Source organism: Sphaerisporangium sp. NPDC051017, from assembly GCF_040683095.1.
Lineage (GTDB): Bacteria > Actinomycetota > Actinomycetes > Streptosporangiales > Streptosporangiaceae > Sphaerisporangium.
The window spans coordinates 1-40,698 of record NZ_JBFBCI010000072.1; the positions used below are offsets into that span (position 1 = coordinate 1).

Annotated in this window: 38 protein-coding genes; 19 read left to right on the forward strand and 19 right to left on the reverse strand. The window is 70.9% G+C overall.

Annotation, left to right across the window (positions count from 1 at the left end; all coding sequences use genetic code 11):
• Nucleotides 1-122 precede the first annotated feature (122 nt).
• The 4 genes from AB0M95_RS35530 (at nucleotide 123) to AB0M95_RS35545 (ending at nucleotide 4,558) form a co-directional block, all read left to right on the forward strand.
• Complete coding sequence (locus AB0M95_RS35530) at nucleotides 123-365, forward strand: hypothetical protein (RefSeq protein WP_363774467.1); 243 nt, start codon at nucleotides 123-125, stop codon at nucleotides 363-365.
• A gap of 413 nt (nucleotides 366-778) precedes the next feature.
• The gene (locus tag AB0M95_RS35535; RefSeq protein ID WP_363774469.1) at nucleotides 779-2,284 is read left to right on the forward strand and encodes a hypothetical protein; all 1,506 of its coding nucleotides are present in this window, start codon (nucleotides 779-781) and stop codon (nucleotides 2,282-2,284) included.
• Nucleotides 2,285-2,567: 283 nt separating this feature from the next.
• Nucleotides 2,568-3,179: a Uma2 family endonuclease gene (locus tag AB0M95_RS35540; RefSeq protein ID WP_363774472.1), complete on the forward strand. Its 612-nt coding sequence runs from the start codon at nucleotides 2,568-2,570 to the stop codon at nucleotides 3,177-3,179.
• Between the two features lie 140 nt (nucleotides 3,180-3,319).
• Nucleotides 3,320-4,558, forward strand: a complete 1,239-nt coding sequence (locus tag AB0M95_RS35545; protein WP_363774475.1) for a VCBS repeat-containing protein — start codon at nucleotides 3,320-3,322, stop codon at nucleotides 4,556-4,558.
• Nucleotides 4,559-4,607: 49 nt separating this feature from the next.
• On the opposite strand, the gene AB0M95_RS35550 is transcribed toward AB0M95_RS35545, so the two are convergent.
• The 10 genes from AB0M95_RS35550 to AB0M95_RS35595 all read right to left on the reverse strand — a co-directional run bounded on the left by AB0M95_RS35550 (nucleotide 4,608) and on the right by AB0M95_RS35595 (nucleotide 13,711).
• Nucleotides 4,608-5,663 carry an alpha/beta fold hydrolase gene (locus AB0M95_RS35550; RefSeq protein WP_363774478.1) on the reverse strand — a complete coding sequence of 352 codons (1,056 nt, stop codon included), beginning with the start codon at nucleotides 5,661-5,663 and terminating at the stop codon, nucleotides 4,608-4,610.
• Nucleotides 5,664-5,724: 61 nt separating this feature from the next.
• Complete coding sequence (locus AB0M95_RS35555) at nucleotides 5,725-6,081, reverse strand: hypothetical protein (protein ID WP_363774480.1); 357 nt, start codon at nucleotides 6,079-6,081, stop codon at nucleotides 5,725-5,727.
• A gap of 10 nt (nucleotides 6,082-6,091) precedes the next feature.
• Entirely contained in the window at nucleotides 6,092-6,652 is a 561-nt protein-coding gene (locus AB0M95_RS35560; protein ID WP_363774483.1) for a TetR/AcrR family transcriptional regulator, read from the reverse strand.
• 100 nt (nucleotides 6,653-6,752) lie between these two features.
• Entirely contained in the window at nucleotides 6,753-6,941 is a 189-nt protein-coding gene (locus tag AB0M95_RS35565) for a hypothetical protein (protein WP_363774486.1), read from the reverse strand.
• Nucleotides 6,942-6,971: 30 nt separating this feature from the next.
• The gene (locus AB0M95_RS35570; protein ID WP_363774488.1) at nucleotides 6,972-7,958 is read right to left on the reverse strand and encodes a xanthine dehydrogenase family protein subunit M; all 987 of its coding nucleotides are present in this window, start codon (nucleotides 7,956-7,958) and stop codon (nucleotides 6,972-6,974) included.
• Nucleotides 7,959-8,169: 211 nt separating this feature from the next.
• On the reverse strand, nucleotides 8,170-10,575 hold the full coding sequence (locus tag AB0M95_RS35575; protein ID WP_363774491.1) for a xanthine dehydrogenase family protein molybdopterin-binding subunit: 2,406 nt from the start codon (nucleotides 10,573-10,575) through the stop codon (nucleotides 8,170-8,172).
• Nucleotides 10,572-11,054, reverse strand: coding sequence for a (2Fe-2S)-binding protein (locus AB0M95_RS35580; protein ID WP_358524281.1), 483 nt, complete (start codon nucleotides 11,052-11,054; stop codon nucleotides 10,572-10,574). The genes AB0M95_RS35575 and AB0M95_RS35580 overlap by 4 nt, the downstream gene beginning before the upstream one ends.
• 265 nt (nucleotides 11,055-11,319) lie before the next feature.
• A complete protein-coding gene (locus tag AB0M95_RS35585; RefSeq protein ID WP_363774494.1) occupies nucleotides 11,320-11,772 on the reverse strand; it encodes a nuclear transport factor 2 family protein in 453 nt (150 codons plus the stop codon).
• Between the two features lie 84 nt (nucleotides 11,773-11,856).
• The gene (locus tag AB0M95_RS35590; RefSeq protein ID WP_363774497.1) at nucleotides 11,857-12,033 is read right to left on the reverse strand and encodes a hypothetical protein; all 177 of its coding nucleotides are present in this window, start codon (nucleotides 12,031-12,033) and stop codon (nucleotides 11,857-11,859) included.
• Entirely contained in the window at nucleotides 12,023-13,711 is a 1,689-nt protein-coding gene (locus AB0M95_RS35595) for a PspC domain-containing protein (RefSeq protein ID WP_363774500.1), read from the reverse strand. Before AB0M95_RS35595 ends, AB0M95_RS35590 begins: the two co-directional genes overlap by 11 nt.
• A 133-nt stretch (nucleotides 13,712-13,844) precedes the next feature.
• Between AB0M95_RS35595 and AB0M95_RS35600 the strand changes: the two genes are divergently transcribed.
• The 5 genes from AB0M95_RS35600 to AB0M95_RS35620 all read left to right on the forward strand — a co-directional run bounded on the left by AB0M95_RS35600 (nucleotide 13,845) and on the right by AB0M95_RS35620 (nucleotide 17,885).
• On the forward strand, nucleotides 13,845-15,035 hold the full coding sequence (locus tag AB0M95_RS35600; protein WP_363774503.1) for a PspC domain-containing protein: 1,191 nt from the start codon (nucleotides 13,845-13,847) through the stop codon (nucleotides 15,033-15,035).
• A gap of 37 nt (nucleotides 15,036-15,072) precedes the next feature.
• On the forward strand, nucleotides 15,073-15,705 hold the full coding sequence (locus AB0M95_RS35605; RefSeq protein WP_363774506.1) for a response regulator transcription factor: 633 nt from the start codon (nucleotides 15,073-15,075) through the stop codon (nucleotides 15,703-15,705).
• Nucleotides 15,706-15,757: 52 nt separating this feature from the next.
• Nucleotides 15,758-16,459 (forward strand): neutral zinc metallopeptidase, encoded by a 702-nt coding sequence (locus AB0M95_RS35610; protein WP_363774509.1) that lies wholly within the window; start codon nucleotides 15,758-15,760, stop codon nucleotides 16,457-16,459.
• Nucleotides 16,460-16,677: 218 nt separating this feature from the next.
• Nucleotides 16,678-16,941, forward strand: coding sequence for a WhiB family transcriptional regulator (locus AB0M95_RS35615; RefSeq protein WP_358524264.1), 264 nt, complete (start codon nucleotides 16,678-16,680; stop codon nucleotides 16,939-16,941).
• Nucleotides 16,938-17,885 carry a CPBP family intramembrane glutamic endopeptidase gene (locus tag AB0M95_RS35620; RefSeq protein WP_363774512.1) on the forward strand — a complete coding sequence of 316 codons (948 nt, stop codon included), beginning with the start codon at nucleotides 16,938-16,940 and terminating at the stop codon, nucleotides 17,883-17,885. Before AB0M95_RS35615 ends, AB0M95_RS35620 begins: the two co-directional genes overlap by 4 nt.
• A 67-nt stretch (nucleotides 17,886-17,952) precedes the next feature.
• Here AB0M95_RS35620 and AB0M95_RS35625 read toward each other — a convergent pair whose 3' ends face one another.
• Nucleotides 17,953-18,684, reverse strand: coding sequence for a PIG-L deacetylase family protein (locus AB0M95_RS35625; protein ID WP_363774553.1), 732 nt, complete (start codon nucleotides 18,682-18,684; stop codon nucleotides 17,953-17,955).
• A gap of 202 nt (nucleotides 18,685-18,886) precedes the next feature.
• Here AB0M95_RS35625 and pcrA point away from each other — a divergent pair, with 202 nt between their 5' ends.
• Nucleotides 18,887-21,115, forward strand: a complete 2,229-nt coding sequence (gene pcrA, locus AB0M95_RS35630; RefSeq protein ID WP_363774556.1) for a DNA helicase PcrA — start codon at nucleotides 18,887-18,889, stop codon at nucleotides 21,113-21,115.
• A 138-nt stretch (nucleotides 21,116-21,253) separates the two neighbouring features.
• Here pcrA and AB0M95_RS35635 read toward each other — a convergent pair whose 3' ends face one another.
• Nucleotides 21,254-22,102 (reverse strand): hypothetical protein, encoded by an 849-nt coding sequence (locus AB0M95_RS35635; protein WP_363774515.1) that lies wholly within the window; start codon nucleotides 22,100-22,102, stop codon nucleotides 21,254-21,256.
• A gap of 79 nt (nucleotides 22,103-22,181) precedes the next feature.
• On the reverse strand, nucleotides 22,182-23,054 hold the full coding sequence (locus AB0M95_RS35640) for a hypothetical protein (protein ID WP_363774518.1): 873 nt from the start codon (nucleotides 23,052-23,054) through the stop codon (nucleotides 22,182-22,184).
• Between the two features lie 587 nt (nucleotides 23,055-23,641).
• Between AB0M95_RS35640 and sucC the strand changes: the two genes are divergently transcribed.
• The 3 genes from sucC (at nucleotide 23,642) to AB0M95_RS35655 (ending at nucleotide 27,588) form a co-directional block, all read left to right on the forward strand.
• Nucleotides 23,642-24,820: an ADP-forming succinate--CoA ligase subunit beta gene (gene sucC, locus AB0M95_RS35645; RefSeq protein ID WP_363774521.1), complete on the forward strand. Its 1,179-nt coding sequence runs from the start codon at nucleotides 23,642-23,644 to the stop codon at nucleotides 24,818-24,820.
• Complete coding sequence (sucD, locus tag AB0M95_RS35650; RefSeq protein WP_363774524.1) at nucleotides 24,820-25,707, forward strand: succinate--CoA ligase subunit alpha; 888 nt, start codon at nucleotides 24,820-24,822, stop codon at nucleotides 25,705-25,707. Before sucC ends, sucD begins: the two co-directional genes overlap by 1 nt.
• Nucleotides 25,708-25,968: 261 nt before the next feature.
• Entirely contained in the window at nucleotides 25,969-27,588 is a 1,620-nt protein-coding gene (locus AB0M95_RS35655; protein ID WP_363774527.1) for a DUF6350 family protein, read from the forward strand.
• Between the two features lie 127 nt (nucleotides 27,589-27,715).
• Here AB0M95_RS35655 and AB0M95_RS35660 read toward each other — a convergent pair whose 3' ends face one another.
• The gene (locus tag AB0M95_RS35660) at nucleotides 27,716-28,012 is read right to left on the reverse strand and encodes a UBP-type zinc finger domain-containing protein (protein WP_363774530.1); all 297 of its coding nucleotides are present in this window, start codon (nucleotides 28,010-28,012) and stop codon (nucleotides 27,716-27,718) included.
• A gap of 292 nt (nucleotides 28,013-28,304) precedes the next feature.
• Nucleotides 28,305-28,715, reverse strand: a complete 411-nt coding sequence (locus tag AB0M95_RS35665; protein WP_363774533.1) for a hypothetical protein — start codon at nucleotides 28,713-28,715, stop codon at nucleotides 28,305-28,307.
• Nucleotides 28,716-28,798: 83 nt separating this feature from the next.
• Between AB0M95_RS35665 and purN the strand changes: the two genes are divergently transcribed.
• A complete protein-coding gene (purN, locus tag AB0M95_RS35670; RefSeq protein WP_358524584.1) occupies nucleotides 28,799-29,458 on the forward strand; it encodes a phosphoribosylglycinamide formyltransferase in 660 nt (219 codons plus the stop codon).
• 73 nt (nucleotides 29,459-29,531) lie between these two features.
• A complete protein-coding gene (gene purH, locus AB0M95_RS35675) occupies nucleotides 29,532-31,076 on the forward strand; it encodes a bifunctional phosphoribosylaminoimidazolecarboxamide formyltransferase/IMP cyclohydrolase (protein WP_363774536.1) in 1,545 nt (514 codons plus the stop codon).
• 24 nt (nucleotides 31,077-31,100) lie between these two features.
• Here the strand turns inward: purH and AB0M95_RS35680 are convergent, their stop codons facing one another.
• Nucleotides 31,101-31,379: a hypothetical protein gene (locus AB0M95_RS35680; RefSeq protein WP_363774539.1), complete on the reverse strand. Its 279-nt coding sequence runs from the start codon at nucleotides 31,377-31,379 to the stop codon at nucleotides 31,101-31,103.
• 314 nt (nucleotides 31,380-31,693) lie between these two features.
• On the opposite strand from AB0M95_RS35680, the gene AB0M95_RS35685 reads away from it, so the two are divergent.
• A complete protein-coding gene (locus AB0M95_RS35685) occupies nucleotides 31,694-32,545 on the forward strand; it encodes a bifunctional methylenetetrahydrofolate dehydrogenase/methenyltetrahydrofolate cyclohydrolase (RefSeq protein WP_363774541.1) in 852 nt (283 codons plus the stop codon).
• A 114-nt stretch (nucleotides 32,546-32,659) separates the two neighbouring features.
• Here AB0M95_RS35685 and AB0M95_RS35690 read toward each other — a convergent pair whose 3' ends face one another.
• Both AB0M95_RS35690 and AB0M95_RS35695 read right to left on the reverse strand, forming a co-directional pair.
• Nucleotides 32,660-33,343, reverse strand: coding sequence for a response regulator (locus AB0M95_RS35690; RefSeq protein WP_358524967.1), 684 nt, complete (start codon nucleotides 33,341-33,343; stop codon nucleotides 32,660-32,662).
• Nucleotides 33,344-33,398: 55 nt separating this feature from the next.
• Nucleotides 33,399-35,009, reverse strand: coding sequence for a sensor histidine kinase (locus tag AB0M95_RS35695; RefSeq protein ID WP_363774544.1), 1,611 nt, complete (start codon nucleotides 35,007-35,009; stop codon nucleotides 33,399-33,401).
• Between the two features lie 217 nt (nucleotides 35,010-35,226).
• On the opposite strand from AB0M95_RS35695, the gene AB0M95_RS35700 reads away from it, so the two are divergent.
• From AB0M95_RS35700 to AB0M95_RS35710, 3 genes are read left to right on the forward strand one after another with little or no spacing between them, the layout of a single operon-like run.
• Nucleotides 35,227-36,069 carry an ABC transporter ATP-binding protein gene (locus tag AB0M95_RS35700; protein WP_358524961.1) on the forward strand — a complete coding sequence of 281 codons (843 nt, stop codon included), beginning with the start codon at nucleotides 35,227-35,229 and terminating at the stop codon, nucleotides 36,067-36,069.
• The gene (locus tag AB0M95_RS35705) at nucleotides 36,059-37,108 is read left to right on the forward strand and encodes an ABC transporter permease (protein ID WP_363774547.1); all 1,050 of its coding nucleotides are present in this window, start codon (nucleotides 36,059-36,061) and stop codon (nucleotides 37,106-37,108) included. The genes AB0M95_RS35700 and AB0M95_RS35705 overlap by 11 nt, the downstream gene beginning before the upstream one ends.
• 17 nt (nucleotides 37,109-37,125) lie before the next feature.
• The gene (locus AB0M95_RS35710) at nucleotides 37,126-38,172 is read left to right on the forward strand and encodes an ABC transporter substrate-binding protein (protein WP_363774550.1); all 1,047 of its coding nucleotides are present in this window, start codon (nucleotides 37,126-37,128) and stop codon (nucleotides 38,170-38,172) included.
• A 173-nt stretch (nucleotides 38,173-38,345) separates the two neighbouring features.
• Here the strand turns inward: AB0M95_RS35710 and AB0M95_RS35715 are convergent, their stop codons facing one another.
• Entirely contained in the window at nucleotides 38,346-39,929 is a 1,584-nt protein-coding gene (locus AB0M95_RS35715) for a multicopper oxidase domain-containing protein (protein WP_363774559.1), read from the reverse strand.
• Nucleotides 39,930-40,698: the final 769 nt, after the last annotated feature.

The window sequence follows — 40,698 nt, forward strand, 5'->3', positions numbered from 1 at the left end:
CCCCAAGTGGCTCAGTCCGTCGAGACTCTCAAAGTCAAAAGATCAGCGACGACGAGAAGAAGACTTCTCCCCGTAATTCCCCGATCTGTCGATCACCCCAATAGCCCGATTGCCTTCACCGCTTGGGATCAAGGGAACTCGTCGCCCGCGACAAGGTCAACCTCGACATCACCTGGTTGAAGGATCGCAGTCTTGAGGACGCCGACAGCCTGCTGCCGCCCGAGGTGATCGCCCGTGAGATCGTCGAGGACCTCCAGGCGGCTCTCGCCGAGTTCGCCGCGATAGCCGAAGCCTTGGAGGCGCGGAAGGCAGGGGGCGCGGGGGACGTGGGCGAGGCAGGGGAGGTGTCAGCAGAGCAGCGGTGACGCCCGCGAGGTCCGGGACGAAAGGACCTCGCGCACTCGGCTGCCTCGGCCTCCTGGACGCCGGACGCGATCATGCCAAGAGGCCGTTGTCCCGCGCGGACATGTCAGGCGGACGGCGGTGCCGAGCGAGTTAGCCGCTCCGGCGCGTGGCCTTCCCGCCTCCTTCACCTCCACTGTGCGGTCTGTCGAGTTCACCGCGCTGTCGTGGGGCATGGCTCGCGAGGCAGGCGATTCGGTAGTCATGTGAGTACTCTCCGTTAGTAAAGTGGTGCGGGTCGCACGGCGAAGCGGCGTCCGTGTGCGTGCCTGGCCGAGGGGGAGATGTGACTGAGGGGCATCGTGTCTTGCTCGCCTGCCGGAGGCGTAGTGAGGTCTTGCGGGGGAAGGGGTTCACGTTCGAGCAGGTCGCGGACGTGCACGCGCTGGATCTTGATGACAGTCCGTTGTTGTTGCATCGATATGCCCATGGGCTGACTGCTGCTCAGGTCGTGGCGGCGTTCAATGATCTGGATCCGGCGGGTTCGGCGTCGATGCGTACGGCGCGGCTGTACGACCTGGAGGGGTGGCCGCAGGGCAGGCGTCGTCCCTCTCCGCGTGTGCTCGATCTGCTGGCGCGCATCTACCAGACCACGGCACGGCGTCTGGTGACCGACGAAACTTACAGCACTTACGGCGCTCACGACCGTGAGCTGATCGACGCGGCCGATTACCGTCACCTCGATCCCTTCCAGCGCGTTCGCCTCACGGCTGCCACGCCGGAAATTTCCCATGTCAGCATGGAACCGACCGCTGGAGCATGGCCGGTGCGGACCTCGGTAGCGACTTCCGGGGTACGGCCCGAGGCCTGTGCCGCCTTGTTCCGCGCTCTCACCGCCGAGGAGGCCGACGTGAAGCGACGCGAACTACTCTTCGAACTGGCGGTGGCCCTGGGAGGCGTTCCCGCGCTGCGCCTGCTGCGCCACCTCACCTCTGACGAGGAGGCACGGCTCGCACAGGCCGTCCAGGGGACCAGCCGTGTGGATGCCCAGACGGTGACAGCAGTCGAGAAGCTGATCGCCCAATGCTGGCAGATCGAGCAGACGTACGGACCCGCGAAGCTGCTTCCAGTGGCGGACGCGCAGCGCGGTGTCATTGCCGGTCTCCTTAGCCGTGAATCGCTCACACCCGCGCTGCGCGACCGCCTTGTCGTGGCCTACTCGGGTTTGTCCCACCTGGGAGGCTGGCTCTGTTATGACCTGGTGGACTACGTCGGGGCCGTCCGCCGATACGAGGAAGGGGTCGAGGCGGCTTACGAGGTGCGTGAGCCAGGCATCATCGCGCACCTCCATGGCTGCCTGGCCCATGTGGCGAGTTCTCAGGGAAAGCCGGCCAAGGCGCTCGACCACGCGTACGCCGCGCAGGCATGGGCGAAACAGAGCTCGAGTCGTCTCCAGCAGGCGGCCATCGCACATCCTCTCGCCCGAGCGCTGGCCGGCTCCGGTAAGGGGGAGGAAGGGATTCGCGTTCTCGATCGCGCGTGTGAACTCGCCAGCGCTCCTCGCACCGAAGCCGATCCTTCTCACCTCGCCTGGTGCACTCCGGAGGTAACGCACTACAACATCGGCTACTGTCTGGCGGCACTCAAGCGCTCGGACGAAGCGCTTCGGGCGGGAGAGCAAGCGCTGACGGGAATGGGAAGGTCATTCCCGAAGACGCGCGGACGCGCGCTTGTGGTGCAGGCGACAGCTTTGATCCAGAAACGAGAAATACAGGCTGCCACTCAGCGGCTTGGCGAGGCCGCTCAGATCATCGCCGAGCACAGTTCACTGCGCCTCGGTCACAGTGTCCGTACGGCCAGGCAGCAACTCCAGCCCTGGGCCACCAACACCTACGTCCGCGCCCTGGACGAGAAGCTTCGCGCCCTCGGAGTCCCGGCGTAACACCTCCGTCGTTCGGGCGTGCTCGGGACAATCTGCGCCGATCGTCGAGGAAGCTGACCCATGCAGGAAGACTCTGCGTCGGTGGCTGCTTCGGCGTTCGACGTGCACACATCTTCTACGCGGGCGGCGTCAAGGCGCAGCGAGACCGAGTGCTTCCTGCCTGGCAGCGGGACCATGAGAGCAGTGCCCGCAACATCGGGCTGCGACGTGCTCTGGACGAGAGCTTCGCGCGCGGTGTTGCTATAGGTCAAAGAAGCCGAAGCGATCGTCAGGAGGCGAGGTCATGAGCGGACGTGGCTTGGCCCACGAGATCGAGTTCGGGCCGTATACCGTCCTTGATCTTCATGAGCTTCCCGAGGACGGCAAGGGGTTCGAGCTTGAGGACGGGTGGCTGATCGAGGTGGCGGCCGGCTCCCGGGACAACTGGGTGGCCCGGAACCTGTCCCGGATCATCGAGGCGGCTGCGGTGCGTTCCGGGGCAGCGGTGATCGTGTGCGACGGAGGGGAGTGGGAGATCAGTACTCCCGCTGGGATCCGTAAGCCCGACGTCTTCGTCATCCCGCGTGAGGTCGCGCGGGCTGCGATCATCGATGAGTCACCAAAGGTGATTCCCGGCAGGGAAGTGCTTTTGGCCGTCGAGGTCGTTTCTCCAGGAAGCAGTAGCGAGCGTAACGACCGTGTGCGCAAGGTCGGGGAGTACGCCACTGTCGGCATTCCTCAGTACTGGATTGTGGATCACAATCCTGAGCCGCGGGTGCAGGTGCTGGTGCTGGGGGAGCGCGACGGGTACGTGGTGGCATCGTCCGTCGCAGCGGGGAAGGTCCTGACGAGCGAGATCGAAGCGAACAAGCCCTTCGAGGTTTCCTTCGATCCTGCCGCACTTCTCGAATTCTGAGTGACCATCCGCCGCCGGGTCAGGTGGCGTAGGTTCGGGTTGCGATGATCGCTATCGCTACCGTGGTGTATCTCGGGACGTCGCCAACATCGGGGCCCGGACGGGCGTCTCATGGGACAGGGACTCCGAAGGAGACGGTCATGCGCGTAGGGAAGGGCGGCCTCGTCGTGGCCGTCGCGGTGGGGCTGGCCGGGGTCGCCGCGCCCGCCGAGGCCAAACCTGTCAGGCCGGCGGTGGCGGGCGACGTCAACGGGGACGGGCGTGTCGATGTCATCGCCGGGTTGCCTCTCCTGAAAGTGAAGGGGAAGAGCGACGCGGGAGGCGTGGTCGTCTACTTCGGCGGCGCGAGGCAGGTCTCCACTCAGGGGCGGGTCGCTACGCTCGCCGGTCCCGCCGCACGGGAGAACCTCGGGCGGGTGCTCGCCTCGGGCGACTTCGACGGGGACGGCTACGCCGACGTCCTGGCGTCCGCCCGCAAGAAGCTCGTGGTCTTCCGCGGGTCGGCGACCGGGCTGCGCGGCGCGGACGCCAAGGTGATCACCTGGCCGGTGACCGAGCCCGCGATGGCGGCCGCCGACTTCGACGGCGACGGCTACGGGGACGTGGCCGTCGCCGGGAACAAGGAGGTCGTCGTGCTGCGCGGGAGCAAGGCCGGACTGCGGGTGGCCGGCCGCCTGGCCGACGGCGCCCCGCAGTTCGGCGCGAGGCTCGCCGCCGGCGACGTGAACGGCGACGGGCGTCGCGACCTCGTGGCGACCGAGCACCGCGTGGCCGTGCCGGACGCGGTCGGCCCCCAGCGGATCACCGTCGTGCCCGGCTCCCCTTCGGGGCTCTCGCTGAAGAACGCCTGGTCGATCACTCCCACTGAGCGGGCCGCCCGTGACCTCGCCGTCGCGGACGTGAACGGCGACCACAGGGCCGATCTCGTCCGGATCACCTCAGCCGAGGGCGAGAACTTCCGGGTGCTCGTCCAGCTCAGCCGGGGGAACGGGTTCGCCCCGGCGCAGACGGTGGCGACGGGGGACGGCTACCCGGTCAACGTGGGCCTCGGCGACGTCACCGGGGACGGCCGCGCCGACCTTGCCGTCCACATCGCCACCGAGGGCGACCACGACTGGGCCGTGCTGTACGCCGGGACGGCCACGGGCGTGGGCGCGGAGCCGATCCAGCGGTACGCGCACGACACCTACGAGACCAGGTACGGCACCAGCCTGCGCCTGGCCGACGTCCGCGGTGACCGCCGCGCCGACGTCATCGCGGGCCTGCCGGGCGTGTACGGCGTCGGCGCGCTGGAGGTCCTTCCGAGCGGCGCGCACGTGGGCGCGCAGAAGCTCCGCCTCAGCCTCCCCGGCGGCCTCGGCTCCAGCCAGCCCTCCTGAAAGACGGCGTTGACTGAGCTTTGGAGAATGCGGCCCGCCTCGGGCTTCCTCACCCGGCGTGACGCCAGCGGGAGGTGAAGGCTCGCAGGGCGGAGAGAGCGTCCGCCGCGAGGAGATCGGGATGGGCGGCGTCGCGCAGGTTGTGGTCGATGCCTTGGAGCACGACGCGTCCGGGACCAGTGGTGTGCGCCTTGTGCAGGGCCTCGGTCAGCGCGTCGGTGGTGGCGCAGGGGACCTGCGGGTCATTGGTTCCGCAGGTCAGCAGGACCCGGGTGCCGGCGCGCAGACGGCGCGCGACGTCGGGGGGATAGACGGCGTCGTCGGACTCGATGAAGCGCCGGTTGGTCCCCTGGAACGCCTGGAAGAGTTGGACGATGGGCGCCGGCAGGTCGGTGGTGTCGACCGGGCGGCGGGCGCGCAGGTCGACGATCGCGCGGTCGATGGCCGTGTCGATGGCGCGTTGCTGCTCGGGAGTGAACTGCCCGGCTTGGGTGGCCTTGGCGATCTGATCGTGCAGTTGGAGGGCGACCACATCCAGCAGGCGGAGCGCCTGCGGTTGCAGAAGCGCGAGGCCCGCCGGGCGCGGCCGTACCTCGTTGGCGAGCATCAGGGCGGTGAGAGCCCCTTCACTGTGCCCGATCACGGACAGGGCTCGCCGGTCGGTTTCGGGCTGCCGGAGCAGCAGGGTGTAGGCGGCCGCCGCCTGGCGCACGAAAGCCGGATAGTCGATGTTCTCCGGGTGCTCCGTGTAGGCGCCCAGGCCGGTCTTGCCGCTGCCGTACTTGTCGAAGCGCAACGTGATGATCTTGTCTTCGTCCAGTGCGGTCGCGAGCTTTGCCAGAGTGTGCGGCGTCAGCACCGGTGGCTGGTCGCCGTTGCGGTCGGTCGGTCCGCTGCCGGGCAGCAGCAGCGCGGCCGGCAGCCGCTGCCCGATGCGGTGTGCGGGCACGTGCAGGGTGCCGTAGGTCCGGGTGTCCTCGACGGTGAACACCACCTCGCGGTCCTCGGCCCGGACGTGGCGTGGCGCGGCTTGGGCGGGGATGGCGGCGATGACCGTCGTGGCGGCGGTCAGGAGCAGGGTGAGCGCGATTCGGCGCCGGGTCATGGGGGTTCCCTAGGGGGTAGGTCCGAGTTGGTCGTGTGTGCCTGCGACCGGGCAGGCGCGGTCAGGCCCGGGCGATGGCGCCTTGGATGAGCGCGACGGCGGCGCGAGGGTCGTCGACCTGGACGATGAGGCGGGCGTAGCGATCATCCGCCAGTTCGATGACGATGGCCTTGGCGGGGTTCTGGACGTCCCAGAAGATCCGTTCGCCGTCCAGGTGGAAGGTGCCGGCGGTGATCACGCCGGGCACGTGCGTCCCCGGGGCGCGGATGCCCTTGGATTCGTTGATCACGCCCGGATCGTCGGTGGCGCCGCGGACGTTGGAGAGCGGAATGGTCAGACGGCTCTTCAATGCCCAGAGCTTGTCCAGCCCCTCGATGACGACGACCAGCGTGTCGCCGTCGATGTGCACTCGTGCCACTTCGTGCTCCTTATGGGGAAAGGTCAGGATTGTGGGGGGCAAGGTGTCGCGCCAGAGCGGCGCCCGCCTGCTCGGATCCGGCACTGGATGACGCCGTCCTGGCCCGCAGTCGGAGTCCGAGCAGCGCCGAGGTCAGGGCGCCCGCCAGCCCAGGCGTGGGGATTCCGCCGGCCGGGCCGACGGCGAGCGCCTCGTCGAGGGCGTCCAGGACCGCGGTGACCTCGGCGGCGACCTCCGGGTCCGCCGGCGCGCGTTCGACCGCCGCCATCAGGAGCAGGTCCAGGGCCGAAGCGTCCCCTTGGCCGGTCAGCGCTCGGCGCGCCGCTTCGGCGAAGTCGTGGGCCTCGCCGATCGCGAGGATCAGCGGGCGCACCTGGTTTTCCGCATGCCACCGCAAGGCGGCCATGTACAGGCCCCGCTTGCTGCCGAACGTCTTGTACAGGCTGTTGCGATGTATGCCGAGGTGGGCGACCAGGTCGTCGATGGAGATGCCGTCGTATGCCCGGTGAGCGAACAGCGCCGCCGCCGCTCGCACCACCTCGGTCTCGTCAAAACCTCTCGGCCGGCCCATGTGGTGACCGTAGCGAGTTTAGGAACGATCAGTCAAGAACGATCGTTCCTAAACTCGCTGACCTCGCACGCCAGACGGGCCTCGGGGAGACGTGGGAGCCTCACATCACCGACGCCAGGCGTCGCACTCCCTCGACCAGTCGGGACAGCGGAGTCTCTCCGTAGGTGAGCCGCAGGTACGGACTGTCGCGTTCGGCCGTGAACCAGGCCGGCCCGGGGGAGATCATGACTCCCGCGGCCGGCGCGCGGGCGGCGACCTCGGTGTCGTCGTAGCCGTCCGGGAGCCGCACCCACAGGTGCCGGAGAACGATGCCGCGCTTTTACACGGCTGCGGCGGCTGCGCGTAGGGCGCGGTGGGTGAGGACTTGGGCGAGGTGTCTGCGGTAGTCGGGGGTGGCGTGGAGGTCGGTGGTCGGGGAGGTGTCCTCGTCGGCGTGGGAGGCGGCCTCGCGCAGGGGGTCGGGGCGGGTCGAGCCGTTCGCGGAGGTCGAGCCGTTACGGGAGACGGGCCCGGAGATGGACGCGGGAAACGATGCCGAGGTGGAGGAGGGGACGGTGGTGGAGGCGCCGGGGGGTGCGAGTTCGGCGCCCTGAGCGGCGGATTCCACGACGGTCGCGCGGAGCGGGGTCGGGCCCATGTTGGTGAGGCCGACCCGGGCCTCCTCGACGCGGCGGGTGCCCGTGGCCGACATGGAGACCTTCACGGCGGCGGCGACGCCGACGATGGCCCAGGCCTGGGCGGTGCGGTGGAACTTCTCGTAGTGGAAGCCCCAGCCCTCGCCTAGCTTGGGCACGCGCACCCCGGTGACGAGTTCGCCCGGTTCGAGCGCGGTCTCCAGGTAGTCGGTGAAGAAGTCCGCCGCCGCGACCACCCGCTCACCCGTCGTGGAGCGCAGGACGAACTCCATGTCCAGGGCCACCGCGACGGCGGGCAGGTCCCCGGCGGGGTCGGCGTGGGCGAGGGAGCCGCCGAACGTCCCCCGGTGCCGGACGGCGGGGTCGGCGACGGTCGCCGTGGCCAGCGCCACCAGCGGGCATCCGGCGCGGACGACCGGCGAGCGGACGACCTCGTCGAGGGTGGTGGTGGCGCCGATGTGGACGTGGCCGCCCTCGTCGCGGACGCCGCGCAGCTCGGGCAGCCGTCCGACGTCGACCAGCACGCTGGGGTAGGCGAGCCGCAGCCGCAGCAGGGGCAGCAGGGACTGCCCGCCGGACAGCACCTTGGCCTCCTCGCCGGCGTCGGCCAGCACCTCGACGGCCTCGTCCATGGAGGACGCGCGCACGTAGTCGAAACTCGCCGGGATCATGACATACCTCCGCATACCGCTGGCCGCAGGTAACGCTCGGCGACCTCATGCGTCGCCTCCGCGTTTGCCTCGACAGGACGTGTCGTAGGTGGGCGGGATCCCAAGGCGCCCGGGCCGGCCGCCGCCCGGACCTGGACAGGGCGTCGCGTCGGCGGGTGGGCTCCATCCGCCGCTCGCCGCGCCCGGCGAAGGGGCTCGTGGGCAGGGGCGATCATGAGGCGGCTCCCTGGACCGCGCGCCACACCCGTTCGGGTGTGCACGGCATCGGGACGTCGCGCACGCCGTACGGGCGCAGCGCGTCCACGACGGCGTTGACCACGGCGGGCGTGGAGGCGATCGTGCCCGCCTCGCCGACGCCCTTGACCCCGAGGGGGTTGCCCGTCGCGGGGCTCTCGGTCCTGGCGGTGACGAACTCGGGCAGGTCGTCGGCGGACGGCAGCAGGTAGTCGGCCATGGTCGTGGTGAGCAGGTTGCCCTCGGAGTCGTAGACGGCCTCCTCGAACAGCGCCTGCGCGATGCCCTGGGCGAGCCCGCCGTGCACCTGGCCCTCCACGATCAGCGGGTTGATCACCTTGCCGACGTCGTCCACCGCGACGTACGACCGGATCCTCGTGGCCCCGGTCTCGGTGTCGACCTCCACGGCGCACAGGTGGGTGCCGTGGGGGAAGGAGAAGTCCTCGGGGTCGAAGGTCGCGTCGGAGTCCAGGCTCGCTTCGACGCCGTCGGGCAGGTCGTGCGCGCCGAACACGGCCAGCGCGATCTCCTGGATCGTCGTGCCCGCGTCGGTGCCGCGCACGCGGAACGTGCCGCCGGAGAACTCGATGTCCTCGGCGGACGCCTCCAGCATGTGCGCGGCGACGTGCCGCGCCTTCTCCTTGACCTTGTCGCACGCCCGCACCAGGGCGACGCCGCCGACCGCGAGCGAGCGGGAGCCGTAGGTGTCCATGCCCTTGTGGGCGACGGCCGTGTCCCCGTGCACCACCGCGACGTCCTCGAACGGCACGCCGAGCGCGTCGGCGGCGATCTGGCTCCACGCGGTCTCGTGGCCCTGGCCGTGCGGGCTGACGCCGGTCACCACCTCGACCTTGCCGGTGGGCAGCATCCGCACGGCCGCGTACTCCCAGCCGCCGGCGCCGTAGCTGAGCGAGCCGAGCACCCGGCTCGGGGCGAGTCCGCACATCTCGGTGTAGGTGGAGACGCCGATGCCGAGCTGGACGGGGTCGTGCCGGTCGCGGCGGCCGGCCTGCTCGGCCCTGAGCTCGTCGTAGCCGAACAGCGCGAGCGCCTTCTCGGTCGCGGCCTCGTAGTCGCCGGAGTCGTAGGTCATGTTCGCGACCGTGGTGTACGGGAACTCCTCGCGGGTGATCCAGTTGCGCCGCCGGACCTCGATCGGGTCCAGGCCCAGCTCGGCGGCCAGTTCGTCCATCAGCCGCTCGATGGCGAACGTCGCCTCGGGACGGCCCGCGCCGCGGTAGGCGTCGGTGGGCATCTTGGTGGTGAACACGCCCGTGCAGGTGAAGTCGTAGGCGTCCATCTTGTAGATGCCGTTGTACATGAAGGCGCCGAGGATCGGGATGCCGGGCGTGATCAGCATCAGGTAGGCGCCCATGTCGGCCAGCAGGTCGACGCGCAGGCCCCGCAGCCGCCCGTCGGCCTCGGCGGCGAGTGAGAGGCGCTGGATCTGGCCGCGGCCGTGGTGCACGGTCAGGTTGCCCTCCGAGCGGGACTCGGTCCACTTGACGGGCTTGCCGAGGCGTCTGGTGAGGAGGAGCAGGAGCACCTCCTCGGCCGTGACCTGGAGCTTGGAGCCGAACCCGCCGCCGACGTCGGGGGCGATCACGCGTAGTTTGTGCTCCGGGATCCCGGTCACCGTGGCGAGCATGATCCGCAGGATGTGCGGGACCTGGGTGGAGGAGTGCAGCGTGAACGCGTCGCCGTCGGTCTGCGCCGCGACCGCGCGCGGCTCCATCGCCGTGGGGATCAGCCGCTGCTGGACGAACGTCCGCTCGACCACCACGGGCGCGCCGCGGAACGCCGCGTCGATGTCGCCGGTGCCGAACTTCCAGACGTACGCGCGGTTGCCCTCCTCGTGGACGCGGGGCGCGCCGTCGTCGAGGGCCGCGTTCATGTCGAGCACGGCGGGGAGCGGCTCGTAGTCGATCTCGATGGACTCCAGCGCGTCGTACGCCCGGTACCGGTCGGTGGCGACGACGCAGGCCACGGCCTCGCCGGCGTACCGGACCTCGTCCACCGCTATGGGCGGGTGCGCGGGGACGACGATGTCCTCGGTGACGGGCCACGCGCACGGCAGGCTGCCCTGTTCGCCGGCGAGGTCGCGGCCGGTGAACGCGGCCACGACGCCGGGCCTGTGCAGGGCGGGGGAGGCGTCCACGCGGGTGATGCGGGCGTGCGCCATCGGGCTGCGCAGGAACGCGACGTACAGCATGCCGGGGAGCTGGATGTTGTCGGTCCACCGCGTGCGCCCGGTCACCAGCCGGGCGTCCTCCTTGCGCCTGCGCGCCGCGCCGACCTCGTGGGCGTCCCGCGCGGGTTCGCCGGGCTCTCCGCTCTCGGCGATCCGCCGGGCGACGATCCCGGCGTCGAGTTCCTCGGTCATGTCGTCACCTCCTGGTCGCCCATGGCCCGCGCGCCGCGCCGTACGGCCTTGACGATGTTGGAGTAGCCCGTGCAGCGGCACAGGTTGCCCTCCAGGCCGTGGCGGATCGCCTCGTCGGAGGGGTCGGGGTCGTCCTTGAGCAGGTCGATCGCGGCCATGATCATGCCGGGGGTGCAGTAGCCGCACTGGAGGGCGTGCTCCTCGTGGAAGGCGCGCTGCATGGGGTGCCAGGTGGCGCCGTCGGCCAGGCCCTCGATGGTGAGGAGGTCGCTGCCGTCGGCCTGCACGGCGAGGACGGAGCAGCTCTTCACGCTCCTGCCGTCCATCATGATCGTGCAGGCGCCGCAGTTGCTCGTGTCGCAGCCGATCGGGGTGCCGATCTTGCCGAGCCGGTCGCGCAGCAGGTGGACGAGGAGCAGACGTGGCTCCACCTCCTCCTCGTGCACGACGCCGTCGACGGTGACGGTGATGCGGGTCATCGCTCCTCCAAGCACGCGGGCCGGACGTCCATCGCCGTGCGCCGGACTGTGCGCCCCTCGCGGGAGGCGGCCCGCCGTGGGGTGCCCAGAGGTCACATGGTGGCGAGCGCACTGACGGTGAGAGATTCGACGTTGTGAGAGCCGACAAAGCGAACGTACGCCCCTGAGGTGCACGGTCAACCCCCAGGGCTCGGAGAGCGCGGCCGTCCGGCCACGCCGCTTCCGTATCGTCCCGTCGAGGGCGGTCGCTCCACGATGGGGACGGTCATTCGAGGGGGAACGGCCGGCCCAGTTCCGCCGGTGGCCGGGAGCCGAAGACGCGGCGGTCGGCCTCCGCGATCGGCAGATCGTTGATGCTGGCCTCGCGCCGCCGCATCAGGCCCGCCTCGTCGAACTCCCACAGCTCGTTGCCGTAGCTGCGCCACCACTGGCCGTCCGTGTCGTGGCACTCGTACTGGAACCGGACGGCGATGCGGTCGCCGGTGAAGGCCCACAGCTCCTTGCGCAGCGCGTAGTCCAGCTCCCTGGCCCACTTGCGGGAGAGGAACCGGGTGATCTCCTCGCGGCCGGTCATGAACTCCGACCGGTTGCGCCACACCGAGTCCGGTGTGTACGCGAGGGCCACCTGGTGCGGATCCCGGGTGTTCCACGCGTCCTCCGCCGCCTGGACCTTCGCCCGCGCGGACTCTTCGGTGAACGGCGGCGTGATCGAGGCCATCGTGGATCCTCCCAGGTCGGACGGGTCATGGCCTGGGCATACCCACGTGCGCGGCGTCCTTCCCCGGTCTGCGGGGCGGGACCGTCAGCGCTTGCGGACCGCCTTCGCGATGATCGCCACGAACCCGGCGAAACCCAGTCCGACCAGCAGGATCAGCGCCATGAGCCGCATGTCCGGCGGTGGCCCGGTGAGGTAGCGGATGCCGACGCCCACGAACAGCAGGCCGCAGAGCAGCGACAGCCAGTCGGTCTTATGCCGCACGGCGCACCTCGACGTCGCCGATGCCGGCCTTGACGTGCAGCTCGATCACGGCGGGGGCGTCCTTGGGGGTCACGTCCGGCTCAAGGATCTTGTCGTGGTGGACGTCCGTGCCGCCCTGCACGGCATGCTCGATCTTGACGTCGCCGAGCCTGGCGTAGCCGTACACCTCGACGCGCGCCGTGGCCGGGACGATCACCTTCAGCTCGCCGATCGACACCGAGGCGTCGAAGCGCGTGCGCGACCCGGGGGCGAGCTTGGTGTCGCGCAGGTCGAGCGTGCCGTCGCCGATGCCCACCGTGTAGGCGCGGACGGCCTGGGAGCTGTCCAGCGGCTCCCATGTGTAGCTGCCGATCTTCTTCGGAATACCGTTCACCGTCGACCCCGCCACCAGGACAATTGACATCAATGTGCCGGTCGCCACGAGGCCCGCGCCCCGGCCGAACCACGTCGCCATCAGGAGCCCGGCGCCGATCGTGATGAGCACGGCTGCGCCCACCACAGGAAAGTTGAGCGTGCTGGAGGACGACTGCGTGGCGACCATGATCCCTCCGACCACGAAAGCGGCGAATATCGTTATGCCGCCGATGAAAGATTTCGGGCGCTTGGGCCGGGCCGGGGCCGTCGCGGCGCGCCTGGTGTAGGCCCAATCGTGCGGCTCGTACGCCTGCGGCGGGCCGTACGTGCTGCGGGAACCGTAGGGGCTCTGAGAGCTGTACGGGCTCTGAGAACCGTACGGGCTCTGAGAACCGTACGGGCTCTGAGAACCGTACGGGCTCTGGGAGCTGTACGGGCCGTGCGGGGCGAAAGGCTCGCCCGAGGAGTCGAACCCGCCGGGACGGGACTCGCGGGCCAGGTCGGACAGGCGGCGGTACTCCGGCTGAGGCTGGTACGCCTCTCGCGCGCCGGGGGCGGCCTGCCGTGGGTCGGCGGGCGCGTCCAAAGGCGGCGGAGAGTCGGCGGGGGCGTCCACGGGGGCGTCCACGGGCTGGTCCACGGGAGCGTCCGCCGGGGTGGCGCTGTGCGCCTGCTCAGGCTGCCCGGACCTCTGCCCGAAGGTCCGCCCGAGGGTCTGACCGAGGTTCTGCGTGAAGTTCTGCGTGAAGGTCTGCGCGTTCTGCGCGAGGTTCTGCGCGACGGTTTGGGCGTACGCGCCCGGGTCCTGAGGGCCGTGCGCCCAGGGCCCCGGCACCGGCTCGACGCCGGGCCTGCCCTTCACCCGCTCGGGCAGGCTCTTGGTCATGGCCAGCAGGTCGACGCCCCGCCCGTGCGCCGCGAGCAGCGCGATGGCGAGCAGGGTGCCGACGGCGATGGTCGAGGTGCCGATGCCGTCCGCCGCGACGTTGATCACGACGCCGAGCGCCAGGATCGCGGCGAGGATCGCCATGACGGTCTCGGCGTCGAAGATGCGGCGGCTCCACTGCTCGACGTAGCCGGGGCCGCCGTTGGTGTTCTTCATGAGCAGGAAGGCCGCGACGTACAAAATGATGCCGATGCCGGACCCGACGACCAGCACGGCGAAGCCCACCCGGAAGATCACCGGGTCCATCCGCACGTAGCGGCCGAGCCCGGCGCACACCCCTGTGAGCATCCGTCCCTCGTCGCTACGCTGGAGCACGCGCCGCTCGTCCGGGGCCTCCCCCGTCTCGTGCGTCGTGCCGGCACCGCCTGCTTCGGTCATGGAACCATCGTGGCCGCCGCCACCTCCGGCTCACCATCCGGGGAACCCCTGACTCGTCCCGGACCTCTCAGGGCATGAGTCAGGGAGCGCCCTGATGCGTGCCGGGCCCTTCACATGTGACGATGCTCGAGAGATGTCTGAGACCCCCACCCTTCCCGAGGCCTACCCTCGCCTGATCCGCCCGCTGCGCGGCCGGGTCGTCGCGGGCGTCGCCCACGGGGCCGCCGCCCAGCTCAACCTGGACCCTGTCGTGCTGCGGCTCGCGTTCGTGCTGCTCAGCGTGCTGGACGGGCTGGGCGTCCTGGCGTACGCCGCGCTGTGGATGTTCACGCCGCGCGAGCCGCTTCCCGCCGGGGAGCCGCCGAGCCGCGACTGGGGCCAGGCGACCGCGTACGGCGTGCTCGGCATCGCCCTGACGTTCTTCGGCTGGCTCACGGGCGCGTCCACCGGCGGGGTCGGCACCTGGTCGATCGCCGTGGGCGGCATCGGCGCGCTGATCCTCTGGCAGCAGGCCGACCCCGGCCGCCGCCAGCGCTGGATGACCGACGCGGTCCGGCAGGTGCGCAGGTCCTGGATTCGCACGGGCATCGGCCTGGTGCTGGTCGTGATCGGCGCGATCGGCTTCCTGGCCGCGCAGGGCAAGCTGGCCGAGGCCCGCCCGGGGCTGGTGTTCACGGCCGTCGTCGTCGGGGGCATCGGGCTGATCGCCGCGCCCTGGCTGACCGGCCTGTGGAAGGAGCTCCAGAAGGAGCGCAGGGAGCGCATCCGCCAGGAGGAGCGCGCCGAGATGGCCGCGCACGTCCACGACTCCGTCCTGCACACGCTCACGCTGATCCAGCGCAGCGCGCACGACCCGTTCGAGGTCACACGCCTGGCCCGATCGCAGGAGCGCGAGCTGCGCAACTGGCTGTACCAGCCCAAGTCCGACGCCGACGCGACGATCGCGGCGGCCGTGCGCCGGGCGGCGGCCGAGATCGAGGACGAGCACGGCATCCCCATCGAGATCGTCTGCGTGGGCGACTGCGACCTGGACGACGGGCTGCGCGCAATGTTGCAGGCGGCCCGGCAGGCGATGGTCAACGCGGCGAAATACGCTGAGGCGCCGGTCATCTCCGTCTATGTCGAGGTGGAGGCGGAGGAGGTCACCGTGTTCGTCAGGGATCGCGGCAAGGGGTTCAACATGGACGACGTTCCCGACGACCGCATGGGCATCCGCCAGTCGATCATCGGCCGCATGGAGCGGCACGGTGGCAGCGCGCGGGTGAAGACCGAGCCCGGCGACGGGACCGAGGTAATGCTGACGATGAAACGGGAGAAATCGTGATCTGCGATCCGACCCGGTGTGCGAGGGAGCTGTGACGATGGTCAAGGTACTGATCGTGGACGACCACCGGCTCTTCCGGTCCGGCGTGCGCGCCGAGCTGGGCCCGCAGATCGAGGTGGTCGGCGAGGCCGAGGACGTCGAGTCGGCCGTCGTCGCCATCGAATCCCTCAAGCCCGACGTGGTCCTGCTCGACGTCCACATGCCCGGGGGCGGCGGCCAGGAGGTCCTGCGCCGGGTGCTCGGCTCGGGGGCGCAGGTCCGTTTCCTCGCGCTGTCGGTGTCCGACGCCGCCGAGGACGTCATCGGGGTGATCCGCGGCGGCGCGCGTGGCTACGTCACCAAGACGATCAGCGGCAAGGAGCTGACCGACGCGATCGTCCGGGTCTCGGAGGGCGACGCGGTGTTCTCGCCGCGGCTGGCCGGGTTCGTGCTGGACGCGTTCGCCTCCACCGAGGCGCCGTCGATCGACCCCGAGCTGGACTCGCTGACCTCGCGCGAGCGGGAGGTGCTGCGGCTGATCGCCCGGGGGTACGCCTACAAGGAGATCGCCAAGGAGCTTTTCATCTCGGTGAAGACGGTCGAGACGCACGTCTCGTCCGTCCTGCGCAAACTTCAGCTCTCCAACCGCCACGAGCTGTCTCGCTGGGCTACGGCGCGGCGTCTCGTGTAAGTCTCGTGTGAGTCCGGCGCGCGGGCGTGGCGGGTCCGCCAGGATGGGATATGTGAAGCGCCGCACCCTCCTCCCGTTTCTCCCGTTATTTCTGGCCGCGCTGCTCGCCTCGGGCTGCGGCTCCGCCGGGCCCGTCCAGGAATCCGGCCCCGGCGGGGACGCCGAGCCCGCCCCCGCGTCCTCCTCACCGAGCAGCTCCTTCGGGCAGAACTTCGAGGAGGACGTGCAGCTCGCGCGCACCCTCACCGAGCGGTTCTGGCAGGGGAGGTTCGAGGCCGCGGGCCGGGTCTACCGGCCGATCGAGGCCTTCGAGGCGTACTCCGGTGCGGACGGCCCGGCCTGCGGCGACCAGTCGGCCGTGCCCGAGAACGCCTTCTACTGCCCGCTCGGGCACTTCGTCGCCTACGACGAGGCGTGGATGCGCAAGCTGTACGAGAACGGCGGCGACGGCGCGGTGTACGTGATCATCCCGCACGAGCTGGGACACGCCGTCCAGGCTCAGCTCATGAGCGACTTCACCCTCAACGTCCAGCGCGAGCTCCAGGCCGACTGCTACGCCGGGGGCGCGCTGTCCGGCATGATCGACGCCGGGCAGATCGAGGCCGAGCCGGGCGACGACGAGGAACTGCTCGCCAACCTCGCAGCCGCGGGCGACCCGACCGACGAGTGGCTGCGGCCCGACGCCCACGGCACCCCCGCCCAGCGGCAGCAGTCCTTCGCCAACGGCTTCAACAACGGCGTTGACGCGTGCTGAAGTGTGCCCGGCCTACGCCGCGACGGTGAGCCGCGACCGGGCCCGGCTACTCCTGGCGGCGCGGACCGGCTAATCCTGAGGACGGATGTGCCGCGCCCGGCGGGCCCGTAGTCTGGCGGTCTGGCAGGCGGCCCCGCACCCGGGGGCCAAGGGGGTCGGCAGGGGAGACGACGCACGCGGGGCCACCAGCGGGGGCCGCGCGGGCCGGGAGGTGGTTCATGGATACGCGGGCCGCTCGCGAGGCGGGCTGGGCGAGCAGAGGGGCGTGCCGGGCGGCCGATCCCGAGCTGTTCTTCCCCGACGCGCCGTTCCCCGAGCAGGAGGCGAAGGCCAAGGCCGTGTGCGCCTCGTGCCCGGTCATCCTCGAATGCCGGGCCTACGCCGTGCGCGCGGGCGAGCGCGAGGGCATCTGGGGCGGCCTGACCACGGCCGAGCGCCGCAGCCTGCGCTTCCCCCCGGGCTGGGGCCGGCGAGCCTCGTGACCGATTCCCTTCTCGGGCGCGTCGCCGCCCCGCGCCTGGAGACCGGTGCCCGCGTCATGCCCGCTGACCTTCTCAGCGTCCTCGCGCCGCGCCTGGAGGCCGGTGCCCGGCTCGCGCCCGTCCTCAAGACCGATTCCGCCTTCGCGCGGGTCGTGGTGCCGGGTGTGGGTGTGCTGGTGGCGGCCAACGTGCTGAACAACCGGGTCGCGCGGCGCCTGGCGCCCCTGACCTCGGCCGTGGCCGCGGGCACGCTGGTGGCGCTGGCCCGGCGCGCGGGCCTCACCTGGCAGGAGATGGGCTTCACCGACCCCACCCGGGGCGCGAAGATCGGCGGCGCGCTGGCCGCCGCCGTCGCCGTCGTCTACACGGCCGGGGTCCTGACCCCGCGCACCCGCCCCCTGCTCCTGGACGAGCGCGCGCTGCGGCTATCCCGGGCCCGCCTGGCCGAGGAGGTCCTGGTCCAGGTGCCGCTGGGCACCGTCCTGCTGGAGGAGGTCGCGTTCCGCGGGGTGCTGCCCGCCGCGCTGCGCCGCGCCTGCGGCCCGGTGGCGTCCGTCGCGGGCGCCTCGGCGCTGTTCGGGCTGTGGCACGTCCTGCCCTCGCTGGACATGGCGTCCGCCAACCCCTCCCTCGGCCGGCTCGCCTCGGGCGAGGCGGGTTCCGCGCGGCCTGGGGCGGGTTCCGTGGGGTCTGAGGCGGGTTCCGCGCGGCCGGGAGCGGGGGCGGTCCGCGTCGTCGCCGGGTCGGTGGCCGCCACGGGCCTGGCCGGCGTGGCGTTCCACGAGCTGCGCCGACGTGGCGGACTGCTCGCGCCGGCGCTGCTGCACCTGGCCACCAACACGCTGGGGTACGTCGCCGGACGGGCCGCGCGCCGGCTCGCCCGCGCCCGGCGCGGCTGTGCCTATTGCCGCGCCTCCGGCACGGCGGTTCGGGGCGCTCTTTAGGCGGCGTTCTTCCGTCGTCACTCGGAAGGGGTTCGTTCCTCCAGAACACCGCCGCGCCCCGAACAGGTCAGCCGGTGGGGACGACCAGGAAGCCCTCGGCGTAGCGGCCCTCGGGCAGGCCCGCCGCCTTGGCGTTGGCCGCCAGGAAGCCCCGGACGAACTGCTCGATGCCGTCGGCGACGTGCGCGGTCTGGCTGACGTGCGCCCGCAGGGCGGCGATCTTGCGGTCGACGGTCTCGGTGATGTCGACGTAGTGGTTGCCGTTCTGCCCGCCCGTCAGCCACACCTCCTTGACCGACCACGCCTCCAGGCCCTCGTCGTTCAGCAGTTCGGGGAAGGCGTACGGGTTGCGCGCGTCGGGGTAGACCGCGTCCAGCGTGGCGCCGCCGACGGCGCGGTGGTCGGGGTGGCTCGGCTGGATCCGGGCGTAGTTGCGTTCGGGGCTCGAGGTGATCACACGGTCGGGACGCACCTGGCGGATCACCCGCGCGATGTCGCGGCGCAGGCCCAGGGTCTGCTCGACGGTGCCGTCGTGGTAGCCGAGGAACCGCAGATCGCTGACGCCCACCCGCTTGGCGGCCTCCGTCTGCTCGGCGCGCCGCAGTTCGGCCATGCCGCCGTTGTCCAGCTCGCGGTCGAAGCCGCCCGCGTCGCCGTCGGTCACCACGCAGTACACGACGCGGATCCCCTTGTCGGTGAACGTGGCCACCGTCCCGGCAGCGCCGAAGTCCACGTCGTCGGGGTGAGCGGTCACCACGAGAACGGTGCTGACCTCGGCATCGTCAAGTGCGGTCACGATGATCCTCCTACGTTCGCTACGCCGGTCACAAACGGCATCAACCCGATATTTCCAGCGTCTCGCATGAGCGCAGGCACTATCGAGCCGATCCGGTGGTGAATCAGGGGCGGCAGGGGTCGCCGAAGCGGCGTCTGTTGTCGGTGGAGCGCCATAATCTAGTGGGGTGTCCACCCGAGCCGCGAATCCCGCCGTAGACCACCCCCTGCTCGACGGTCTCAACCCGCAGCAGCGCGACGCCGTCGTCCATGAGGGGGCCCCTCTGCTGATCGTCGCGGGTGCGGGCTCGGGGAAGACGCGGGTGCTCACCCACCGCATCGCCTATCTGCTGTCCGAGCGGCATGTGCAGCCTCAGGAGATCCTCGCGATCACCTTCACCAACAAGGCCGCCAAAGAGATGAAGGAGCGGGTCGACCGCCTCATCGGCCCGCGGTCCAAGGCGATGTGGGTGATGACGTTCCACAGCGCCTGCGTGCGCATCCTGCGCCGCGAGGCCAAGCGGCTCGGGTTCTCGTCCAGCTTCTCGATCTACGACCAGGCCGACTCGCAGCGGCTGATGGCGATGGTCTGCCGCGAGCTCGACCTCGATCCCAAGCGCTACCCGCCGCGCTCGTTCTCCGCGCAGGTCAGCAACCTCAAGAACGAGCTGGTCGACTACGACACGGCCAAGGACAAGGCGCAGACCCACCTGGAGCGCACGCTCGCCGAGGCGTACCGCGCCTACCAGCGCCGGCTCACCGAGGCCGACGCGATGGACTTCGACGACCTGATCATGCTGACGGTCACGCTGTTCCAGCTCTTCCCCGACGTCGCGGAGCACTACCGCCGCCGCTTCCGCCACGTCATGGTCGACGAGTACCAGGACACCAACCACGCCCAGTACATGCTGATCAGAGAGCTGGTGGGCATGGCCGAGGCCCGCACCGCCGACGGCGTGCCCGTCCGCGAGGGCCGCGAGGGCGCCGTGGAGCCCGCCGAGCTGTGCGTGGTGGGCGACGCCGACCAGTCGATCTACGCCTTCCGCGGCGCGACCATCCGCAACATCCTGGAGTTCGAGCGCGACTACCCCCAGGCCCGCACGATCCTGCTGGAGCAGAACTACCGCTCCACCCAGACCATCCTGTCGGCCGCCAACGCGGTGATCGCGCGCAACGAGGGGCGCAAGCCGAAGAACCTCTGGTCCGACCAGGGCGCCGGGCCCAAGATCATCGGCTACGTCGCCGACAACGAGCACGACGAGGCCATGTTCGTCGCGCAGGAGGTCGACCGCCTCGCCGACGACGAGGGCGTCACGCCCGGCCAGGTCGCCGTCTTCTACCGCACCAACGCCGCCTCCCGCGTCTTCGAAGAGATCTTCATCCGCACCGGCCTGCCGTACAAGGTCGTCGGCGGCGTGCGCTTCTACGAGCGCAAGGAGGTCCGCGATCTGCTGGCCTACCTGCGGGTCCTCGCCAACCCCAACGACACCGTCTCGCTGCGGCGCGTGATCAACGTCCCCAAGCGCGGCATCGGCGACCGCGCGGAGGCCATGATCGAGGCGTTCGCGCTGCGCGAGCGCGTCAGCTTCTGGGAGGGGCTGCGCCGCGCCGACGAGGCCCACGGCCTCGCCACCCGCTCGCTGAACGCGATCAAGGAGTTCGTCGCGCTGCTCGAAGACCTGCGCGGCAAGGAGCTCCCGCTGTCCGAGCTCGCCGAGGAGGTCCTGACCAGTACGGGCTACCGCACCGAGCTGGAGACCTCGGGCGACCCCCAGGACGAGAGCAGGCTGGAGAACCTCAACGAGCTGATCTCCGTGGCCCAGGAGTTCGAGGAGGCCAACCCCGAGGGCACGCTGGTCGACTTCCTGGAGCAGGTCTCGCTGGTCGCCGACGCCGACCAGATCCCCGAAGGCGAGGACCACCAGGGCGTCGTCACGCTGATGACACTGCACACCGCCAAGGGCCTGGAGTTCCCCGTCGTCTTCCTCACCGGCCTGGAAGACGGCGTCTTCCCCCACATGCGCTCCCTGGGCGAGCCCCGCGAGCTGGAGGAAGAGCGCCGCCTCGCCTACGTCGGCATCACCCGCGCCCAGCAGCGGCTGTACGTCTCGCGCGCGGCCGTGCGCAGCTCGTGGGGGTCTCCCGCGTTCAACCCCGCCTCCCGGTTCCTGGCCGAGGTCCCGTCCGACCTGCTGGACTGGCGTAGCGATCCGCAGAAGACCGCGTGGGCCGCGGCCACCGTCCGCGAGTCCCGCAGGCCGGCCGCGCCCGCGAAGACCGGCGGGCGGGTGATCCCCAGCCTCAGCCCCGGCGACCGGGTCACCCACGACACGTTCGGTCTTGGCACCGTCGTGGCGGTCGAAGGGGCGGCCGAGAAGACCCGGGTCAAGATCGACTTCGGCTCCGGCGACGAGAAGACGCTGCTGCTGGCGTACGCGCCGATCGAAAAGCTCTGAGCCGCGCGCCGACTCCCCCGACCGGCTGGATGGGCTCGGCCGGTCGGGGGCCATGGCGACGGCCTGTGCGACGTGAGGCCCGGTGAGCATGCTCACCGGGCCTGCTTATTCCATGCGCGTCTCGTCGATCCCCGCGCGTCAGCGCTCGCGAGAGGCCGCGCTGGGGACCATCGTGATGAGGTCCTGCGGCACGTCGGGACCGAGGTCGTCGTAGTCGACCACCTCAACGGCCGGCGGCGCGGTGATGGAGACCTTCGCCCCCCACGACGAGAAGCTCGTGTCGACCACGTTCTTCCAGGCGAATTGGAAGCCCTCGTCCAGCGTGTACGTGGTGACGAGGCGCCGCGCCAGCTTGTCCTTGCCGAGCCACAGCTTCCACCGCACCTTGACCTTGGCGCTGGCCCGGTCGGGCTTCCAATAGGGCGTGTGCAGCGATGGCGCCAGCGCGTACAGCTTGCCGAAGGGGATGGCGCCTTCGTAGAGGGTCGTCGGGGTCCCGCCGACCTTGCCGCCGTCCCGCTTGACCGAGGTCGTGGCGAGCAGCCCCTGGTACACCCCCGGTTCGAAGATGTCGGCGAGGGTCGCCAGGCCGGGCGCGGCGGCGTCCTTGCCGGTGAAGCGCACCCACGTCTTCCCCATGGGCAGGTACGGCTCCCAGAGAGGACCCGACCCGTACTCCACCTTCGGGAAGGTGACGTACCGCCGGGGCTTCTCCTGCTCCTCGGCCCGGTCGCGTTCGGAGAAGTTCACGTACCGGCCGGTCAGGTCGGAGGCGACGACGCCGGAGCGGCCGAGCCGCAGCGCGCCGGTCTCCCTCCAGTCGTCCGTCGTGCCCTTCGACGTGGTGGCGTACCGGCTGGTGACCTTGACGCTCGAGCCCTTGGCCAGGAGCCGGGCGAGGGTGCCGACCGGCGTGGCCGGAGCCGCCTGCGCGCTCGCCGTGGCGGCCGCGGGGACGGCCAGGGCGGCCGCGACCACGGCCGTCACGGTGATTCATCGCAGGGAGCGGTGGTCCTTCGCCGGACGGCCGGGGCGCGGGCGGTCAGCTCCCAGGTCAGCTCCCAGGTCAGCTCTCACGGGAGGCGAGTCCGGGGACCTTGGTCGAGAAGTTGGGCAGCTCCGGAAGCTCCTCGGTCAGGTCCTTCTCGTCGACGACCAGGTCGGCCGGGGGAGCTTTGATGACGACCTTCGCGCCCCACGCGGTGAAGCTGGTGTCGGTGGCGATCGACATGTCGCCCATCAGGTCCCCGCCCGAGAGCGAGAACGTCGACTGGAACCGCCGCGGCAGTTGGTCGGCGCCCACCCACAGCTTCCAGGGCAGGCTGATGGTCTTGCCCGTCTTGAACATCTTGGCGAGCACGTCGACGTCCGGCGACGCCTTGGCCAGGTCGCTCAGCTTGATCGAACCGCTCAGCAGGACGGTGCGCGCGCCGCCGACCGTGCCGCCTGGGGCCTTGCTCTTGGTGTGCGCGAGCACCGCCTTCAGGATCTTCGGCTGCAGGATGTCGATCGTGCCGCCGCTGGTGCTGGACACGCCGCCGGTCGTGCGCACCCAGCTCCGTCCCGCCGGCAGCATGTCGTCGTACAGCGGGCTCTTCGTGTACGTCTTCCCGCCGACCGTGATGACCTGCATCCGGTCGACGGTCTTGCCCGCCTTGCTCGTCATCTTGAGGTCGACGGCGTCGGGGCCGGACTTCCCGAAGCGCACGACGCCCGCGATGCGGGAGCGCAGGCCGACCTTTCCGTCGAACGCCATCCGCGCGTCCTCGCTGATCCGGACGGAGCCCTTCGCGGCGAACTGCTGCCGCAGGGCGTCGACCGGGCCGGCCGGCGCGAGGGCGGACTTCACTGTGGTGGTGCTGGGGGTGGCGTGCGCTGTGGCGGGCACGGTCAGTGCGAGCGCGGGCGCGGCCACGGCGACCGCGGTTAGGGCGATCATTCGCCTCATTGAGGGGTTCCTCCTGTTGTATGACCCTGTCCCGTGGTGGAGGGTCCCGGCGTTCTCGCCAGTCGAGATCATGTAGATATCACGGAATCCCTGATATAGACGTGTTTTAGACGAAATGACGATAACCGGGCGAAATATCGGCATGTGCGAATCGCCCGTCGTGACGCGACGACCTCACCGGCCGACGACCAGGCCGACGACCATGCCGACGACCAGGGCAGGCGGGAGGGCGGGCACCAGGTCGGGAGCAGGGCGGCGACCCGGGGACGGGGCCAGGCGGTGGCGGCCTCGCGAGGAGGGGGAGCGGTCCGGCGATCAGCGTCCGACGGCGTCGTCCTCGGACCACGGACCGGGCGGGACGCGGCCGTCATCAACCCGGTTTGGCGAAATTTAGGAAAATTTGCCGTATCGCATTACATGAGTCGAGGGGGTAAAGGCCCCCCGGCGGGCGCCACACATCCCGGTGGCGGCTAGGCTTCTGAGGCCAGGCTTCCCGGCAGAGCGGCAGAGCGCGGGTCCCCGGGGTCTGGTCCTCAACGTAGAGAAGAAGTCAGCCGGACTAGCAAGGACGGACCCTCGTGGACCTGTTCGAACATCAGGCGAAGGAGCTCTTCGCGGAGTATGGCATCCCGGTGCCGCGCGGCATCGTCGCGCACACCGTGGAGGAAGCGCGGGCGGCGGCAGCGCAGCTGACCGGTCGCGTCGTCGTCAAGGCCCAGGTCAAGACCGGGGGCCGTGGCAAGGCGGGTGGCGTCAAGGTCGCCGACGACGCCGCCGACGCCGAGCAGAAGGCCACCGGCATCCTCGGCATGGACATCAAGGGCCACACCGTTCACAAGGTCCTCGTCGAAGAAGCCAGCGCGATCGCGGAGGAGTACTACTTCTCCTTCCTGCTCGACCGCGCGAACCGCACCTTCCTCGCCATCTGCTCCGCCTCGGGCGGCATGGACATCGAAGAGGTCGCCCACACCGCGCCCGACAAGGTCGCCCAGATCCCGGTCTCCCCGCTGACCGGCGTCGACCGCGCGCGCGGCCGCGAGATCGCCCAGGCCGGCGGCCTGCCGGAGGCCGCGCTGGACGGCGCCGCCGAGATCATCGAGAAGCTGTGGGCCGTCTTCGTCGACGAGGACGCCACGCTCGTCGAGGTCAACCCGCTGATCCTCACGCAGGACGGCCAGGTGAAGGCCCTCGACGGCAAGGTCACCCTGGACGACAACGCCTCCTTCCGCCAGACCGAGCACGCGGCGCACGCCGACAAGGCCGCCGAGGACCCGCTCGAGGCCCGGGCCAAGGAGAAGGACCTCAACTACGTCAAGCTCGACGGGTCGGTCGGCATCATCGGCAACGGCGCGGGCCTGGTCATGTCGACGCTGGACGTCGTGGCCTACGCCGGCGAGCAGTACGGCGGCCAGCGGCCCGCGAACTTCCTCGATATCGGCGGCGGCGCCTCGGCCGAGGTCATGGCCAACGGCCTGGAGATCGTCCTGTCGGACCCGAGCGTGAAGTCGGTGTTCGTCAACGTCTTCGGCGGCATCACCGCCTGCGACGCCGTCGCCAACGGCATCATCTCGGCGTTCAAGCTGCTCTCCGACCGCGGCGAGGCCGTGACGCACCCGCTGGTCGTCCGGCTGGACGGCAACAACGCCACCCTCGGGCGGCAGATTCTGTCCGACGCGGGCCTCTCCCGCGTCGAACTGGTGGACACGATGGACGATGCGGCCAAGCGGGCCGCCGAGCTCGCAGCGGTAGGTGCGTAATGGCAATCTGGCTGACCGAGAACAGCAAGATCATCGTCCAGGGCATCACGGGCTCCGAGGGGTCGAAGCACACCCGTCGCATGCTCAAGGCCGGTGCCAAGGTCGTCGGCGGGACGAACCCCCGCAAGGCCGGCACCACCGTCGACTTCGACGGCGTGGGCCTGCCCGTCTTCGCCACCGTGGCCGAGGCCATGGCCGGCACGGGCGCCGATGTCAGCGTGATCTTCGTGCCTCCTGCGTTCACCAAGGCCGCCGTCATCGAGGCGATCGACGCCGAGATCCCGCTCGCCGTGGTCATCACCGAGGGCGTGCCCGTGCACGACACCACCGAGTTCTGGGCCTACAGCATCTCCAAGGGCGCCAAGACCCGCATCATCGGCCCGAACTGCCCCGGCATCGCCTCGCCCGGCGCCTCCAACGCCGGCATCATCCCGGCCGACATCACCTCGGCGGGCCGCATCGGCCTGGTGAGCAAGTCGGGCACGCTGACCTACCAGCTCATGTACGAGCTGCGCGACATCGGCTTCTCGACGGCCGTCGGCATCGGCGGCGACCCGGTGATCGGCACCACGCACATCGACGCGCTGGAGGCGTTCCAGAACGACCCCGGCACGGCCGCGATCGTGATGATCGGCGAGATCGGCGGCGACGCCGAGGAGCGCGCCGCGGCCTACATCGAGGAGCACGTCACCAAGCCGGTCGTCGCCTACGTCGCGGGCTTCACGGCCCCCGAGGGCAAGACCATGGGCCACGCCGGTGCGATCGTCTCCGGCTCGGCCGGAACGGCGCAGGCCAAGAAGGAAGCGCTGGAGAAGGTCGGCGTCCGCGTCGGCAAGACCCCCAGCGAGACCGCCCGCCTCATGCGTGAGGTCATGCGTTCCCTCTGAACGCCCACCGGTGCACCGCACACGACCGGTGACCATCAGAAGCGCCCGGCTCCCCGCTGGGCGTTTCTGCGTTTCCGGGGCCGTTGTCCGGCGCCTTCCGCAGGGCATGGGAGGCCGTGGCCCGGCGCGCGCGGGACGTGGCGCGGACCCGCCGTACGGTGCTCGCCCGGACCGGACAGGTGATCGTCTGCGGGACAAAGCGGGCGACACGCGGTCGCCTTACGCTCGCCGGTGCCCCGGGGCCTGAGAGCATCGACTACTGTGACGGCCCTTCTCGATCAGCTCCGGGCGGCTCCCCGCACAGTCCTCGGCCGCCTCCCCCTCACGGGAGGCGGAGGCGACGACGACGAGACCCGCCGCCCGCTGCCCGTCTCCGGGATGCTCGCCGCCGCCTCCACGCTCGGGGTCGGCCTCGCCGTGCTGACCACGCTCACCCTCATCGGGTGGATCGCCGCCCCGCGCGGCGCCTTCGGGCAGGGGCTCCCGGGCGTCTTCCGCGCGGCCTGCCAGGTCTGGCTCGCCGCCCACCACACGGGCTTCGCCATCCCGAACGGGCGGGTCGGCCTGCTGCCGCTCGGCCTGATGGCCCTCCCGGCCGCCCTGCTCTACCGCGCCGCCATCTGGATGGCCCGCGACGCCGACCTCCGTCTCAGGCTGCCCGCCCGTCTGCCCAAGGGCAGCCCCAAGGACCTGGCCAACGCCCGCCGCCGCGCCCAGCTCGTCCTGATCGCCCAGGCGGGCATCTCCCTGGCGGCCCCGTACGCGCTGCTGGCGGGCGTGATCGCGCTGGTGGCACAGAACAACGTGACGCAGCCGTTCGTCGGCGAGGCGCTGCTGAGCCACTTCCTGCTGGCCTTCGTGGCGGGCTCGCTGGCGACGGCGCGCACGATCGGGCCCTGGCGCTCGATGCTGCGGCTGCTCCCCGAGCGCGCGCGGTCCGTCGTGGCCGGCACGGCCGTCGCCCTCTCGACGCTGCTCGCCGCCGGGCTCGTGCTGGTCCTCACGGCGGTCGTGATGAACTTCGGCGAGATCCACCGGCTGTCGGGGGTGCTGGCGCCGGGGTTCGTCGGCGGGCTGCTCCTGCTGCTCGTCGAGGTGCTGTACCTGTTCAACTTCGTCGTCTGGGGCATGGCCTACCTGAGCGGCCCCGGCTTCGCCCTCGGCACGGGCACCCTCGTGGCGCCCACCGGCGTCCAGCTCGGCGGCGTGCCTGCCCTGCCGATCCTCGGCGCCCTCCCCGACTCCGGGGTCACGTCCCCCTGGATCATGAGCGTGCTGGCGGTGCCGTTCCTCGCGGGGGCGGTCGCGGGGGTGGTGGTGGCGCGCGTCGCCCCGACCCCGCAACTGGAGTCCGCTCCGCTGTGGGGGTTCGTCTGCGGCCTGGCCACGGGGCTGTCGGCGGCGCTGCTCGCGGCCCTCGCCGGGGGCCCGCTCGGCGGCGCGCGCCTGTCGGCGGTGGGCCCGTCCGCCTGGGAGGTCGCCCTGTCGGTCGCGCTGGAGGTCGGCGTCGCCGCCGGCATCTCCGCGGGGCTGACCAACTGGTGGCTGATGTACCACGCGGCGCGCGCCGAACCCGCCCCCGTACGCAGGGCGGGCGAGGCCATCGCCAAGGTCGCGAGCGTGGCGGCCAGGGGCAGACCGGCCGCGCCGCCCGCCCCCGAGCCGTCCGGTCACTGGATGGACGCCACCGAGTGCGACACCGGGCCCATCCCGGTGATCCGCGCCGACTGGTCGGACGAGCACGGCTCGGCCACCACCGCCCCGTCCACCTCGCCCCGCGCGAAGACCCCACCGCCGCGCCGCGACATCGTGGACGAATCCGACGACCGCGGCGGCCACGTCATCTACGTCGACCCCTACGCCTGGGACCGCGACAGGTAGACCCCCGCGCCTGGGCCGCGACGGTAGATCCACGCGGCTGGGACCGCGACACGTAGACCCATGCGTCGGGGGCCGCGGCAGGCGGACCCGCGCGGCGCTGGGACCACGGCAGGCGGACCCGCGGCGCCTACACGTGCGCGCGGGCGCCCTTGCCGCTGGGGGAGGGCTCGAAGAGGACCTGGTCGGCGAAGCACCAGGCCCAGTCCTCGCCGGGCTCGAACGACTCGGCGATGGGGTGGCCGTCGCCGGCGGCGTGGTGGAAGGCGTGCCGGTTGGGCGAGGAGTCGCAGCAGCCGACGTGCCCGCAGGTCAGGCAGGTGCGTAGGTGGACCCACCGCCCTCCGGTGGCCAGGCAGTCCTCGCATCCGAGGTCGGTGTGCGGCTCGACGTCTTGCACGAAGCTGATGTGGGTGCAGGCGCTCACGGCTTCTCCTTCGAATGCACGGGAGTACGGCGTTCCGGTCTCGGCCACGCGGTCGTGCCTCGGTTCTTTCGCCCCGAGGACGGCACAGGGCACCGCGACTGTACCGGCTCCTCCGCCTCCTGGCCCGCCTGAGCCGACATCCCACACGTACCAGGTCAGGTCCGCGCCGCCGGTCCGGCTCGCGCCCGGGAAACCCCACGTCTCGCGCGGCGGCCTCATCCGGACGGTTTCCACCGTACTCGCGCGCCGCGCGCGATCATGAGCCGCGCGGACCGTGCCCGGCCGGACGGGATCAGGGAGGGAAGGGGAGTTGGATGCTGCCCTTGGGCATGAAGGGGAGTTTGCGTTCCATGCCGCGTTGGAGGTCGGTGACGCAGACCTGCTGGGACGTCGAGGTGCCCGCGCCCTTCATGCACTCGGCGTAGGTGCTCAGCTCGGTGCTGAAGTACGACTGGAGCCACGTCACCGACGCCGCCAGCGCGATCGAGGCCAGCGAGACCAGCGTCCCGAGCACCGGCATGACCACGGAGCCCTTCTTGCGGGAGAGCGCCCGCCAGGCCCGTACGCCGACGACGACGGAGAAGACGCCGAGGGCCAGGCCCATCACCGGTATCAGGAACGTCAGCGCCAGCGCGCCGATGGACAGCAGTAGCGCCCGGCGCCCGATCTCGACCCCCGAAGTCTCGGCGGGTGGTGGTAGCACCTGACCTCCTCTGCGTTGGGGAGCGTGGCGGGGCCTATACGCTGACAGCCGTACCGTCAACGTCGCCCCGAAGGAGTGCAGCCCTGTCGGCTCGGCTCGTGGTCCTCGTCTCCGGTTCCGGGACCAACCTACAGGCCATCATGGACGCCACCGCTGACGAAGCCTATGGCGCCCATGTCGTCGCGGTCGGCGCCGATCGCGACGACATCGAGGGTCTGGCCCGCGCGCGGCGCGCAGGTCTGCCCGCTTTCGTGGTCAAAGTGCCTGATTTCCCGACCCGCGCCGCGTGGGACGAGGCCCTGCACGAGCGGATCGCCGCGTACGGCCCTGATCTCGTCGTCTCCGCCGGGTTCATGAAGATCCTCGGCCCCCGGGTGCTGGAGGCGTTCCCCGTCGTCAACACCCACCCCGCCCTGTTGCCGGCCTTCCCCGGCGCCCACGCGGTCCCGCAGGCCCTGGAGTACGGCGTGCGCGTCACGGGCTGCACGGTCCATCTGGTCGACGCGGGCGTGGACACCGGCCCGGTCATCGCGCAGGAGCCCGTCCCGGTGGAGGATGGTGACGACGAGAACTCGCTGCACGAGCGCATCAAGGTCGTCGAGCGCCGCCTGCTCGTGGACGTCGTGGGCCGCATGGCCCGGTACGGCTGGACGATGGCCGGCCGTCACGTCCGCCTCGGCCGGCCCGCCGGCGACGCGGAACGGTGGGAGGGCACGGAGGCGCTCAAGGGCCGGGGCGCGTGAGAGTCTCTGAGCCAGTCGCAACATCCGGGCCGTCCGGCGTGCCGGACCACCCGGACACAGGGAGGAGCACGAAGTGACCCGCATCGCCATCCGGCGCGCGTTGATCACCGTTTATGACAAGTCGGGGCTGGAGGAGCTGGCCCGGGTGTTGGACGCCGCAGGCGTCGAGATCGTGTCCACGGGCGGCACAGCCTCGAAGATCGCCTCCTTCGGTGTGCCGGTGACCCCGGTGGAGTCGCTCACGGGCTTCCCCGAGTGCCTCGGCGGCCGGGTCAAGACCCTCCACCCGCGCGTGCACGCCGGCCTGCTGGCCGACGGGGCGAACCCCTCCCACGTCAAGCAGCTCGAAGAGCTGGAGATCGAGCCGTTCCAGCTCGTCGTCGTCAACCTGTACCCCTTCCAGGAGACGGTGGCCTCCGGCGCGTCCGAGGAGGACTGCGTCGAGCAGATCGACATCGGCGGCCCGGCCATGATCCGCGCGGCGGCCAAGAACCACGGCACGGTCGCGGTCGTCGTGGACCCGCGCGCGTACGGGGACGTCCTGCGGGCCGTCGAGGAGGGCGGGTTCACCGAGCCGCAGCGCCGCCGCCTCGCCGCCCAGGCGTACGCGCACACCGCCGCGTACGACACGGCCGTGGCCTCGTGGTTCGCCAACGTGTACGCGCCCGAGGAGGGCGGCTGGCCGGAGTTCATGGGCGCCACCTGGACGCGCGGCGCCGTGCTGCGCTACGGCGAGAACCCGCACCAGGGCGCCGCGCTGTACACCGCGTCCGGGGACGGCCTCGCGAGCGCCGAGCAGTTGCACGGCAAAGAGATGTCGTACAACAACTACGTCGACGCCGACGCCGCCTGGCGCGCGGCCTGGGACTTCTCCGAGCCCGCCGTCGCGATCATCAAGCACGCCAACCCCTGCGGGCTGGCCGTGGGCGCCGACGTCGCCGAGGCGCACCGCAAGGCGCACGCCTGCGACCCGATGTCCGCGTACGGCGGGGTGATCGCCGTGAACGGCGAGGTCACCGGCGAGCTGGCCGAGCAGATCGCGCCGATCTTCACCGAGGTCGTCGTCGCGCCCGGGTTCAGCCCCGAGGCGCTCGCGGTGCTGACGACGAAGAAGAACATCCGGCTGCTGCGCTGCCCCGCCGGGCCGGCGGGCGCCGCCGAGTACCGCCGCATCGACGGCGGGCTGCTCGTCCAGACGGTGGACCGCGTGGACGCGCCCGGCGACGACCCGTCCACGTGGGAGCTGAAGGCCGGGTCCCCGGCCTCGCCCGAGGTGCTGGCCGATCTCGCGTTCGCGTGGAAGTCGTGCCGGTCGGTGAAGTCGAACGCGATCCTGCTCGCCGCGGACGGCGCGACGGTCGGCGTCGGCATGGGCCAGGTCAACCGGGTCGACTCCGCGCGGCTCGCCGTGTCACGGGCGGGGGAGCGGGCCAAGGGCTCCGTGGGCGCCTCGGACGCGTACTTCCCGTTCGCGGACGGGCTTCAGGTGCTCATCGACGCCGGGGTGAAGGCGGTCGTCGAGCCGGGCGGGTCCATCCGCGACGAAGAGGTCATCGAGGCCGCGTCCAAGGCGGGCATCACGCTGTACTTCACCGGCACGCGGCACTTCTTCCACTGATCCACGCACCTGCCGGTCGTCCCCCTACTTCCGGGGGTCGTCCGGCAGTCCGGCGAGACGGTGGACGCGGGGGACGCCGAGGGTCTCCCCCGCCTGGGCGGGGCCGGCGATCTCGCGGTGGCCGGGGGCACGCAGGGCGAGCTCGGCGAGCGCGGTCAGCAGCAGGTCGGCGGTGGGCCAGTCACGGCGGCCTTCGTTGCCCATGGTGATGGCGAGTTCCGTGACGTCGGCGACGTTGTATCCAAGAGCGACCGCGATGTGCCTGGCAGCGATGAGCAGCTCGCGACCTCGCGGGGGATTCACGCTTTCCATGGTTCAAGCATCCAAAACCCCGTGAGCACCGCAACGAAGGGGCCCTCCCTCTCCGGGAGCGGGTGGGGGCGCGCCGCGCACACGAGATCACCCGGCCTCCGTGACGGCACCGGGGGCGGCGGTCGGCGGAGGTTGGGGCGGGCATCGCCGGAAACTGTCCTTGGCAGGCGGAAGTTCTCGGCAGTGCCGGCCGCACCTCTCTGGGGGACGGGGCGTGCGCGCGCGGCCGGGTGCGTGGAGCCGGGGAACGAGCCGGAACCCCTGAGGGCGTGGTGCGCGGGGGCGGCATGGAAGGATGGCGAGTTGTGAGCGCGCAGATTCTCGACGGTAAGGCCACCGCGGCGAAGATCAAGGCGGACCTCGCGCAGCGGGTCGCCCGGCTCGCGGCGGAAGGCGTCACGCCCGGCCTCGGCACCATCCTGGTGGGCGAGGACCCGGGCAGCCAGATCTACGTCGCCGGCAAGCACCGCGACTGCGCGGAGGTCGGCATCGCCTCGATCCGCAAGGACCTCCCGGAGACGGCCACCCAGGCCGACGTCGAGGCCGCGATCGACGAGCTCAACGCCGACCCCGCCTGCACGGGGTACATCGTGCAGCTCCCGCTGCCCCGCCACCTCGACACCCAGGCGCTGATCGAGCGCATGGACGCCTCGAAGGACGCCGACGGCCTGCACCCGGTCAACCTGGGCCGTCTCGTCCACATGGTGGACGCGCCGCTGCCGTGCACGCCGCGCGGCATCGTGACGCTCCTGCAGGAGTACGGCGTGCCGATCAAGGGCGCCGAGGTCACGGTGATCGGCCGGGGCATCACGGTGGGCCGTCCCCTCGGCCTGCTGCTCACCCGCCGCACCGAGAACGCCACCGTCACCCTCTGCCACACCGGCACCCATGACCTCGCGGCCCATGTGCGCGGGGCCGACATCGTCGTGGCCGCCGCCGGGGTGCCCGGGCTGATCACGGCCGACATGGTGAAGCCGGGCGCCGCCGTCCTGGACGTCGGCGTGTCCCGCCTGGACGGGAAGCTGGCCGGTGACGTCGCCCTGGAGGTCGAGGACGTCGCGGGGTTCTTCGCCCCCAACCCGGGCGGCGTCGGCCCGATGACCCGCGCGATGCTGCTGACGAACGTCGTCGAGTCCGCCGAGCGCCGCGCCCGCTGACCCGACCGGCCACCGAAGCCGGCCCGCGGCGCACGCTCAGCGGCGGTCCGGCGTCACGTGTGCCCAGGCCGACCGCACGCCGTCGGCCGGGCGTGTGCCGATCGTGTTCGTGGCCTACTGCGGCGCGGGCCAGCGGTACAGGTGCTCCGGCCGCCCCGTGGTGCCGTACCGGAGGCCGACGGCGACGCGGCCGTCGGCGGCGAGGTCCGACAGGTAACGTTGCGCGGTCGCCCGTGAGAGCCCGAGGCGGGCGGCGACGTCGGCCGCCGTGACGGGCTCGCCCGCGGTGCGCACGGCGTCGATGACCAGCCGTGCCGTCTGGCTGGACCGTCCCTTGCGTACGGCCGCGTCCACCCGGTCGCCCTCGTGCAGGACGCGGATCGCGCGGTCGATCTCGGCCTGGTCGAGCGTCCGGTCGCCGCCGAGCTGCCCGTGGAACCGCGCGTACGCGCGCAGCCGTTCGGCGAGGTCGGCTTCGCTGAACGGTTTGACCAGGTAGTTGACGACTCCGCGCCGCATCGCCTCGCGGACGACGGCGCGCTCGGCGGCGGCGGTGAGCATGATCACGTCGCATCCGAGGCGCGGGGCGATGGACGTGCCGGGCGCGTCGGGCAGGTACTGGTCGAGCAGCGCGAGGTGGGGACGCAGGCGGTCGGCCATCTCGACGGCCTCGGCGGCCGTGTGGGCGATGCCGGCGACCTCGAAGCCGGGGACCCGCCGCACGTACCGGGCGTGGACGTCCGCGACCCGGAAGTCGTCGTCCACGACCAGCACGCGGATCGTCGAGCCGCCCTTCACGGCGTCCCACCCGAGGTGACGCCAAGAACGCCGACAACGGGAACGGGGCGAAGTGTCATGCGTCACCCCGGGTGATGGCGTTGGGGAGGCGGGTGACGAAGACGGCGCCGCAGTCGGTCCCGGACGCGCGGGTGAGGGCGAGTTCGCCGCAGTGGCGCAGCGTGAGCCGCCGGGCGAGGGCCAGGCCGACGCCGTGCGGCCGGGTGTCGTCGGCGGCGGTGGTGAAGTCCTGGTCGAAGAGCCGGTCGACGGCCTCGGCGGGCACGCCGTCCCCGCTGTCCACGACCACCATGTGCAGAACGTCGGCCTCGGAGACCAGCGAGACCTCGACCCAGGCGGGGCGCCGGGACCCGGCCTGCGCGGCGGCGGTGGCGTTGTCCACCAGGTTGCCGAGGATGGTGACGACGTCCAGCGGCGCCTTGAGCTGCGCGGGGACGAACGAGTCGGCGCTGAGCCGCAGATCGACCCCGCGTTCGGAGGCGACGGCGGTCTTGGCGGCGAGCAGCCCGCGAATGTACGGGTCGCGCAGCCGTCCGCCGTCGCCGTACTCGGTGGCCAGCGGGTCGTCGGCGAGTTCCCGCAGGTAGGCGACGGCCTCGTCGCGGTGCCCGAGGCTGAGCAGGCCGGACAGCGTGTGCAGCCGGTTGGTGTACTCGTGCGCCTGCGCCCGCAGCGCGTCGGAGAGCGCGCGGACGACGTCCAGCTCGCGGGCCATCGCGTCCAGGTCGGTGCGGTCGCGCAGGGTGAGCACGTGGCCGAGGTCGCGGTCGCCCCGGCGTACGGGGGCGGCGGTGACGACGAGCATGCGGTCCTCGGTGGCGACGAGGACGCCGCGCGCCTTCGTCCGCTCGGACAGCAGCGTGCGCAGCCCGGACGGCAGGCCCGCGTCGGCGGCCGGGGCGCCGAGGAGGGGCCGGCCGCCGATCAGGCGCGCCGCCGCGTCGTTGCAGATGGTGACCCGCCCGGCCGGGTCGACGGCGAGGACGCCCTCGTCGATGCCGTGCAGGACGGCCTCGCGCTCGCGCAGCAGGTCGGCGAGGTCGGTGGGTTCCAGTCCGAGGGTCTGGCGTTTGAGCCTGCGGGCGAGCCCGGCGGAGGCGACGACGCCGAGGGCGAGGGCGACCCCGGTGAACCCGGCGGCGGGGCGCAACAGGTCGCCGATGCGGCGGGACACCTCGTCGGCCGCGATTCCCACGCTGACCTGGCCGACCACCTGGCCGGTGGCGGTGAGCAGGGGGACCTTGCCCCGTGCGGACGGGCCGAGCGTGCCGGTCTCGAAGGTGACGACCTCGTGGCCGCTGAGGGCCTCGGGGGCGGTGCTGACCCGCTGCCCGAGGCGGTCGGCGTCGGGGTGGGAGTAGCGGATGCCGTGGTCGTCGGCGACGACGACGAACAGGACGCCCGCGCGCCGCCGGGCCGCCTCGGCGCGTTCCTGCACGTCGCCGGACCGGTCGTGGGCGGCGACGTCGCGCACGATCTCGGCGTCGGCGGCGACCGAGCGCGCGACGGCGAGGGCGCGTTCTTCGTACTGCTTCTCGAGCTCCGCGTGGAGCATGTAGGCCACCAGCGCGAAGCCGAGCCCGAGGATCAGCAGGAGCACGGCGACCTGGACGAGCAGGGCCTGCGTCGCGAAGCGCAGCGGGGGACGCCGCCCAGGCCAGGACATGGGAGCACGATACTCCCGCCCGCCCCGCGCGAGCCCGCGCGCAAAAAGAGCAAAACGCGAAATACGCGCTTTGCTCACACAACCGGCACAAGGCTAGTGAGGCCTGTCACACCGGCCTACGTTCCCGGGAAACGAATTCCCCGTTCCCCTTCATGACTACCAGGCCGACGTTTCCTCCGCGTGTCAGGAGCCGGACATCGTCCGGAAGGAGCAGAAATTGACCACCCCCAGCGCCCCAGCCGCCGCACCCCGGGCGGGGGGCGACGCCATCGAGCTGCGCGGCGTCACCAAGCGCTTCCCGACCCGCGACGGCGGCGACTACACCGCCGCGAGGAACATGACCCTTAACGTCCGCCAAGGCGAGTTCGTGAGCGTGGTCGGGCCCACGGGCTGCGGGAAGTCCACGAGCCTGTCCATGATCTCCGGCCTCGCGCCCGCCAGCGACGGCCAGGTGCTCGTTCAGGGCAGGCCCGTGACCGGCATCCCGGACGGGCTCGGCTACATGTTCCAGCAGGACGCCGTGCTGCCATGGCGCACCGTGCTCGACAACGTCGCCGCCGGCCCCCGCTACCGCGGCGCCACCAGGGCCGACGCCCGCGACCGGGCCCGGGACTGGGTGGCCAAGGTCGGGCTCGCCGGGTTCGAGCGCTACTACCCCCACCAGCTCTCCGGCGGCATGCGCAAACGCGTCGCGCTGGCCCAGACGCTGATCAACGAGCCGTCGATCCTGCTCATGGACGAGCCGTTCAGCGCCCTGGACGTCCAGACTCGCGAGCACATGCAGGACCTGCTGCTGGACCTGTGGTCGGGCAGCGGTGCCGCCGTCGTCTTCGTGACCCACGACCTGACCGAGGCCATCGCGCTGGCCGACACGGTGGTCGTCATGACCGCCGCCCCCGCCACCACCAAGAAGGTCATCCCGGTACGGCTCGAACGGCCGCGCCGCGTGGAGGAGATCCGGCTGGAGGAGTCCTTCCTGGAGGTCTACCGCGAGGTGTGGGACGCGCTGCGCGAAGAGGTCGAGATCACCCGCGCCCGGGGAGCCCGCCGTGCCGCCTGAGCGCCGTGCCGCCGTGCCGCCGGAACCCGTCGTGCCGCCTGAGCGCCGTGCGGCCGTGTCGCCTGAGCCCGCGCCGCTCACCGGCCCGAACGAGTCGACCGACCCCTCGATCCGCGCCCGCGCCCGCACCCGTGACGGCGTCGGCGTCGCCGTGAAGGAGGACGTCAAGGAGGACGATCCCATGTCCCAGCAAGCCCTCGAAACCCCCGCAGTACGGGACGACGCCCCCGCGCGCCCCCGCCGCCGTGGCCTACGCGTCCCGAAGATCACCGCGACGCGCGTGCTGCTGGTCGTGCTCTGGCTGGCAAGCTGGGAGCTGTCCGCGAGTACGTTCCTGGACCCCTTCTACTACTCCAAGCCCAGCGCCATCTGGGGCCGCCTCGTCGACTGGTTCACCAGCGGCACGGCGTTCGGCACGATCTGGGAGCAGATCGCCGTCACCCTGGAGGAGGCGGTCGCCGGGTTTGTCATCGGCGCGCTCGCCGGAGTCGTCCTCGGCGTCCTGCTCGGCCGGGGACGCTTCCTGGCCGAGGTGTGCGCGCCGTTCATCAAGGCGGCGAACGCGATCCCGCGCATCGTCCTGGCGTCGCTGTTCGTGATCTGGTTCGGGCTCGGCATGTCCTCCAAGGTCGCGACCGCCGTCGTCCTGGTCTTCTTCGCCGTCTTCTTCAACGCCTTCCAGGGCGCGCGCGAGGTCGACAAGACGCTGATCGACAACGCGCGCATCCTCGGCGCCCGGCCCCGGCAGATCCTGCTGACGATCGTGCTGCCCAGCGCGACATCGTGGATCCTCGCCAGCCTGCACGTCGCCTTCGGCTTCGCGCTGATCGGCGCGATCGTCGGCGAGTACACCGGCGCCGACAAGGGCCTCGGCCTGCTCATCAACCACGCCCAGGGCACCTTCGACTCGGCCGGCATCTACGCCGGAATGATCATCATCACGGTCATGGCGCTGCTCGCCGAATGGCTGCTCACCCTCCTCGAACGCCGGCTCCTCGCCTGGCGCCCGCCGTCCGCCGCCGCCGAAGCACAGATCTGATCGGAGCAAGACCCGCCATGAACGCCACATCCCGCCTTGCCGTCACCGCCGTCGCCGGCCTGGCGATGGTCGTCGCCGCCACCGGCTGCCGCGACTCCCGTACCGCCACCGCCGCCGAGGGCGCCAAGGGCCCGCAGGTCAAGATCATGATCGGCGGCATCGACAAGGTCATCTACCTGCCGCCCAAGCTGACCGAGCAGCTCGGTTACTTCAAGCAGGAGGGCGTGGACGTCCAGTTGCTCACCGAGCCCTCGGGCGCGCAGGCCGAGAACGTCCTCATCAGCGGCGACGTCCAGGGTGTCGTCGGCTTCTACGACCACACGATCGACCTGCAGACCAAGGGCAAGTGCATCCAGAGCGTCGTGCAGTTCGCCGACGTGCCCGGAGAGGTCGAGGTCGTCTCGACCGCGCAGGCCGACAAGATCAAGTCACCGGCCGACTTCAAGGGCAAGCGGCTCGGCATCACCAGCCCCGGCTCCTCGACCGACTTCCTCACCCAGGCGCTCGCCGTCAAGGCGGGCCTGAAGACCGAGGACATCACCCGGGTCAAGGCGGGCGCCGGCCCGACGTTCATCGCCGCCATGGACAACGGCGGCATCGACGCGGGCATGACCACCGACCCCACCGCAGCCAAGCTCACCTCGACGGGCAAGGGCAAGATCATCATCGACATGCGCACCGAGGAGGGCACCCGGGCGGCCCTCGGCGGCCTCTACCCGGCCAGCTCGCTGTACATGGACTGCGCCTGGGTGCAGGCCAACAAGCCGACCGTCCAGAAGCTCGCCAACGCCCTGGTGAAGACGCTGAAGTTCATCAACGAGCACTCCGCCGAGGAGATCGCCGCCAAGATGCCCACCGAGTACGCCGGCGGCGACCCCGCCCTGTACGCCAAGTCGATCAACGACACCAAGAGCATCTTCCGCCCCGACGGCCTGATGGACGAGGAGGGCGCCAAGAACGTCCTGGAGGTGCTCAGCCTGTTCTCGCCGAACGTCCAGGGCAAGAAGGACAGCATCGACCTGTCCAAGACCTACACCACCGAGTTCGTCAAAGCCGCCAAGTAGTACCAAGTACGACCGATCAAAGGCCCTCGCCCGGTTCAGGGGCGAGGGCCGTTCGAACTCGTGGCCGCACCGTGGTCAAGGGTCCGGTGGGCGCGCGTCCCGGACGGTGGCGGGACTCACGGCCGGCAGGGGCACCTGGTCAGGCGGGACTCAGGGATGGCGGGGGTGCCGGGTCAGCTGGTGACCTGGTAACGCGCCATCATGCCCGCAGAGATGTGGTCGTTGACGTGGCAGTGGTACAGCCAGGTCCCGATGTCGTCCGGCACCATGTCCGCGACGGCCATGGACGCCGGGAGCAGGTTGACCACGTCCATCCGCATCCCGCCGACCGTGACGGTGTTGCCGTGCCAGTGCGGGGTGTGCAGGTCCACCTCGGTGCCCATGCTCATCTCGTACCAGCGCACGTGCTGCCCCCTGCGGAGCTTCACCGTCGGCATGCTGCCGTAGACGTACCCGTTGATGGAGTGCATCAGGTTCGATTCGTTGAAGCCCTCGTCATCCAGGTCCGGGTACGGCTGGTCGGCGAAGGCCTCCAGACTGCGCTCCAGGTAGGGACTCTTGTTCTCGTCCATCACCGAGAACAATCCGAAAATCTCCCGGTCGACGTCGTTGGGGCTGCCGTCCGCGCGGGCGGACCCGGCCTTGGTGATGACCATCGGGCCCATCAGGCCGGCGTAGGTGTCGCCGATCTCGTCGGTGTGCGAGTGGTACATCCACATCACCGACGTGCCGTCGTGCGGACCAGGTCCGGCACGCTCGGGCACCTGCCAGACGTAGGTGTGCCGCCCGCCGGTCGGGACCGCGTCGTCGTACTTGTCGGAGCCCGAGGTTCCGTCGCTGTACGGCGCGCCTTCGGCGTTCTTGGTGTAGAACACGCCGTGCGGATGCACGCTGGTGGGGATCGAGCAGGTGTTACGGAAGACCACCCGGATGGTGTCGCCGACCACCCCGCGGATCACCGGCCCGAGAAGTCCCAGGTACTGGTCGTCCGCGCTGCGCGGGACGAGCATGTTGAACGAGTCGTTGGTGTACCCCCGGTACAGGCACTTGTAGTACTTCGAGCCGATACGGCCCGGTCCGGACTTGACGAATGTCTCGGCTTCTTCGTCGAACGGCTGTCCGGTGGTGCCGTTGTAGCCCAGCGGAGCATAGTTCCACGTCACCTCGTCGGCGCTGATGTAGTACGTGCGCGTGGTGCCGTTGGTGCTGAAGGCCGCGCCCATGCTGTTCCAGTCGGTGACGTCCGTCATCGACATACCGCTGCTCGCCGACGCGCCGCCGGCCGCGGTTCCCGTCGTGACGGCACCGACCGTGGCGATGCCGAGCGCCACCACCACCGCGCTGGCCGCCCACGGCGCCAGGGCCCGCGTCGGCCGTTCGCTCGCCTGCCCGTAGCGGTGCCACCAGAAGGCGAACGCGGCGGCGCCGGTCATGGTCAGTTCAGCGCTGATCGCCAGGAGACCGGCGGGGTCGGTCCAGCTTCCCAGGTCGCCGCGGACCTGCGGGAGTCCGGCCGAACGGCTCAGCGCGTAGGTGCCGATCGCGGCCAGGCCCAGCGCGCCGGTCGCCGACCAGACCCAGGCGCTGTCCCGGCGTACCAGAAGCAGCGCGAGTACCGCACAGGTGAGTATGTAGAGGACGAACGCCACGCCGAGATACGGCGCCTTCTGTAAGTGGTCTTCGAGGACGACTCCGTGGACCAGGGCGGCGACCACTGCCGCTCCGGCCGCGGCGAACCGCGCGGGGGACAATAGCATTTTTGACACGTGAAACTCCTTGCCGTGAATGGTTCGGAGTATCCTGCCGTCCCCGTTACCCTGATACCCCGCAATGCGATCACGGCCCCCACTCCGGCGACTTCACGCTGTCCCGCCCGGCTCAGAAAATCCTCCAACTTAGCCTGGACTCTCCTCGGCAACGGTGTCGTATCGACTACAGCGACAATGGGCCAACCGGCTCCCCAGGGCATGCAGCGTCCGGCTCGCGGACATGCCCCGCAGAGCCGCACAGTGGCACCGCATTGCCGAGGGATGAATTACTGTGAAGCCACCGTTACCGCATGCCGCGAAATTATCGGGCAATCCTATGGTGCCGGCCTTGGGCCGCCGGATGGTCCAGTCGTCAGTACGGATTGATCCGCCGATCGCGAAGGTGCCCACCCCGGCGAGGGTGACGTGAGTGCCGTCGGATGAGAGAGTGGAATTCTTCGGAGCGACGATTACGAGTTTATCGAGTATCACACAGCCCAAGGGTGAGACGCCTAGTGTTGCGTATGTGAAGTTTCTTTACGCTTGGCTTTCGTGAGGATTTCGTCGGCTGTCTTGGTCCAGGCGAATGGCTGGCAGCGGCTGTTGTAGGCGTCGATGAAACGCCGGATAGCCCCAGTGAGGTCTTTGACCGAGCGGAAGGTCCCGCGCCGGATGGCCTGGCGGGCCCAGATCTTTCACGATCATGATCAAGCTTTCCTGAGGTCGTGTTGATCATGGTGTTGGGTGCAGAGTTCCGGGTTCGGGCATGCCGAAAGCC

Bases quoted from the DNA above. Each gene is read 5' to 3' on its own strand.
- AB0M95_RS35575 (WP_363774491.1), bottom strand. From the start codon at position 10,575: ATGACCGAGGAACTCGACGCCGGGATCGTCGCCCGGCGGATCGCCGAG.
- sucD (WP_363774524.1), top strand. From the start codon at position 24,820: ATGGCAATCTGGCTGACCGAGAACAGCAAGATCATCGTCCAGGGCATC.
- AB0M95_RS35560 (WP_363774483.1), bottom strand. From the start codon at position 6,652: ATGGGCCGGCCGAGAGGTTTTGACGAGACCGAGGTGGTGCGAGCGGCG.
- AB0M95_RS35550 (WP_363774478.1), bottom strand. From the start codon at position 5,663: ATGACCCGGCGCCGAATCGCGCTCACCCTGCTCCTGACCGCCGCCACG.
- AB0M95_RS35545 (WP_363774475.1), top strand. From the start codon at position 3,320: ATGCGCGTAGGGAAGGGCGGCCTCGTCGTGGCCGTCGCGGTGGGGCTG.
- AB0M95_RS35605 (WP_363774506.1), top strand. From the start codon at position 15,073: ATGGTCAAGGTACTGATCGTGGACGACCACCGGCTCTTCCGGTCCGGC.
- AB0M95_RS35710 (WP_363774550.1), top strand. From the start codon at position 37,126: ATGAACGCCACATCCCGCCTTGCCGTCACCGCCGTCGCCGGCCTGGCG.
- AB0M95_RS35585 (WP_363774494.1), bottom strand. From the start codon at position 11,772: ATGGCCTCGATCACGCCGCCGTTCACCGAAGAGTCCGCGCGGGCGAAG.
- AB0M95_RS35595 (WP_363774500.1), bottom strand. From the start codon at position 13,711: ATGACCGAAGCAGGCGGTGCCGGCACGACGCACGAGACGGGGGAGGCC.
- AB0M95_RS35615 (WP_358524264.1), top strand. From the start codon at position 16,678: ATGGATACGCGGGCCGCTCGCGAGGCGGGCTGGGCGAGCAGAGGGGCG.
- AB0M95_RS35580 (WP_358524281.1), bottom strand. From the start codon at position 11,054: ATGACCCGCATCACCGTCACCGTCGACGGCGTCGTGCACGAGGAGGAG.
- AB0M95_RS35715 (WP_363774559.1), bottom strand. From the start codon at position 39,929: ATGCTATTGTCCCCCGCGCGGTTCGCCGCGGCCGGAGCGGCAGTGGTC.
- AB0M95_RS35640 (WP_363774518.1), bottom strand. From the start codon at position 23,054: ATGATCGCCCTAACCGCGGTCGCCGTGGCCGCGCCCGCGCTCGCACTG.
- AB0M95_RS35600 (WP_363774503.1), top strand. From the start codon at position 13,845: ATGTCTGAGACCCCCACCCTTCCCGAGGCCTACCCTCGCCTGATCCGC.
- AB0M95_RS35570 (WP_363774488.1), bottom strand. From the start codon at position 7,958: ATGATCCCGGCGAGTTTCGACTACGTGCGCGCGTCCTCCATGGACGAG.
- AB0M95_RS35695 (WP_363774544.1), bottom strand. From the start codon at position 35,009: ATGTCCTGGCCTGGGCGGCGTCCCCCGCTGCGCTTCGCGACGCAGGCC.
- AB0M95_RS35540 (WP_363774472.1), top strand. From the start codon at position 2,568: ATGAGCGGACGTGGCTTGGCCCACGAGATCGAGTTCGGGCCGTATACC.